Source organism: Leclercia adecarboxylata (assembly GCF_006874705.1).
In the GTDB taxonomy this organism is placed as follows: domain Bacteria; phylum Pseudomonadota; class Gammaproteobacteria; order Enterobacterales; family Enterobacteriaceae; genus Enterobacter; species Enterobacter adecarboxylatus_C.
This window is the reverse complement of record NZ_CP035382.1, coordinates 918,348-976,018: the sequence shown is the minus strand read 5'-3', so window position 1 is coordinate 976,018 and position 57,671 is coordinate 918,348. Positions and strand designations below refer to the sequence as shown.

The following is a 57,671-nucleotide window of genomic DNA, read 5'->3' as shown; positions in this document are numbered from 1 at the left end:
CCGTTTGAGATTTTGCAGGCGCGCCAGCTGCTCGAAAGCAACATCGCCGCCTTTGCCGCCAAAATGGCGACCCGGGCGGACATCGACAACCTGCGTCGCATCATTGAGCAGGAGCAGCGGGCGATCGCCGCCAACGACAACAGCCAGGACAACAGCAAGATGTTCCATCTGGTGCTGGCGGGCGCCACGCAGAACCAGATGCTGCTGGCGACCGTCGAAAGCGTCTGGCACCACATGGACAGCAGTCCACTGTGGCAGCAGTTTAACGTTCATATCGCCAGCAGGGCGTATCGCCTGAAGTGGCTGGGCGACAGGCAGACTATTCTGGCCGCCCTGCGTCGCCGCGACGTGATGGGGGCCTGGCAGGCGATGTTCCAGCATCTGGAAAATGTCAAAAAGAGCCTGCTGGAACTCTCCGATGAAGATGCCCCGGACTTTGACGGCTATCTGTTTGAGTCGGTGCCCATTTTCCAGGGGAAGCTGGTGTGATTATTCAACCGCTGTACGCCGCCCCACAGCATGCGGAGCAGGTGATCGACTGGCTATGGCAGGCCTTTGGCGACGGGCTGCCGCGCGACTTTTTTGCCAGCGTAGTGACTTACAGTCAAACGCCGGGCGCGCTGCCGCTGACCTTTATTGCCACTCAGGGTGAACAGCTACTCGGCACGGTGGGGCTATGGCGCTGCGACCTGATCACCCGCCAGGATCTCTATCCGTGGCTGGCGGCGCTGTACGTGGATGAAGCCGCGCGCGGGCAGGGGCTGGCGGGGAAATTACAGCAGCACGTGCAGAAATATGCAGCCGGGATCGGCTATCGCGAACTGCATCTCTGGTCCGCCTGCCGCGATTTCTATGAACGCTACGGCTGGCACTACATGGGTGACGGTCTGGAGTACCCGGACAAAACCGTGCATCTCTACCGCTATTCGCTGGCGGACTCTGCCGGTGGTGTGACCGAGTGACGACGCACCAGCGTCGGGCTGAAGACATGCGTGATCTCCGGCGGCTGACGTTTATCCGCCAGTGACAGCGCCAGCTCCGCCGCCTGGGTCGCCATGGTGACGATTGGGTAGCGCACCGTGGTCAGCCGCGGCCGTACATAGCGCGAGATCAGGATGTCATCGAAGCCGATCAGCGAAATATCTCCCGGCACGTCAATGCCGTTATCGTTCAGCACCCCCATTGCTCCGGCGGCCATCGAGTCGTTGTAACAGGCGATCGCCGTAAAGTTACGCCCCCGTCCAAGCAGCTCCGTCATCGCCTGCTCACCGCCGCGCTCATCGGGTTCACCGTAAGTGACCAGACGATCGTTGCAGGGCAGGTCGTTCTCGCGCAGTGCATCGTAGTAGCCCTGCAGCCGATCTTCGGCGTCAGATATGGCGTGATTGGAGCAGAGGTAGCCGATGCGGGTATGTCCCTGCTGGATCAGGTGGCGGGTGGCAAGCCAGGCGCCGTAGCGATCGTCCAGCGACACACAGCGCTGCTCATAGCCGGGAATAATACGGTTCACAATTACCATGCCGGGGATCTGCTTCATCAGATGAACTAGCTCTTCATCCGACAGCTTTTTGGCATGCACCACCAGTGCCGCGCAGCGATGGCGGATCAGCTGCTCAATTGCCTGACGCTCTTTCTGCTCATTGTGGTAACCGTTGCCGATCAGCAGAAAATTGCCGGTGTGGTAGGCGACCTGCTCGACGGCTTTCACCATCGCGCCGAAAAAGGGATCCGACACATCGCCCACCACCAGCCCGACGGTATCGGTGGACTGCTGAGCCAGCGCCCGGGCGTTGGCGTTCGGGTGATAGTTCAGTGACTCCATGGCGGTCAGCACCGCCTGGCGGGAGGTTTCGCTGGCTTTGGGGGAATTATTGATGACGCGTGAAACCGTGGCGACAGAAACACCCGCCAGTCGGGCCACATCCTTAATTGTCGCCATTCTCTACCTTCTCATTGGGGTAAGCGTTTACACACTAAATAGTGTTGCGGAAAAGTCAGGCGTATTCAAGCGCAGGGCGGTGAGGCAATTCACAAAGGTGACACGTGGCTGCGGAAATTGTGTAATCGTTACACAGCGAAGCGTGACAGAAGCGGGTGAATTTGAATCTTTGGTTACACTTTGCCTCAGGCTGTTGCGATTGTCTGCTGGCAGGGATTTAGTCGCCGTTGCTACATTTGAGATCCCAGAGGTATTGATAGGTGAAGTTGACCCGCGGTTAACTGACACGCTTTACACCAGCCTGCGTTCTTACGCAGGTTTTTTTTGCTTGTTGTTCAACATGTAACAGCCGCCGAAGAAATTCACACCTGGTTGCACTTCGGCTCATTCCCTTGCTTTTTTGCGCTGGTGAAGTCGATGGCCTGGATCCACAATCAAGATCCCAGAGGTATTGATTGGTGAGAATTCTTAGTACGTACTGCGTACTCATCTCTTGCACCAGCCTGCGCAGATGCGCAGGTTTTTTTTTGTCTTTATCCGGCTGTCGCTCCTGCTACACTTCTCGTGTAATCTGCCACAATTTACCGTAACCCGGCTAATTGAAAGGCAAAGGGAGTTGAAATGCTATTTGGGTTCTTCCGCACGCTGTTCCGTATTCTTTTTCGCGTCCGTCTGACGGGCGACACCCGGGCATTGCACGCCGATCGCGTTCTTATTACCCCCAACCACGTCTCCTTTATTGACGGTATTCTGCTGGCGCTGTTTTTACCCGTGCGTCCGGTGTTTGCGGTCTACACCTCCGTCAGCAAGCAGTGGTACATGCGCTGGCTGACGAAGCTGATTGATTTTGTCCCGCTTGACCCGACCAAACCGATGATGATCAAACACCTGGTGCGTCTGATTGAGCAGGGGCGTCCGGTGGTGATCTTCCCGGAAGGGCGTATCTCCATTACCGGCTCGCTGATGAAAATCTATGACGGCGCGGGCTTTGTGGCAGCGAAATCCGGTGCCACTGTGGTGCCGGTGCGCATTGAAGGGGCAGAACTGACCTTTTTCAGCCGCCTGAAAGGGCTGGTGAAACAGCGCCTGTTCCCGCGCATCACCCTGCATCTGCTGCCGCCGACCTCCTTGCCAATGCCCGACGCGCCCCGTGCCCGGGATCGACGTAAAATCGCCGGTGAGATGCTGCATCAGGTCATGATGGAAGCCCGGATGGCGGTGCGCCCGCGGGAGACCCTGTATGAGTCGCTGCTGACGGCGATGTACCGCTATGGCGCGAAGAAAAACTGTATCGACGATATCAATTTCGCCCCTGATAACTATCACAAGCTGCTGACCAAGACCTTGTTTGTGGGCCGTATTCTCGAAAAATACAGCAAACAGGGGGAAAAGATCGGCCTGATGCTGCCCAACGCCGGGATCAGCGCCGCGGTGATCTTTGGTGCCGTCTCTCGCGGGCGTGTCCCGGCAATGCTGAACTACACCGCCGGCGTGAAGGGGCTCGGTAGCGCCATCACCGCCGCGCAGATCAACACCGTGTTCACCTCACGTACCTTCCTCGATAAAGGTAAACTCTGGCATCTGCCGGAGCAGCTCACCCAGGTGCGCTGGGTCTTCCTCGAAGATCTGAAAGCGGAAGTTACCGCTGGCGACAAGCTGTGGATTTTTGCTCACCTGCTGATGCCGCACCTGGCGCAGGTTAAACAGCAGCCGGAAGATGCCGCGGTGATCCTCTTTACCTCCGGTTCGGAAGGGAGCCCGAAAGGGGTGGTTCACAGCCATAAAAGCCTGCTGGCCAACGTCGAGCAGATCAAAACCATCGCCGACTTCACCACCCGGGATCGCTTTATGTCGGCGCTGCCGCTGTTCCACTCCTTTGGCCTGACGGTGGGGCTGTTCACGCCCTTGCTGACCGGGGCCGAAGTATTCCTCTACCCGAGTCCGCTGCACTACCGCATCGTGCCGGAGCTGACCTACGACCGTAACTGTACGGTGATTTTCGGCACCTCGACCTTCCTCGGCAACTACGCCCGTTTTGCCAATCCCTATGATTTCCACCGCGTGCGTTATGTGGTAGCCGGGGCGGAAAAACTGCAGGAGAGCACCCGCCAGCTGTGGCAGGACAAATTTGGCCTGCGCATTCTGGAAGGCTATGGCGTGACCGAGTGCGCGCCGGTAGTCTCCATTAACGTGCCGATGGCGGCGAAACCCGGCACCGTCGGGCGCATTTTACCGGGGATGGACGCGCGTCTGCTCGCCGTTCCGGGTATCGAAGAGGGCGGACGCCTGCAGCTGAAAGGACCGAACGTGATGAACGGCTACCTGCGGGTAGAAAATCCGGGCGTGCTGGAAGTGCCGACGGCGGAAAACGTTAACGGTGAAGTGGAGGCCGGCTGGTACGACACAGGGGACATTGTGCGCTTTGACGAGCAGGGCTATGTGCAGATCCAGGGTCGCGCAAAACGCTTTGCCAAAATTGCCGGAGAAATGGTGTCGCTGGAGATGGTGGAACAGCTGGCGCTGGCCGTATCGGCAGACAAAATGCACGCCACGGCGGTGAAAGCCGATGCCAGCAAAGGTGAGGCGCTGGTGCTCTTCACCACTGACAGCGAGCTGAAGCGCGAGCAGCTTCTTCAGCATGCGCGTGAACATGGTATCCCGGAACTGGCCGTTCCACGCGATATTCGTTATCTGAAACAACTCCCGGTGCTGGGTAGCGGCAAACCGGATTTTGTCACCCTCAAAGGCATGGTTGACCAGGCGGAGTCGCATAATGAGTGAGTCAGTACCCACTAACACCTCCATCTGGTCGAAGGGGATGATGGCGGTTACTGCCGCCCAGTTCTTCTCTGCCTTTGGTGATAACGCGCTGCTGTTTGCCACCCTGGCGCTGCTCAAATCCCAGTTTTACCCGGACTGGAGCCAGCCGATCCTACAGATGGTGTTTGTGGGCGCTTACATCCTTTTCGCCCCCTTTGTCGGTCAGGTGGCGGACAGCTTCGCCAAAGGGCGGGTGATGATGTTCGCCAACAGCCTGAAGCTGCTGGGTGCCGCCAGCATCTGCTTTGGCGTGAATCCGTTTATTGGCTATACGCTGGTGGGGATCGGGGCGGCAGCTTACTCCCCCGCCAAGTACGGTATCCTCGGTGAACTGACGACGGGCGATAAGCTGGTCAAAGCCAACGGGCTGATGGAGGCCTCGACCATAGCGGCGATCCTGCTGGGCTCGATGGCGGGTGGAGTGCTGGCAGACTGGCACGTGCTGGCGGCGCTGGGGATCTGCGCGGTGATGTATGCCGGGGCGGTGATCGCCAACCTGTTTATCCCGAAACTGCCGGCGGCGCGTCCGGGGCAGTCCTGGCGTTTTACGCCGATGACCGCCAGCTTCTTTAATGCCTGTCGCGTGCTGTGGCGGAACGGCGAAACCCGCTTCTCGCTGCTGGGCACCAGCATGTTCTGGGGCGCGGGGGTCACGCTGCGCTTCCTGCTGGTGCTGTGGGTGCCGACGGCGCTGGGCATTACCGATAACGCCACGCCGACCTATCTCAACGCTATGGTGGCAGTAGGCATTGTGCTGGGTGCGGGGGCGGCGGCGAAGCTGGTGACGCTGCAAACCGTCGCGCGCTGCATGCCCGCCGGGATCCTGATCGGCGTTGTGGTGCTGATCTTCGCGCTGCAGCATGCGCTGTTGCCAGCCTATGCGCTGCTGTTCCTGATGGGGATCTGCGGTGGTTTCTTCGTGGTGCCGCTGAATGCGCTGCTGCAGGAGCGCGGGAAGCAGACCGTCGGGGCAGGCAACGCCATCGCGGTGCAAAACCTCGGCGAAAACGCCGCCATGCTGCTGATGCTGGGTCTTTACTCGCTGGCGGTGAAGGTGGGTGTGCCGGTGGTGGGCATTGGGGTCGGCTTTGGTGGCCTGTTTGCGCTGGCGATTGCGGCGCTGTGGATCTGGCAGCGTCGGCGGTGATAGGGTGGCGGCTACGCCTTACCTGACCTACAAACCCTGCCTTTGACCTGGCGGATGTGTCGGGTGGCGGCTTCGCCTTACCCGACCTACAAACCTTGCCTTTGACTTTGTAGGCCCGGCAAGCGCAGCGCCGCCGGGCAATCAGGCGGCGCCGGAGCGATTTGATGCCCTCTTCCACGAGGCAGAGGAATCCTCAGTAATTTTATTGCCTTTAAAGCAATGAAATAATCACCTGATAATAAAGGGCTTACAGCGACTCCCTGGTCCGGCTGAAAATCGCCGAAGCATTTCCGGAAGGCCGGGGGGAGGCGGCGAGCCCCCCTGGCACGTTCACCGGTTCAGGCCTGGCAGAGAAGCAAGGAACCTGAGGTGAACGGAACCACCTCCTGAGTCGCATGCTCCCCCTCACCCTAACCCTCTCCCTCAAGGGAGAGGGGATAGTCCGTGTGAATATTTTTGGTGGGGATCCCTTAGCCCACGAGAAGAGGGCGCACATATTAAAAAGGCAACTTACGTTGCCTTTTTGCTTTTGTCAGGGTGCCGGATAGGTATACACCTGATGCACCGCTTCAATCTCCGCTAACACCTCTTCGCTCAGCTCCAGATGGATGCTTTCAACGTTAGTTTTCAGCTGCTCCATGGTGGTCGCGCCCAGCAGGGTGCTGGCTACAAACGGCTGACGGCGCACAAAAGCCAGCGCCATCTGCGCCGGATCGAGCCCGTGACGTCTGGCGATATCCACATAGGCCGCTACCGCTTTCTGCGTCTGCTCGCCGCTGTAACGGGTAAAGCGGCTGAACAGCGTATTACGCGCCCCCGCCGGTTTTGCACCGTTGAGATACTTACCGGTCAGCGTGCCAAAGGCCAGGCAGGAGTAGGCCAGCAGCTCAACGCCTTCATACTGGCTCACCTCCGCCAGACCCACTTCATAGCTGCGGTTCAGCAGGCTGTAGGGGTTCTGGATGGTGACGATGCGCGGCAGGTCGTGCTTATCCGCCAGGTGCAGATAGCGCATCACGCCGAAAGCCGTTTCGTTAGAGACGCCGATATAGCGGATTTTACCCGCACGCTGGCATTCGGTTAAGGCTTCCAGCGTTTCCAGCAGCGTAACGACCGGTGCGCTGTCGCTCCAGCTATACCCGAGCTTGCCGAAGCAGTTGGTCGGACGCTGAGGCCAGTGAACCTGATACAGGTCGAGGTAATCCGTCTGCAGACGCGTCAGACTGGCGTCCAGCGCGGCGCGGATGTTCTTACGATCGAGGATCTGATTCGGGCGAATGCCGCTGTCGTTATTGCGTGACGGGCCGCTGACCTTAGAGGCAACAATCAGCTTTTCGCGGTTGCCGCGTTTTGCCAGCCAGTTGCCGACGTAGGTTTCGGTTAAGCCCTGTGTTTCCGGGCGTGGCGGAACCGGGTACATTTCAGCAACGTCAATCAGGTTAATGCCCTGGCTGACGGCGTAATCGAGTTGTGCATGGGCATCGGCTTCGCTATTTTGTTCACCAAATGTCATCGTGCCCAACCCCAGTTGGCTTATCTCAAGAGCGCTATGGGGGATACGGTGATATTGCATAGCCGGCTTCCTTAGTTGACATGTTAAGCGTGTCAGGAAATTCCCGACGAAGGACAATAAACATGGCAGAGGGGAAGCGAAAGGGGAAGAGAAAAATCAAAAGGCCAGCAAGCTGCTGACCTTCAATACTATCTTTCGATAATCTGCGAAACGTCGTCGCGGTTAATCTGCATATTATTACCCTGCTGATCGCGGTAGCTGACCAGACCGGTATCATCGTCGACTTCGGGTTTGCCGTCGGTCAGGATCATGCGACCATCTTTCGTCGCCATGACGTAATCGCTGCTACAACCTGAAACGGCAAACGCTAAACCAACAGCCGAGATTATCACTGCCCATTTTTTCATTCTTATTACCTCCACCTGGCTCGTATCACATCTTATTGTAGTAATAACCCGGGCATTGGTTTTCACAAAGCGGTGAAATCTGAAAAAACAGGCAAATATGTGATAAACGGCATAATTCTGGCTAAAAAATCAGGTATTCAGCAGAAAGTGACGGGCTAGCAGCGCACCCGTGAAGTTCTTTTTCAAATAAAAGCCGCGGGGCAGGGTCAGGATCGGTTCCCCGTGCGCGCCGATGGCCTCGGTGAGGGCTTTACTGTTTGCCGCTTTGGGCCGCAGCTGGAGCACTTCACCGTGGCGGGCGGTGATACGCTCAACCTGACCCAGCACGATCATGTCCATCAACTCCTCCCAGTCCAGACGCAGCTGACGATCTTCCTCCTCATCCGGGCTCCAGATCAACGGCGCACCGACGCGCCGTGCCGCCAGCGGGATCGCCCGATCGCCCTCCACCGGGATCCACAGCACACGCTTTAGCTTATGCCGCACGTGGCTGCTCTCCCAGGTGATCCCGGTATTGCCGGTTAACGGCGCCACGCAGACAAAGGTGGTTTCCAGCGGACGGCCCAGGCTGTCGATCGGAATGGTCTTCAGCTCCACCCCCAGCGCGGCAAAGTCCTGTTCAGGTTTGCTGCCCGCGCTGGCCCCCAGCCACAGCTCCAGCAGAATGCCCGTCCATCCCTTATCACGCTTAAGATCGGGTGGAATGGGCAGACCGGCCAGGGCGGCGAGTTCTCCCAGCGAGTATCCCGCCAGGCGTTGCGCTTGTTGCAGTAATGCCGCTTCCGTTGCGGGGGGAGACGTCAGTGGAACAAGGGGAAGCATGATCGTTGCCTTCTGGTTAAAAAGTGAACAGCAGTTTTCCACCGCACGGTCTGAGTTTATCTTTTTCTTTTTGCTGGTGCCAGGTGGATGATTTATCAGCCTTTTTATCACCTGTAATTCCGTTTCGCTAAGGGAGCTCTCCCGGTTGTTCAAATCTGGTCACTGACAATAAACAGGATCTTACACCCAGTTATCCACAGAAAAATGGGATAACTGGGAATAACCCCCACTACTGTTTCCATTTACAGCCTTGACGTGGGACGAAAATCGAAAAATCAGACAAAATGTGCCTAACTTATTGGCACAATCTGTGGATAAAACCGACGTTGTTCGATCTTTCATCAGTGCCAGGATCTTTAAGGTGATGTACATCACACTATGCCGTGTAATTCAGGTAATTTATAATTTAACTCCATGAATTATAGTGATTTGTAAAAATCACTCATCTCTGTAATATTCAGAGTGATCTGGGTTGTCCATCGGTAATTCCACACTTCTTCACAACTCTATCCACAGAAAAAGTGAATAAAATTGCCCTTCAGACCGGTCATCTGTTTATAACTCAGCTGATAATTGTGAGTTATTCAAATGTTATTAGGCTCCAGGCCAGAAAGAGAGTGGTTTACCGCCTCACTGGAGTGTGAAACAATCATTTATATATAAGGTTTAGTTTGGGGTAGTCCGGTGATTGATGACGATGGCTACCGCCCGAATGTAGGTATCGTAATTTGTAATCGCCAGGGTCAGGTTATGTGGGCCCGGCGATATGGTCAGCACTCCTGGCAATTTCCCCAAGGTGGGATCAATCCAGGAGAGTCCGCAGAGCAAGCGATGTATCGGGAGCTGTTCGAAGAAGTTGGCTTAAGCCGCAAGGATGTTCGCATTCTGGCTTCGACCCGCAACTGGTTGCGTTACAAGTTACCGAAGCGTTTGGTGCGTTGGGACACAAAGCCGGTATGTATCGGCCAGAAACAGAAATGGTTTCTTCTGCAATTGGTGAGCAGCGATGCGGATATCAATATGCAAACCAGCAGCACGCCCGAATTTGATGGCTGGCGCTGGGTCAGCTACTGGTATCCCGTTCGTCAGGTCGTGTCGTTTAAGCGCGACGTTTACCGTAGGGTGATGAAAGAGTTCGCAAGTGCTGTGATGTTGCTGCAGGAGACCCCTCCTAAGCCGCAGAGCGCACCTGCCTGGCGACGTAAAAGAGGTTAAGCTACGCACATTATGCTCACCCGCCTGCGCGAAATAGTCGAGAAGGTGGCCAGTGCCCCACGGCTCAACGAGGCGCTGGATATTCTGGTCACGGATATCTGCCTTGCGATGGAAACCGAGGTGTGTTCGGTCTATCTGGCCGACCACGACCGCAGGTGTTACTACCTTATGGCCACGCGCGGATTAAAAAAACCGCGTGGTCGTACCGTTGCGCTGGCATTTGATGAAGGTGTTGTGGGTCTGGTCGGGCGACTGGCGGAACCCATCAACCTTGCCGATGCGCAGAAACACCCCAGCTTTAAATACATTCCCTCCGTAAAAGAGGAGCGCTTCCGCGCATTCCTCGGCGTACCCATTATTCAGCGCCGTCAGCTCCTTGGCGTGCTGGTAGTACAGCAGCGTGAGCTGCGCCAGTACGATGAAAGCGAAGAGTCGTTCCTCGTTACGCTTGCCACGCAAATGGCCGCCATCCTCTCCCAGTCCCAGCTGGCAGCGCTCTTTGGTCAGTACCGACAGACGCGCATTCGCGCTTTACCGGCCTCGCCGGGCGTCGCGATTGCAGAAGGGTGGATGGACGCCACGCTGCCGTTAATGGAGCAGGTTTACGAAGCCTCGACGCTGGATACCGCCCTTGAGCGCGAACGTCTAACCGGCGCGCTGGAAGAGGCCGCCAACGAGTTTCGCCGCTACAGCAAGCGTTTTGCTGCCGGGGCGCAGAAAGAGACGGCGGCGATCTTCGATCTTTATTCGCACCTGCTGTCCGATGCCCGGCTGCGTCGGGAGCTGTTTGACGAGGTCGACAGCGGCTCGGTCGCGGAGTGGGCGGTCAAAAAGATCATCGAAAAATTCGCCGAGCAGTTTGCCGCCTTAACCGACGGCTATCTGAAAGAGCGTGCCGGGGATCTGCGCACCTTAGGCCAGCGTCTGCTGTTCCATCTCGATGACACCATCCAGGGGGCCAACACCTGGCCGCCGCGCTTTGTGCTGGTGGCGGATGAGCTATCTGCAACCACCCTCGCGGAACTGCCGCAGGATCGGCTGGCCGGGATCGTGGTACGCGATGGTGCCGCCAACTCCCATGCCGCCATTATGGTGCGCGCGCTGGGGATCCCGACGGTGATGGGCGCGGACATTCAGCCCTCGGCACTGCACCGACGCACGCTGGTGGTCGACGGCTATCGCGGCGAACTGCTGGTCGATCCTGAACCGGTGCTGTTGCAGGAATATCAAAAGCTTATCAGCGAAGAGAATGAGCTGAGCCGTCTTGCCGAAGATGATGTTAATCAGCCTGCGGCGCTGAAAAGCGGTGAGCGAATCAAAGTGATGCTCAATGCCGGGTTAAGCCCGGAACACGAAGAGAAGCTCGGCAGCCGCATCGATGGCATTGGTCTCTATCGCACAGAAATCCCGTTTATGCTGCAAAGCGGCTTCCCTTCTGAGGAGGAGCAGGTCGCGCAGTATCAGGGCATGTTGCAGATGTTCAACGACAAACCGGTGACGTTGCGCACTCTGGACGTTGGCGCGGATAAGCAACTGCCGTACATGCCGATCAGCGAAGAGAACCCCTGCCTGGGCTGGCGCGGGATCCGCATTACCCTCGATCAGCCGGAGATCTTCCTGATCCAGGTGCGCGCCATGCTGCGCGCCAATGCCGCCACCGGTAACCTCAGCATTTTGCTGCCGATGGTCACCAGCATTGACGAGATCGATGAAGCCCGCCGTCTGATCGAACGCGCCGGGCGCGAAGTCGAAGAGATGATCGGCTACGAAATTCCGAAACCGCGTATTGGGGTGATGCTCGAAGTCCCCTCAATGGTCTTTATGCTGCCGCAGCTGGCGAGCCGGGTTGATTTCATCTCGGTGGGTACCAACGACCTGACCCAGTACATGCTGGCGGTGGATCGCAACAACACGCGGGTGGCGAGTATTTACGATAGCCTGCACCCGGCAATGCTGCGCGTGCTGGCGATGATTGCCCGCGAGGCACAAGAGCAGGGGCTTGACCTGCGTTTGTGCGGCGAGATGGCCGGTGACTCAATGTGTGTGGCGATCCTGATTGGCCTTGGCTTCCGTCACTTATCCATGAACGGACGCTCCGTCGCCCGCGTGAAGTATCTCCTGCGCCATATCGACTTCGAAGAGGCGCAGCTGCTGGCGAAACGCAGTCTTGAAGCACAGCTGGCAACGGAAGTACGCCATCAGGTGGCGGCCTTTATGGAGCGTCGCGGCATGGGCGGCCTGATCCGCGGCGGGCGTTAAGCACCGGGTATCCCTTCCTCCTCGGGGAGGGATACAAACTGCGCGAAGTCTCTATACACATCTTTTACATCTCGGGCGCAACCTCCACGCTCGCTTGTGCTATGATTCGCAACTTTGGAGCGCAGGGTACACCTCTGCGCGCATCTCTGCCGCTGTCCACTTTCAGCGGAATAACAACATCTTGTGGTGACAGATGAACAGTGGCTATCTGCATTTTCCGGAGTTTGATCCGGTCATTTTCTCAGTAGGACCCGTTGCGCTTCACTGGTACGGTCTGATGTATCTGGTCGGTTTCGTCTTTGCCATGTGGCTGGCTGGCCGTCGTGCCAAACGTCCTGGCAGCGGCTGGACCAAAGACGAAGTGGAAAACCTGCTGTATGCCGGTTTCCTCGGCGTTTTCCTCGGTGGACGTATCGGCTATGTGCTGTTCTATAACTTCCCGCTCTTCCTGGCCGATCCGCTCTACCTGTTCCGCGTCTGGGATGGCGGCATGTCCTTCCACGGTGGCCTGATCGGCGTCATCCTGGTAATGGTCATCTTCGCCAAACGTACCAAACGCAGCTTCTTCCAGGTGGCTGATTTTATTGCCCCTCTGATCCCGTTTGGGCTGGGCGCTGGTCGTCTCGGTAACTTTATCAACGGTGAGCTGTGGGGCCGCGTCGATCCGAGCGTCTCCTTTACCATGCTGTTCCCGCAGTCGCGTGCTGAAGATATCGCGCTGCTGCCTTCGCATCCGGAGTGGCAGTCGATTTTCGACACCTACGGCGTTCTGCCGCGCCATATGTCCCAGCTGTATGAAATGGCGCTGGAAGGCGTGGTGCTGTTTATCATTCTGAACCTGTTCATCCGTAAACCGCGTCCGACGGGCTCCGTATCGGGCCTGTTCCTGATCGGTTATGGCGCGTTCCGCATCATCGTTGAGTTCTTCCGTCAGCCAGATGCGCAGTTTACCGGAACGTGGGTCCAGTACATCAGCATGGGGCAGATCCTCTCCATTCCGATGATTGTCGCAGGTATCGCGATGATGGTCTGGGCGTACCGCCGTCCACAGCAACAGGTCTCCTGAGGAATCATGAAACAGTATCTTGAACTGATGCAAAAAGTGCTCGATGAGGGCACGCCAAAGAACGATCGCACCGGCACCGGTACGATCTCCATTTTTGGCCACCAGATGCGCTTCAACCTGCAGGAAGGCTTTCCGCTGGTGACGACCAAGCGCTGCCATTTACGCTCAATCATTCATGAACTGCTCTGGTTCCTGCAGGGCGACACCAATATCGCCTATCTGCGCGAGAACAACGTCTCTATCTGGGACGAATGGGCGGATGAAAACGGCGATCTGGGCCCGGTCTACGGCAAGCAGTGGCGCGCCTGGCCAACGCCGGATGGTCGCCATATTGACCAGATCACCACCGTGGTGAACCAGCTGAAAAACGATCCAGACTCGCGCCGTATCATCGTGTCGGCCTGGAACGTGGGCGAACTGGACAAGATGGCGCTGGCCCCGTGCCACGCGTTTTTCCAGTTCTACGTGGCGGATGGCAAGCTCTCCTGCCAGCTCTACCAGCGCTCCTGCGACGTGTTCCTCGGTCTGCCGTTCAACATCGCCAGCTATGCGCTGCTGGTGCATATGATGGCCCAACAGTGTGACCTGGAAGTGGGGGATTTTGTCTGGACCGGTGGGGATACCCACCTGTACAGCAACCATATGGAGCAGACCCACCTGCAGCTGACCCGTGAGCCGCGTGCGCTGCCGAAGCTGGTCATCAAACGTAAACCGGACTCCATTTTCGACTATCGCTTCGAAGATTTCGAAATTGAGGGTTACGACCCGCATCCGGGGATTAAAGCCCCTGTAGCCATCTGAGGCTGCAATCCTGACACAACCGGCGCCTTTCGCGCCGGTTTTTTTATGCCTTCGTGATGGTTTTGCGAGCCTGCGTCCGCGTGAATTGCAACGCGCTGAAACTCCCTCGAAAGTGCTGAAGCCGCCTCGTAATCTGCACATCTGCCCCTCGAACTGTTTTTTTCTTCACGGCACACTGCCGCCATGAAAAAGGAAAAGGGCTTTACCCTCATGGAAATACTGATCGCCCTCTCGCTGATCGTGACGCTCAGTGCGGCAGGGCTGTACGGCTGGCGGCGCTGGCAGCAGCAACAGCAGCTGTGGCAGACGGCGCGCCAGGTACGGGATTACCTGGTGGTGCTGCGAAATGATGCCTGGCGGAATAACCGGGACCATATCGTGACCCTGCAACGGGCGGGCAAACAGTGGTGTCTGTTAAAGACCGGCATCCCGGCGTGCCAGGCGGATAATGCTTTTGTACTCACGCCGCAGTGGTCTGACATTCAGATCACCGAGCTAACGCCTGCGCTGGGGTTTTACGGTTTACGGGATACCGCCTGGGCCGGAAGAGTACGTCTGCAAAGCCAGGCCGGAGAGTGGCTGATCCTCATTTCCGCATGGGGGCGTATCCGCATGTGCAACGGAAAGGGGGAGTTCGCATGCCGGTAAAGCAGCAGGGGTTTTCCCTGACCGAAGTGCTGATCGCGATGGCGATAAGCAGCGTGCTGCTGATGAGCACGGCGCGATTCTTGCCCGCGCTACAGCGGTCGATAATGGTGCTGACGAAGCAGCAGGAGCTGCAAGAGGAGCTCTGGCTGCGCATAAACGGCATCGGTAAGCACCTGCAACGAGCGGGGTATTGCGCGGGCAAGTGCGAAGGCGAGGCGCTGAAGATTGGTCTGCGCGGCGAATGCGTTATTGTCCAGTGGGATGAAAACAGCAACGGCCGCTGGGAAACCTTACCCTCAGCCGCCGAGCAGACCGGCTTTCGTCTGAACGGCGACGCACTGGAAACTTTGCGAGGTGCGACGCAGTGCGAGGGTAAGGGGTGGGAGAGAATGACTGACCCTGACAGGATCAGGGTTCAGCGTTTTCAGGTGCAACGCATTTTACGTGCGGGCTTCGCCCCGGAGCTGAGCCTGACGCTGGCGGCCTCCGTCAACGGACAGCGCGATGGCGTGGTCGAGGCGCGCCACGTCGTGACCGGGTTTAATCTGTGAACCGTCAGCAAGGGATGTCGTCGCTGGCGCTGGTGCTCCTGCTGCTGATTCTTGGCAGCCTGATGCTGGCCGGGCTCAACCAGCAGTTGGCTGCCCTGATGCGCATCGTTAGTACGGAACGTCAGGCGATACAGCATCAGGCGATAGCCCAGTCCGCGCTGGAATGGGGAAGAATGCTCTCCTGGCAAACCCAGGCTGAATATGCATGCCGTCAGCATCCGCAGCAGCCCTGGCGCGTCTGCTTACGCATTCTGGAGGAACGCGCGCTGCTTATCGCCAGCAGCGGTAGCGCGATGCTGTGGCGGCTGGGCGAGGTGACGGCCAACGGCGTGCATTTCTCGCCGCAGGGCTGGAGCGATTTCTGTCCCCTGAAGGAGAGGGCGTTATGTCAGCAACCGTAGCGAAACAGAAGGGGTTCAGCATCGTTGAGGTCTTACTGGCCATGATGCTGATGGTAATGGTCGTCACCGGGCTGGCGGGTTACCATCGTGTGTTAGCCAGCCGGTTTGTCACCCTTGAGCAGTATCGTCAGCTCTGGCGTCATGTCTGGTCTCAGTCACAGCTGGCCGCCGGGGAGATCCCTCCAGGCTGGCAGGTAAACAGGGTGCAGACAACACCGGCCGGATGTGTCAGCATCTCGGTCTCACTTATTTCTCCATTGGGTCGGCAGGGTCAAATGACGCGCCTGCACTGCCCGGTTAGCCAGTAGTTGGGAGCAGCAATGTTAAGGGTCTACCACTCAAACCGTCTTGATGTGCTGGAAGCACTGATGGAATTTATCGTCGAGCAGCAGCGGCTCGACGATCCCTTTGAACCGGAGATGATCCTGGTTCAAAGCACCGGTATGGCCCAGTGGCTGCAGATGTCCCTGTCGCAAAAGTTTGGCATTGCCGCCAACATTGATTTCCCGCTGCCCGCCAGTTTTATCTGGGATATGTTTGTTCGCGTACTGCCGGAGATCCCCAAACAGAGCGCGTTCAACAAACAGAGCATGAGCTGGAAGCTGATGACGCTGCTGCCGGAGATGCTGACGCATGATGAGTTCGCCATGCTGCGCCACTACCTGAACGACGATACCGATAAACGAAAGCTGTTTCAGCTGGCGTCGCGTACTGCCGATCTCTATGACCAGTATCTGGTCTATCGCCCCGAGTGGTTAACGCGCTGGGAAGCAGGAGAACTGATTGACGGCCTTGACCAGGCGCAGGTCTGGCAGGCGCCGCTGTGGAAAGCGCTGGTGGAACACACTGAAAAACTGGGTCAGCCGCAGTGGCACCGTGCCAATCTCTATGAACGTTTTATCGCGACGCTGGAGTCGGCCTCTGCGCCGCCTGCCGGATTGCCATCCCGGGTCTTTATCTGCGGGATCTCCGCCTTGCCGCCGGTTTATCTGAGAGCGCTGAATGCGCTGGGCCGGCATATCGATATTCATATTCTTTTCACCAATCCCTGCCGGCATTACTGGGGAGATATTCAGGATGCCCGCTGGCTGGCCCGCATCGTCACGCGCCAGCGTCGTCGCCTGTTTGACGAACGCGCGGTGCCGCTGTTTAAAGACAGCGAGACGGCGGCTGACCTCTTTGACGAACAGGGCATTCAGAACCTGCCGAATCCGCTGCTGGCCTCCTGGGGAAAACTGGGGCGCGACTATATCTACATGCTCTCCGAGCTTACCGCTTCCGGAGAAGGGGATGTCGATGCCTTTGCGGATATCACCCCGGACAGCCTGCTGCATAACGTGCAGCGGGATATTCTGGATCTGGACAACCGCGCGGTGGCAGGCATCACCGCCGCCGAGTTTGCCAACAGCGCCAACAAGCGTCTGCTCGATCCTGACGATCGCAGCGTGACCATTCACCTGTGCCATAGCCCGCAGCGTGAGGTGGAGGTGCTGCATGACAAACTGCTGGCGATGCTGGAGGACGATCCGCAGCTGACGCCGCGCGACATCGTAGTGATGGTGGCCGATATCGACAGCTACAGCCCCTATATCCAGGCGGTGTTTGGCAGCGCGACGGGCGATCGCTACCTGCCGTTTGCCATATCGGACCGCCGGGCGCGCCAGTCGCATCCTGCCCTGCAGGCGTTTGTCAGCCTGCTTTCGCTGCCGGACAGCCGCTTCGTGCCGGAAGATGTGCTGGCCCTGCTGGACGTGCCGGTACTGGCGGCCCGTTTTGATATTGATGAGGACGCGCTGCGCTACCTGCGTCAGTGGGTCAACGAATCGGGCGTTCGCTGGGGGATGGATGATGACAACGTGCAGGAGTTTGAGCTGCCGGTCACAGGCCAGCATACCTGGCAGTTTGGCCTGACGCGCATGCTGCTCGGCTACGCCATGGAGAGCAGCCAGGGAGAGTGGAATGCCGTCCTGCCGTATGACGAATCCAGTGGCTTAATTGCCGAGCTGGTGGGTCATCTGGCTTCGCTGCTGATGCAGCTTAACCGCTGGCGGCGGGAGCTGATGAAGTCGCGTTCGCTCGAGGAGTGGATGCCGGTATGCCGGGAGATGCTCAATGATTTCTTCCTGCCGGATCAGGAAACCGAAGCGGCGATGGCGCTAATCGAGCAGCAGTGGCAGGCTATCATTGATGAGGGGATCTCCTCGCACTATGGCGAAGCGATACCTCTTTCGCTGTTACGCGATGAATTAACGCTGCGTCTCGATCAGGAGCGTATCAGCCAGCGCTTCCTCGCCGGGCCGGTGAATATTTGCACTCTGATGCCGATGCGCTCCATTCCATTTAAAGTAGTCTGCCTGCTGGGCATGAACGACGGCGTCTACCCGCGCGCGCTGGCGCCGCTGGGGTTTGATTTAATGAGCCAACAGTCCCAACGCGGCGACCGTAGCCGTCGCGATGACGACCGCTACCTGTTCCTCGAGGCGCTGATCTCCGCCCAACAGCAGCTCTATATCAGCTACATCGGCCGCTCAATTCAGGACAACAGCGAACGTTTCCCTTCGGTGCTGGTTCAGGAGCTGGTGGACTACATCGGACAAAGCCACTATCTGCCGGGGGATGAGCACCTCAATTGTGATGAAAGCGAACAGCGCGTGAAGGCGCATATCACCTGCTGCCACAGCCGTATGCCGTTTGATGCCGTTAACTACAAGGACAACGAGCAGCAGAGCTACGCCCGGGAGTGGCTGCCGGCCGCGAAGCGGGAAGGGGTGGCCCATGGCGACTTTATCCAGACGCTGGATCCGCTCCCGTTGGATACGGTCGCGTTTGAACAACTTCAGCGCTTTTGGGCCCACCCGGTGCGGGCCTTTTTCCAGATGCGGTTGCAGGTCCATTTCCGCTCCGAAGAGAGCGAGATCCCGGATGCGGAGCCGTTTACCCTGGATGGGTTAAGCCGCTACCAGTTAAACCAGCAGTTGCTGAACGCGCTGGTGGAGCAGGAGGATGCCCAGAAGCTGTTCCGTCGCTATCGTGCGGCGGGTCAGCTGCCATATGGCGCCTTCGGGGAAATTACCTGGGATGCCCAGTGTGAAGAGATGCAGGCCCTCGCTGGCCGGGTGATTGAGTGTCGCCAGCCCGGCACGAACATGGAGATCGATCTTAACTGCAACGGTATCAATCTGACGGGATGGCTGCAGCACGTACAGCCTGACGGACTGCTGCGCTGGCGTCCGTCAATGCTCAGCGTTTCGCAAGGTTTGCAACTTTGGCTGGAACACCTTGTCTATTGTGCGAGCGGTGGCGAAGGTGAGAGCCGGTTATTTGTACGTAAAGACGGCGAATGGCGCTTCCCGGCGCTGCCTGCCGCCCAGGCCATGGAGTATCTGTCGCAGCTGGTTGAAGGCTACCGGCAGGGGATGAATAAGCCGCTGCTGCTGCTGCCAGAAAGTGGGGGGGCATGGATTAAAACCTGTTACGACGCCACAAATGATGCGATGTTAACGGATGATGCGACCCTGCAAAAAGCGCGCAGCAAATTTTTGCAGGCTTATGAAGGCAACATGATCGTGCGTGGGGAAGGGGACGACGTCTGGTATCAACGCCTGTGGCGAACCCTTGAGCCCGAGTACTTTGAGGCCATCACCGACGAGGCCCGACGCTACCTGTTGCCGCTGTATAAATTTAATTAGTCCTGGCCCTGTTTAAAAATTGCGCAGGTTTGGGCATTCATTTATGATGCCCATCTTGTCATGGACTGATGTACACCACAAAGAGATGCTGGCCTGCCCGGCACAAAGCGTGTTAATGATGATGTCCGTGATGAAGAGGTAGTGAATGCCAGGCAGCACCTTGTTGAAATCGTTAGTTTTGTTCGTCGCTCTTTGGGCCCCCCTCAGTCAGGCAAATACCGGTTGGCAACCCGTTCAGGAAACGATCCGCAAAAGCGATAAAGATACCCGCGAATATCAGGCGATCCGCCTTGCTAACGGGATGGTCGTGCTGCTGGTTTCCGATCCGCAGGCCGTAAAGTCACTGTCGGCGCTGGTAGTGCCGGTGGGCTCGCTGGAAGATCCTGAATCCCACCCGGGGCTTGCGCACTATCTTGAACATATGACCCTGATGGGCTCAACCAAGTACCCGCAGCCTGACAGCCTGGCCGAATTTTTAAAAATGCACGGTGGTAGCCATAACGCCAGCACCGCGCCGTACCGTACTGCCTTTTATCTTGAAGTTGAAAACGATGCGCTGGAAGGGGCGGTCGATCGCCTTGCGGATGCCATTGCCGCTCCGCTGCTGGATAAAAAATATGCCGATCGCGAACGCAACGCCGTTAATGCCGAGCTGACGATGGCCCGTACCCGGGACGGGATGCGTATGGCACAGGTCAGCGCCGAAACCATTAACCCCGCGCACCCTGGCTCCCGCTTTTCCGGCGGTAATCTTGAAACCCTGAGCGACAAGCCGGGCAGCCCGGTGCTTGATGCGCTGCACGCCTTCCGCGATAAATACTACTCCGCCAATCTGATGAAAGCGGTGGTGTACAGCAACAAACCCCTGCCAGAGCTGGCGAAACTCGCCGCCGATACCTACGGCCGCGTTCCGAATAAAGATATTACCCGCCCGGAAGTCACCGTGCCGGTCGTCACCGATGCGCAGAAAGGCTTAATCATTCACTATGTTCCCGCGATGCCGCGTAAGGTGCTGCGCGTTGAATTCCGCATTGATAACAACACCGCGCAGTTTCGCAGCAAAACCGACGAGCTGGTTAACTACCTGATTGGTAACCGTAGCCCGGACACGCTGTCCGACTGGCTGCAAAAGCAGGGGCTGGTGGAAGGTATCCGCGCGGACTCCGATCCGATCGTCAACGGCAACAGCGGCGTGCTGGCCATCTCCGCCACCTTAACTGATAAAGGTCTGGCCCATCGTGATGAGGTGGTTGCCGCCATTTTCAGCTACTTGTCGCTGCTGCGTGACAAAGGCGTTGATAAACGCTATTTCGACGAGCTGGCCCACGTGCTGGATCTCGACTTCCGTTATCCCTCCATTACCCGCGATATGGACTACGTTGAGTGGCTGGCCGACACCATGATCCGTGTGCCGGTCGAGCATACGCTGGATGCGGTCAATATCGCGGATCGGTACGATGCTGACGCCGTCAAAGCCCGTCTGGCAATGATGACCCCGCAGAACGCCCGTATCTGGTATATCAGCCCGGACGAACCGCACAACAAAACCGCCTACTTTGTAAACGCTGAATATCAGGTGGACAAAATCAGCGAGCAAACTTTTGCCGACTGGCAGAAGCGATCCGCCGCGATTGCGCTCAAGCTGCCGGAGGTGAACCCCTATATCCCGGACGATTTCGCGCTGATCAAACCCACTAAAGAGTATGCAAAACCGCAGCTGATTGTGGACGAGTCTGACCTGCGCGTGGTCTATACCCCGAGCCGCTATTTCGCCAGCGAGCCGAAAGCCAACGTCAGCATGGTACTGCGTAACCCTGCAGCAATGGACAGCGCCAAAAACCAGGTGATGTTTGCCCTGAATGATTATCTGGCCGGCATTGCGCTGGATCAGCTCAGCAACCAGGCCGCCGTGGGCGGGATCGGTTTCTCAACTAACGCCAACAACGGCCTGATGCTTAACGCCAACGGCTACACCCAGCGTCTGCCGCAGCTGTTTAAGGCGTTGCTGGAGGGTTACTTTAGCTACACCGCTACCGAGGATCAGCTGGCGCAGGCCAAATCCTGGTATGCCCAGATGATGGATTCTGCCGAAAAGGGTAAGGCCTTCGATCAGGCCATTATGCCGGTGCAGATGCTGTCGCAGGTGCCTTATTTCCAGCGCGAAGAGCGTCGGGCGCTGCTGCCGTCCATCACCCTTGACGAGGTGATGGCCTATCGTGCGGCGCTGAAAACCAACGCCAGACCGGAGTTTCTGGTGGTCGGCAATATGAGCGAAGATCAGGCGAAAACCCTGGCGCAGGACGTCCGTACTCAGCTGGGGGCGAAGGGAACCGAATGGTGTCGCAACCAGGATGTGCTGGTGGATAAACAGCAGAACGTGATTTTCGAGAAACCCGGCAGCAGCACCGACTCCGCGCTGGCGGCGGTGTTTGTCCCAACCGGCTATGACGAATACGCCAGCTCGGCCTACAGCGCCATGCTCGGACAGATCGTCCAGCCCTGGTTCTACACCCAGTTACGTACCGAAGAGCAGCTGGGCTATGCCGTGTTTGCTTTCTCGATGAACGTGGGCCGCCAGTGGGGGATGGGCTTCCTGCTGCAAAGCAGTGATAAACAGCCGGATTATCTCTGGCAGCGTTTCCAGGCCTTCTTCCCGCAGGCGGAAGCTAAGCTGCGCGCCATGAAGCCAGAAGAGTTTGCTCAGATCCAGCAGGCGGTGATCGCCCAGATTACGCAGCCGCCGCAAACCCTGGCCGAAGAGGCGTCAAAGATCAGCAAAGATTTTGATCGGGGTAATATGCGCTTCGATTCGCATGATAAAGTAGTGGCCGAGATAAAACAGCTCACGCCGCAGAAAGTCGCCGACTTCTTCCACCAGGCGGTGGTTGCCCCGCAGGGGATGGCGATCCTGTCCCAGGTATCGGGTAGTCAGAGTAAAAAAGCTGACGTTGCCCCGCCTGCAGGCTGGACGGTCTGGAAGAGCGTGAGCGCATTGCAGCAATCTTTGCCCAGGAGTAAGAACGAATGACCGATACCGCCGAGTCCCTTGATCCCCTGAGTTTACCGTTACAGGGGGAACGACTGATAGAGGCCTCAGCGGGAACCGGAAAAACCTTTACCATCGCCGCACTCTATCTGCGCCTGCTGCTCGGGCTGGGCGGCAGCGCAGCCTTCAGTCGCCCGCTCAGCGTGGAAGAGCTGCTGGTGGTGACCTTCACCGAAGCCGCGACGGAAGAGCTGCGCGGCCGTATCCGCGCCAACATTCACGAGCTGCGGATCGCCTGCCTGAGACAGAGCACGGACAATCCGCTGTATGCCAGTCTGCTGGACGAGATTGACGACACACAGCAGGCGGCCCAGTGGCTGCTGCTGGCGGAACGGCAGATGGACGAGGCCGCCGTGTTCACTATCCACGGCTTCTGTCAGCGCATGCTCAGCCTGAATGCCTTTGAATCCGGCATGCTCTTCGAGCAGCAACTCATCGAAGATGAATCCCTGTTGCGCTACCAGGCGTGCGCCGACTTCTGGCGTCGTCACTGCTATCCTCTGCCTCGCGATATTGCCGAAGCGGTACACGCTCTCTGGAAAGGGCCGGAAGAGTTACTCCGGTCCATCGATCGTTACCTGCAGGGTGAAGCCCCGGTAATTAAATCCCCCCCGCCTGCGGACGAAACCCTGGCCTCTCGCCATGAGAAGATCGTCGGCCTCATCGCCACCATGAAGCAGCAGTGGTCCGGCAGCGTGGGGGAAATCGACGCGATTATTGAACGTTCCGGTATCGATCGGCGCAAGTTCAACCGCGGCAACCAGGCAAAATATATTGAACGCGTCACGGCCTGGGCCCAGGAAGAGAAGCACAGCTACCAGCTCCCTGACGCGCTGGAAAAGTTCTCACAAACGTTCCTGGCGGAGCGCACAAAAGCGGGCGGCGAGGTGCCGGAACACCCGCTGTTTGTCGCCATCGATACTCTGCTGGCTGAGCCATTGACCCTGAACGATCTGATGATCACCCGCGCGCTGGCAGAGATCCGCGCAGCAGTCGCGCGCGAAAAGCGCCGTCGCGGCGAGCTGGGTTTTGACGATATGCTCAGCCGCCTCGATGAGGCGCTGAACAGCGACAATGGCGACGCGCTGGCCGCGGCCATCCGCGGCCGTTTTCCGGTGGCGATGATCGATGAATTCCAGGATACCGACCCCCAGCAGTACCGGATTTTCCGGCGGATCTGGCGTCAGCAGCCTGACACCGCGCTGCTGCTGATTGGCGACCCGAAGCAGGCGATCTATGCGTTCCGTGGGGCGGATATCTTTACCTATATGAAGGCCCGTGGCGAAGTTGCCGCGCACTATACGCTGGATACCAACTGGCGCTCGGCACCCGGTATGGTAGAAAGCGTCAATACCCTCTTTTCACAGATGAACGACGCCTTCATGTTCCGTGAAATCCCCTTCCTGCCGGTCAAATCCGCCCCGAGAAACGCCGGGCTGCGCTTTGAGCTCCGGGGGGAGTTCCAGCCAGCGATGAACGTCTGGCTGATGGAGGGCGAGGGGTGCGGCGTCGGGGATTACCAGGCCTTTATGGCCCAGCACTGCGCGGCGCAAATCCGCGACTGGCTGAGCGCCGGGGTGCGCGGTGAAGCCATTCTGCACCGGGGCGACGAGGCCCGGCCGGTGAGAGCATCGGACATTACGGTGCTGGTGCGCAGTCGTCAGGAGGCGGCGCTCGTCCGCGACGCGCTGACGCTGCTGACCATCCCCTCGGTCTATCTCTCCAACCGCGACAGCGTGTTTGAAACCCTCGAAGCCCAGGAGATGCTCTGGCTGCTGCAGGCGGTGCTGGCGCCCGAGCGTGAAAGCATCCTGCGCAGCGCGCTGGCAAGCTCAATGCTCGGTCTTAACGCCCGGGACATCGACATGCTGAATAACAGTGAAACCCTCTGGGATGAGGCGGTGGAAGAGTTTACCCGCTATCGCGAACGCTGGCAGAAGCGGGGCGTGATGGCGATGCTGCGCGACATCATGGCGCAGCGCAATATTGCCGAAAATATGCTGGCCACCGCGGGGGGCGAACGCCGTCTGACCGATATTTTGCACATCAGCGAGTTGCTCCAGGAGGCGGGAACGCAGCTTGAGAGCGAGCACGCTCTGGTGCGCTGGCTGGCGCAGCATATTGCCGAACCCAACAGCAATGCCTCAAGCCAGCAGATGCGCCTCGAAAGCGACAAACATCTGGTCAAAATCGTCACCATTCACAAATCGAAAGGGCTGGAATACCCCCTGGTCTGGCTGCCTTTTATTGCCAACTACCGGGTGCAGGATCAGGCGTTTTACCACGATCGCAACACCTTTGAAGCCGTACTTGACCTCAGCAAGGCGGAGGACAGCGTCGAGCTGGCCGAAGCCGAGCGGCTGGCGGAAGATTTGCGCCTGCTGTATGTGGCCCTGACCCGCTCGGTCTGGCACTGCAGCCTGGGCGTCGCGCCGCTGTTCCGTCGTCGTGGCGACAAGGCCGGTGACAGCGATTTCCACCTCAGCGCGCTCGGACGCTTGATCCAGCGCGGCGAGCCAAAAGACGCGGCCGGGCTGCGCCAGTGCCTGGAAACCCTGTGCAATGACCACATTGCGCTGCAGGTGGCCGGGGTGGCCGATACCGCCCGCTGGCATATGCCGGAGTCGGCGATGCCGGATCTGCAGGCGCGGCAGGTGGCTCGCGTGCTGTTTGACGACTGGCGGGTCACCAGCTACTCCGGGCTGCAGCAGCGCGGGCACAGTATCGCCCAGGATCTGATGCCGCGCCTCGACGTTGATGCCGCAGGCACAGGCGAGGTGGTACAGGAGCCGGAGCTGACGCCGCACCAGTTCCCGCGCGGTGCCTCGCCAGGCACCTTTTTACACAGCCTGTTTGAAGCGCTCGATTTTACCCAACCCGTCTCCCCGGAGTGGACGCTGGAGATGCTGCAGAAAGGCGGGTATGACGCCCGCTGGGAGCCGGTCCTGACCCACTGGATCAACCAGGTACTGCAGACGCCGCTCCATGAAGAGGGGATCTCCCTGAGCCAGCTTTCAGCCGCCGATAAACAGGTTGAGATGGAGTTTTATCTGCCGATCGCCGGGCCGCTTACCGCCGATGCGCTGGATGCGCTGATCCGCGAGCACGATCCGCTGTCGCGTGACTGCCCGCCGCTCGACTTTCGCCAGGTGCGCGGCATGCTGAAAGGCTTTATTGACCTGGTATTCCGCCATAATGGCCGCTACTACCTGCTCGACTATAAGTCCAACTGGCTGGGGGAAAACGGCGAGGCCTATACCCCGCAGGCAATGGCCCGTGCGATGCAGTCCCACCGCTACGATCTGCAGTACCAGCTCTACACCCTGGCGCTGCACCGTTATCTGCGCCACCGTATTGCCGATTATGACTATCAGCAGCATTTCGGTGGGGTGATCTACCTGTTTTTACGCGGCGTGGACGGCAGTTCGCCGGGGGCCGGTTGCTTTGCCACCCGCCCGAGTGAAATTTTAATCAATCAAATGGATAGCTTGTTTTCTGCAAGCCAAGAGGAGCTTGTGTCATGACGATGCAGGAATTATTGCTGGAGGCCGTGGAACAGCGCGTATTGCGTCGTCTGGATGTACAGTTTGCGATGATGGTGGCCGGGAACGATGAACCCTCGGTGATGCTGGCGACGGCGATCTTAAGCCGGGATACCGGAGAGGGGCATGTCTGTTTGCCGCTGTCCCGTCTGCAGGCAGAGGCTAAAACCGCCGCGCTGCAGGCCTGTTTTGCCCTGCATGATGAAACCCTGGACTGGTCCGCCACGCTGATGCGTTCGCGCGCAGTGAGCGCAGGGGACGAGCCAACGCCGCTGGTGCTGGTGGGCGAGCGCCTCTACCTCAACCGGATGTGGCGCTACGAGCGGGCCGTGGCCGGTTTCTTTAGCGAAGCCAATCAGCCTTTGCCCCATGACAGTGCCGACGTTCAGCGTACCCTGAACGCATTGTTCACCTCTGACGAAGCCGTTAACTGGCAAAAGGTGGCGGCGGCGGTGGCGTTAACGCGGCGTATCTCGGTGATTTCCGGCGGCCCGGGCACCGGTAAAACCACCACCGTCGCCCGCCTGCTGGCGGCGCTGATCCAGATGGCGGGAGAGGAGAAGTGCCGTATCCGGCTGGCGGCCCCGACCGGTAAAGCCGCCGCCCGTCTCACCGAGTCGCTGGGCGGCGCGCTGCAACAGCTTCCGCTGACCGACATTCAGCGTAAGCGCTTCCCGACCGAAGCCAGTACCCTGCACCGTTTGCTCGGCGCCCAGCCGGGCAGCCAGCGTCTGCGTTACCATGCCGGTAACCCGCTGCATCTGGATGTGCTGGTGGTGGATGAAGCCTCGATGATTGACCTGACCATGATGTCTCGTCTGATTGATGCCCTGCCGCCTCATGCCAGGGTGATCTTCCTTGGCGATCGCGATCAGCTGGCCTCCGTCGAAGCGGGCGCCGTGCTGGGCGATATTTGTACCTGGGCCAGCGCCGGTTTTACCGTGCAGCGTGCCCAGGAGCTGGCCGGCATGACCGGATGCCAGATGGAAGGCAACGTCAGCCCGGTGGCGGGCGCCCTGCGCGACAGCCTCTGCCTGCTGCAAAAAAGCTACCGTTTCGGCAGCGACTCCGGCATCGGGCAGCTGGCGGCAGCGGTCAACCGTGGCGATCGTCACGCGCTCCGCTCGGTGTTTGACGGCACGTTCAGCGATATCGAGAAAAAGCAGCTCCAGAGTGGGGAAGAGTATCTGGTGATGCTGGAGGATGCCCTGCAGGGATATCACCATTTTCTCGACCGGGTGCAACACCAGGCCTCCGAAGAAGAGATTCTGGCGGCCTTTGGCGGCTACCAGCTGCTGTGTGCCTTACGGGACGGCCCCTTTGGCGTGGCCGGGCTCAACGAAAGGCTGGAGCAGGTGCTGATGCAAAAGCGCCGCATCAGCCGTCAGCCGCATTCGCGCTGGTATGAAGGACGCCCGGTAATGATTTCGCGCAACGACAGTGCGCTGGGCCTGTTTAACGGGGATATCGGGATTGCGCTGGATCGGGGGCAGGGGCTGCGCGTCTGGTTCCAGATGCCGGATGGCAGCCTGAAGTCCGTACAGCCGAGCCGACTGCCGGAGCATGAAACCGCGTGGGCGATGACGGTGCATAAATCTCAGGGCTCTGAGTTCGATCATGCGGCGCTGATCCTGCCTACCCAGATGTCCCCGGTAGTCACCCGGGAGCTGGTCTATACGGCCATTACCCGGGCCCGTCGGCGGTTGTCGCTATATGCGGATGACGGCGTGCTGGTGCAGGCCGTTACTACCCGTACGGAACGGCGCAGTGGCCTGAGTGCGATTTTTGAAGCCTTGTAATTTATTCCCTCTCCCCATGGGGAAAGGGTCAGGGGGCTTAACCTAAATCCGCCATCAGCACCTTCGAGCGACGCTGATAGTTGTACATCTCTTTCTTGGTTTCCGGCAGGGAATCAATGTCCACCGGCGTAAAGCCGCGTTCCTGGAACCAGTGAATGCTGCGGGTAGTCAGCACAAAGAGTTTACTCAGCCCCTGCTGCCGGGCCTGAACGGCAATCCGCTCCAGCAACACCTCGCCGCGCGACGAACTGCGGTAGTCAGGATGCACCGCCACGCAGGCCATTTCACCAATCTTCTCTTCCGGGAAGGGATAGAGCGCCGCACAGGCGATGGTGAGGTTGTCGCGCTGAATAATGGTGAACTTGTCGATCTCCATCTCCAGCTGCTCACGGGAGCGACGCACCAGGATCCCCTGCTGCTCCAGGGGGCGAATCAGCTCCAGAATGCCGCCGATGTCGTTGATGGTGGCGCGACGGATCTGCTCGGCGCTCTCCATCACAATCTGCGTCCCGATACCGTCGCGGGAGAACAGCTCCTGCAACAGGGCACCGTCTTCCTGGTAGCTGATCAGGTGGCTGCGGCGCACGCCGCTGCGGCAGGCTTTGATGGCGCCGCGCAGGAAACGCACGGTGCCAGAGTAGTAATCCCCCTGTTCCTCAAGCGCTTCGACCCGCGCCTGGGCTTCGTTAGGAAACAGCTCAGAGACGATATTCCCCAGCTCGTTAGTGACGCCCTGTGAAGAGCAGAAACCGATCATTTTTTCGGCTTTCAACTTGATCGCCAGCTGGGTGGCAATCTCTTCTGAGGTGAGGTTAAAGCTTTCGCCGGTCACGGAGACGGCGACCGGGCCGGTCAGCACAATCGCACCGCCGTCGAGCTGGCGGTGGATCGCCTCTTCATCGATACGGCGAATACGTCCGCTGTGGCAATAATCCACCCCGTCATCCACGCCAAGCGGCTGAGCGATAATAAAATTGCCACTCACCACGTTGATGTGCGCTCCCTGCAGCGGAGTGTTGTTGAGGCTCATCGACAGCCGCGCGGTAATGTCCAGCTGCAGCAGACCGGCGGCCTGCTTCACCAGCTCCAGCGTTTTGGCGTCGGTAACGCGGGTATGTTTATGGTAGATCGGCTCGTGATGATGCGCGGCCAGATTGGCTTCAATCTGCGGGCGGGCACCATAAACGACAACAAGGCGAATACCCAGGCTGTGCAGCAGGCCGATGTCATTGACTATGCTGGAGAAGTTCTCATGCTCAATGGCTTCGCCGCCGAGCATAATGACGAACGTCTTTCCCCGGTGGGTGTTGATATAGGGAACAGAATGACGGAATCCCTGGACCAGTTCGATTCTACGTTCCTTCACCACGGCATAACCCCTCAATGAATGTTTATTCGCAATTTTTGTATTTTTATTCGAATATGCCCCTGCGCGCAAGCCAAAATTTTCGGCGAAGCAAAGAAAACATTCAGGGAAGTAATCGTTAACGCATGATTGTTTACCCTTTTAAGGATGACAGGTTATGCATCATTCGCTAAAGTTTTCGGTCAATTTGGACGTTATGAGAAGTTATTCGATATCTTTGCTCGGGAGAAGCATGTCGGGATCCAGTAAAGCATTAAGTCGTCGCCGCCTGTTACAAGGGGCCGGGGCAATGTGGTTGCTTAGCGTAAGTCAGGTAGGGCTTGCCGCCGTCAGTCAGGTGGTGGCGGTACGTGTCTGGCCAGCGTCGACCTATACACGCGTGACGGTCGAGTCCAACCGGGTGCTGAACTATAAGCAATTCGCCCTGAGTAATCCGGAGCGGGTGGTGGTGGATATCGAAGGGGTGAACCTCAATTCAGTCCTCAAAGGGATGAGCGCCCAGATCCGTGGCGACGATCCTTTTATCAAGTCCGCACGGGTAGGGCAGTTTGATCCGAAAACCGTGCGCATGGTGTTTGAGCTTAAGCAGAACGTAAAGCCGCAGCTGTTTGCCCTGGCACCGGTGGCCGGATTTAAAGAGCGTCTGGTGATGGATCTCTATCCGGCCAACGCGACGGACATCCAGGATCCTCTGCTGGCGTTGCTGGAGGATTACAACAAAGGCGATCTTGAGAAGCAGGTTCCGCCTGCGCAAAGTGGTCCGCAGCCGGGCAAAGCCGGGCGCGACCGCCCGATTGTGATCATGCTCGATCCGGGCCATGGCGGGGAAGACTCCGGCGCGGTGGGCAAATACCGCACGCGGGAAAAGGACGTAGTGTTGCAGATCGCCCGCCGCCTGAAGGCGTTGATCGACAGAGAAGGCAACATGCGCGCTTACATGACGCGTAATGAGGACGTCTTTATTCCGCTGAAAGTTCGCGTGGCGAAAGCGCAAAAGCAGCGCGCGGATCTGTTTATCTCGATCCATGCGGATGCCTTTACCAGCCGTCAACCGAGCGGTTCATCGGTGTTTGCGCTGTCGACCAAAGGGGCAACCAGTACGGCTGCAAAGCTTCTGGCAGATTCGCAAAACGCCTCTGACCTGATCGGCGGCGTCAGTAAGAGCGGCGATCGCTACGTCGACCATACGATGTTTGATATGGTGCAGTCGCTGACCATCACCGACAGCCTGAAGTTTGGTAAAGCGGTGCTGGGTAGACTGGGTAGGGTTAATAAGCTGCATAAAAACAGCGTCGAACAGGCCGGGTTCGCGGTACTGAAGGCGCCGGATATCCCGTCGATTCTGGTGGAAACCGCGTTTATCAGTAACGTGGAAGAGGAGCGTAAGCTCAAAACGGCCGCCTTCCAGCAGGAGGTAGCGGAGTCGATACTGGCGGGGATTAAGGCCTATTTCTCGGATGGGGCGACGCTCGCCAGACGAGGATAATCAGGGATGCCGGGTTTATGCCCGGCAAAAGGGCAAACTGCAGATACAAAAAAACACCCGAATGGGTGTTTATTGTTTTCAGAAGTGTTGGTTGCGGGGGCCGGATTTGAACCGACGACCTTCGGGTTATGAGCCCGACGAGCTACCAGGCTGCTCCACCCCGCGTCCGTCATTCTACTTTGTAGAATCTTACTTCTTTAAATTTGATTGGTTGCGGGGGCCGGATTTGAACCGACGACCTTCGGGTTATGAGCCCGACGAGCTACCAGGCTGCTCCACCCCGCGTCCGTCTTTTTGCTTCGTATTTCAAACCACATCTGCGTTGGCTTTCCTCGTTCACCTCAGTCACTTACTGGAGTAAGCTCCTAAGGATTCACTGCGTCGCCGCCTTGCTGTGCTTCGAACTACTTCGCAAAAACTTCTACAGTTGTAGAAGATACTTCATCAAATTTTAATTGGTTGCGGGGGCCGGATTTGAACCGACGACCTTCGGGTTATGAGCCCGACGAGCTACCAGGCTGCTCCACCCCGCGTCCGTGGAAGCGCACTATACTCTGCTGACTTTTTGTTGCAACCCTTTTTCGTAAAAATCACCAAATTAGGTGTTGATTGTACGCTCCGCCGACAGTTCGACTGTTTTTTGCGCAAAATTTGCGTGAGGGGAGGTAATCGCATTTCAATACCCCTGCCGGTTTGTTATCTTCATTGCGCAGAATCGGGCAACTTGAAGACGGGATATAATGAAAGGACGTTGGGCGAAGTATCTGATGACGGGCGCGATGGTAGCAATCCTTGCTGCCTGCTCCTCCAAACCGACCGATCGCGGTCAGCAATATAAAGACGGGAAACTGACCCAGCCTTTCTCTTTAGTGAATCAGCCGGACGCCGTGGGCGCGCCCATCAACGGCGGCGACTTCGCAGAACAGGTGAGCCAGATCCGTACCGCATCACCGCGATTGTACGGTTCGCAGAACGCCGTATATAACGCGGTGCAGGACTGGTTACGCGCCGGGGGCGATACCCGCACCATGCGCCAGTACGGCCTCGACGCCTGGCAGATGGAGGGCACCGATAACTACGGTAACGTCCAGTTTACCGGCTACTACACCCCGGTGGTGCAGGCGCGCCATACCGCGCAGGGTGAGTTTAAATACCCTATTTACCGCATGCCGCCAAAACGTGGCCGCCTGCCGTCCCGCGCTGAGATCTATTCCGGTGCATTGAGCGACAGCTACATTCTGGCCTACAGTAATTCGCTGATGGATAACTTCATCATGGATGTGCAGGGTAGCGGTTATATCGACTTTGGCGACGGCAGCCCGCTTAACTTCTTCAGCTATTCCGGTAAAAATGGCCATGCTTACCGCAGTATCGGTAAGGTGCTGATCGATCGCGGGGAAGTGAAACGCGAAGATATGTCGATGCAGGCGATCCGCGAGTGGGGCGAGAAGCACAGCGAATATGAAGTGCGCGAACTGCTCGAGCAGAACCCCTCATTTGTCTTCTTTAAGCCGCAAAACTTTGCCCCGGTGAAAGGCGCGAGCGCGGTACCGCTGATTGGCCGCGCCTCGGTGGCCTCTGACAAGACGGTGATCCCGCCGGGCACCACGCTGCTGGCAGAAGTGCCGACGCTGGATCACAACGGGAAATTCTCCGGTCAGTATGAATTGCGTCTGATGGTGGCGCTGGACGTGGGCGGAGCTATCAAAGGCCAGCACTTCGACATCTATCAGGGGATTGGCCCCGATGCCGGCCACCGTGCAGGCTGGTATAACCATTACGGACGCGTGTGGGTGCTGAAAAGCGCAGCAGGCGCAGGCAACGTGTTTAGCGGCTGAGTGTGGTAATATTGACGCTATGTTTTCCGGGGTGAGGGGCAACTCTCACCCTTTTTACATCTGAGGTCCTATGTCTGTGGTAATGAGCGAAGCCTGGCGCCAGCGTTTTGGTGGCACCGCGCGTTTATATGGTGAAAAAGCCCTGCAACTGTTTGCCGATGCGCACGTCTGCGTGGTCGGGATTGGTGGCGTCGGCTCATGGGCGGCGGAAGCGCTGGCACGAACCGGGATCGGCGCCATTACGCTTATTGACATGGATGATGTCTGCGTCACCAACACCAACCGGCAGATCCACGCCCTGCGCGACAGCGTCGGGCTGGCGAAATCCGAGGTGATGGCGGATCGCATTCGCCAGATCAATCCGGAATGCCGCGTCACCGTGATCGATGATTTCGTAACGGCCGATAACGTTGCCCAGTACATGGGAGCCGGCTACAGCTACGTGATTGACGCCATCGACAGCGTGCGCCCGAAAGCGGCGCTAATCGCCTGGTGTCGTCGCAATAAAGTGCCGCTGGTGACCACCGGCGGGGCGGGCGGGCAGATCGACCCGACGCAGATCCAGGTGACCGACCTGGCGAAAACCATTCAGGATCCGCTGGCGGCCAAGCTGCGCGAGCGCCTGAAAAGCGATTTTGGGGTGGTGAAAAACAGCAAAGGCAAGCTGGGGATTGACTGCGTATTCTCCACGGAAGCGCTGGTTTATCCGCAGGCGGACGGCTCAGTCTGCGCCATGAAGAGCACCGCGGAAGGGCCAAAACGGATGGACTGTGCCTCCGGGTTTGGCGCGGCCACCATGGTGACCGCCACCTTTGGCTTTATCGCCGTGTCTCACGCCCTGAAAAAGATGATGGCAAAGGCGGAACGTCAGGCCTGACGCGCCGCCTCCAGCACCGCCTCACTCAGCGCAGTCAGCCCCTGGCTGCGCGAGGCGCTCAGCTGGCCGCGTAACCCAAGTGCATCAAACAGCGCCAGCGGGCTTTCGCTAAGGATCTGCGCGGCGCTTTTTCCCTCTATCGCCGTCAGCAGCACGGCCAGCAATCCGCGTACAATGCGGCCTTCGCTGTCGCCATAAAAGTGCAGCTTATCCCCGACGGGCGTCATCCCAAGCCAGACGCGGTTCTCACAGCCGGGGATCTCCTTCGCCTGCGCCTTCAGTTCATCGGACAGCGCGGGCAGCTGCTTACCGAGCAGGATTAGCTGGCGATACTTGTCTTCCCACTGGGTCAGCGGGGCGAAGGTCTGTTTTAACGTCTCTTCAGTGATGACGGTGCCGAACGGGTGTCCGGCGAGAGTTGGGCTTGTCATTCATCCACCAGTAAAGCAAGGGCGCGATCGACGGCGGCAACCAGCGCGTCGACGTCGCTTTGGGTGTTATAGGGGGCAAACGAGACGCGCAGCGTGCCGTTAACGCCTAGCGCCGCCAGCAGCGGCTGGGCGCAGTGCTGCCCGGCGCGCAGAGCAATACCGTATCCCGCCAGCAGCGTTACCATGTCGCTGTGATGCACTCCGGCAAAATCGAACGCCAGCAGGCTCGAATCCTGGACGCGGAAAGAGCGAAAACCGGGACGCTTTTTTAGCGCTTCTTCGGCCAGCGTTGCCAGCCCGCGGCTCCAGCTCTCCGCCTGCTGCAGATCGACCTCCGCCAGCCACTCCAGCGCCGCACTCAGGCCAATCACCCCGGCGACGTTGGGCGTCCCGGCTTCCAGGCGATACGGCACCGCCTGAGTTTTGAAGCCGTCGAAGCTCACCTCGGTGATCATCTTGCCGCCGCCGAGCCACGGGGTCATCTGTTCCAGCAGCTCCGCTTTACCATACAGCGCGCCAATCCCGGTCGGCCCGTACAGCTTATGTCCGGAGAAGGCATAGAAGTCGATATCCAGCTGCTGCACGTCCGCCGGAAAATGCACCACTCCCTGTGCGCCATCGACTACCACCACCATGCCGCTGGCATGGGCGAGCTGAATGGCGCGGGCCAGGTCCGGGCAGCCGCCGGTAACGTTGGACATCTGCCCCAGCGCGAGGATACGGCTGCGCGGAGTGATAAATTCAGGCAAGCGGGCGACATCAGCTAATAAATCGGCCCCCAGGGGGAGCTTCACTACCCGCGCGCCGGTCTGCTCGGCCACCATCAGCCACGGCACCAGATTGGCGTGATGTTCCGCCTCGCTGACGATGATTTCGTCGCCTGGCTGGAGGCGTGGACGGGCATAACATTGCGCCACCATATTGATGGCCTCGGTGGTGCCCCGCGTCCAGACAATATTTTTACCGCTTTCGGCATTAAGCAACTGCGCGACCTGATCGCGGGCTGCTTCATAGCGCGCGGTTAAGCGTTGCGCCTCGGCAAACTGGCTGCGATGCACATTGCCTGCGCTCAGGCTGTAAAACTGATTCGTGGCCTCGATCACCGCCTGAGGCTTGAGGGCTGTCGCGGCGCTATCAAGATAGACGCCGGCATCGGCCAGCGCCGGGAACTGCGCGCGAAAATGGGCAGGGCTGAATGCGTTCATGGAATTCCTCTTCATCGTGAATAGATCGTCGCGCAAATTCAGCGGCAGGGCAAGGAGGTTGATCTCTATCGGAATTGTCTGTTTATCCTGGCGTAACAGACGAAGCAGGTTATGCTGAAATAGTGTCAGGAGAATGTTTTAGCCTGTTATGAAACACGCTTTTAATAGCATTAATTGCTAAAGGAGAAGAAGATGAAAAAGACTATCGCAATTGCCTCTGCCTGTATGCTGACTTTTGCCCTGAGCGCCTGTTCCGGTAATAACTATGTGATGCACACCAACGATGGCCGCTCTATCGTCTCTGAAGGTAAGCCGCAAACCGATAATGATACCGGCATGATCTCGTATAAGGATGCGAACGGGAATAAACAGCAGATCAACCGCAGCGACGTGAAAGAGATGGTTGAGCTGGACCACTAACGGAATTGCAGACAAAAAAAAGCACCGCAATTGGGCGGTGCTACATTAATCACTATGGACAGACAGGGTAAATGTACAGGAAGTGAAAAATTGGTAGCGTCGCTACCGAGGTCTGAATCGCAGACCAATTGCAAACACAACAACACAACATCACAACCGTAAGCCAAAAGCCCTTCAGAACACGCATTCCAAAAAAAGCTTTTCGTTCCGGCTCAGGAAGTGCCGCCACTATAGGTATTTGCTGGTAGTTACTCAACGGACAATTTATAATGGCTCAGATAAAAAAAACTAATAGGTTAAACGTTGTTTCCTGTTTGTTAAAAGCCGTTAACATCTAAGCCAGATAACCATGTCCAAGCGATTACCACCTCTTAATGCATTACGTGTATTTGATGCTGCCGCCCGCCATTTAAGCTTCACGCGCGCGGCCGATGAGCTTTTTGTGACTCAGGCCGCAGTAAGTCATCAAATCAAGTCCCTTGAGGATTTTCTGGGCCTCAAGCTGTTCCGCCGCCGCAATCGTTCCCTGCTTCTGACGGAAGAGGGGCAGAGCTATTTTCAGGATATTAAAGAGATATTTTCCCAGCTGACGGAAGCGACGCGTAAGTTACAGGCGCGCAGTGCCAAAGGGGCGCTGACGGTCAGTTTATTGCCCAGTTTTGCCATTCAGTGGCTGGTGCCGAGGCTCTCAAGCTTTAACTCAGCTTATCCGGGAATTGACGTCCGAATCCAGGCCGTCGACCGTCAGGAGGACAAGTTGGCCGACGACGTTGACGTAGCGATTTTCTATGGCCGCGGCAACTGGCCAGGGCTGCGTGTCGAAAAATTGTACGCGGAGTATTTGCTGCCGGTCTGCTCGCCACTACTCTTAACGGGCGAAAAAGCGTTAAAGGCACCGGAAAACCTGGCGCAGCATACGCTTTTACATGATGCTTCTCGCCGCGACTGGCAAACTTATACCCGCCAGCTTGGTCTTAACCATATAAACGTGCAGCAGGGCCCCATCTTCAGCCACAGTGCGATGGTGTTACAGGCTGCCATCCACGGACAGGGCGTGGCGTTGGCTAACAACGTTATGGCGCAGTCCGAAATTGAGGCCGGCCGCCTGGTCTGCCCCTTTAATGATGTTCTGGTCAGTAAGAACGCTTTTTATCTGGTTTGTCATGACAGTCAGGCAGAACTGGGTAAAATAGCCGCGTTTCGCCAGTGGATCCTGGCAAAGGCGGCCAACGAGCAAGAAAAATTCCGCTTTCGGTACGAGTAACACTTTCTTTTGCGCGCAGGACGCGCATAACTTCAGGACAGAAACATGACCAGCCGTTTTATGCTGATTTTTGCCGCGGTGAGTGGCTTTATTTTTGTTGCCCTGGGCGCCTTTGGCGCACATGTCTTACGCAAATCATTGGGTGTGGTGGAGATGGGCTGGATCCACACCGGTCTGGAATATCAGGCGTTCCATACCCTGGCGATCTTCGGATTAGCCGTGGCGATGCAGCGCCGGATCAGTATCTGGTTTTACTGGAGCAGCGTATTTATGGCGCTGGGCACCGTGCTCTTCAGCGGTAGCCTGTACTGCCTTGCGCTGTCGCATTTACGCCTGTGGGCGTTTGTTACCCCGGTCGGCGGCGTCAGCTTCCTGGTCGGGTGGGTATTAATGTTAATCGGTTCGTTCCGTCTGAAACGCAAGGGCGTTGTTCATGAATAAAGTTGTCTTATATTGTCGCCCGGGCTTTGAAAAAGAGTGTGCTGCGGAGATCACTGATAAAGCCGCGAAGCGCGAAGTGTTTGGTTTTGCCCGCGTGAAAGAGAACGCGGGCTATGTTGTTTTCGAATGCTATCAGGCAGATGACGCGGAAAAACTGGTGCGCGATCTGCCGTTTAGCTCGCTGATTTTTGCCCGTCAGATGTTTGTCGCGGGTGAACTTCTGAAAGATCTTCCGCCTGAAGATCGCATTACGCCGATTGTTGGCATGCTGCAGGGCGTGGTGGAGAAGGGTGGCGAGCTGCGCGTTGAAGTTGCCGACACCAACGAAAGCAAAGAGCTGATGAAGTTCTGTCGCAAATTCACCGTGCCGCTGCGCGCGGCACTGCGTGAGGCGGGTGTGTTGACCAACTACGAGACACCAAAACGTCCCGTGGTGCATATCTTCTTTATCGCCCCAGGCTGCTGCTATACCGGTTATTCGTACACCACCAATAACTCGCCGTTCTTTATGGGCATCCCACGTCTGAAGTTCCCGTCTGATGCCCCAAGCCGTTCAACGCTGAAACTTGAAGAGGCGTTTCACGTCTTTATTCCCGCTGATGAGTGGGACGAACGCCTGGCAAACGGTATGTATGCGGTCGATCTCGGCGCCTGTCCGGGCGGCTGGACCTATCAGCTGGTGAAACGCAACATGTGGGTTTCCTCCGTCGATAACGGCCCGATGGCACAAAGCCTGATGGATACCGGACAGGTGACCTGGCTACGTGAAGATGGTTTCCGCTACCGCCCAACCCGCAACAACATCTCCTGGATGGTGTGCGACATGGTAGAGAAGCCAGCGAAAGTGGCGGCCCTGATGGCCTCCTGGCTGGTCAACGGCTGGTGTCGTGAGACCATTTTTAACCTCAAGCTGCCAATGAAAAAGCGCTATGAGGAGGTCTCGCAGAACCTGGCCTACATTCAGGAGCAGATGGATGAGCACGGTATTAACGTGGTGATTCAGGCGCGCCAGCTGTACCACGATCGCGAAGAAGTCACCGTGCATATCCGCCGCTGGTGGGCTGCTGTCGGTGGGCGTCGCGACGAGAGATAACCTTTGTAACGCCCGGTGGCGCTACGCTTACCGGGCCTACAACAACCTTCGTCCGTAGGCCCGGTAAGCATCGCGCCACCGGGCATGAACTCACACTCGATCTAATCGTAGCTGCTGCAGATTCCCGTCTAACTGTAAATCGATCTGCAACCGCGCCACGTCCCGGCAGATAAACGCCATCTCTTTATGCGCTTCCAGTTTTTTGCGCCACTTCTCCGGCACCGCATCCAGACGGGCGTAAATCCCTTCCAGATCCTGAAAATCGGTCAGCAGTTGGGCCGCGCTTTTCGGGCCAATCCCGGCAACGCCTGGTACTTTAGAGCTGCTGATCCCCGCCAGCCCCCAGTAATCCGGCAGTTGCTGCGGCGAGACGCCAAACTCACTGGCGATAAAGGGGGCGTCGAGCCAGCGTTTCTGGAAATAGTCGCGGATGCGAATGTTGGGAGAAAGCAGCTGGCAGTAGCCCTTGTCGGTCGAGACAATGGTGGCCTGATGCCCGGCGCTGGCAACTTTTACCGCCAGCGTGGCGGCCAGATCGTCGGCTTCGTTGCCCTGGGCCCCCCAGCAGGGAACCCCGCGCTGTTCAAAAGCGGCGCGAATGGCGGGCATTTCGGCGTGCAGATCGTCCGGCATGGGCGCGCGCCCGGCTTTGTAATCCGGCAGGCGCTGATGTCGCCAGCTGCTGTTACGGGCTTCATCGTCAAACACGGCGACCACGTGACTGGGCTGGCTGTGGCGAATAAGCTGCTCCAGCGCATGCAGGCAGGTATCCTTGCAGGGCGTGCCCTGAACCGCGTGGATGCGCCGGATAAGGTTCAGCGCGTCGACAATAAGCAAATGAACGGCCACAGATTTTCTCCCTTCTGTTCAGTCAAATAAGGGTAACACTGTCGGCGGGGGGAAACTACGTGTGGCGGGGCGTTCGGGAAGGAGCCTCGCAAAACAAGGCTCCTTTTTTGCACTTAGTCGCAGGCGACAATCTTCATCGCCAGACCGCCGCGGGAGGTTTCGCGGTATTTGGCGTTCATGTCTTTCCCGGTCTCATACATGGTTTCGATCACTTTATCGAGGCAGACGCGCGGCTCGCTGGTACGGCGCAGCGCCATACGCGCGGCGTTGACCGCCTTGACGGAGGCAATGGCGTTACGCTCGATGCAGGGCACCTGTACCTGACCGGCTACCGGATCGCAGGTCAGACCGAGGTTATGCTCCATCCCGATCTCCGCCGCAATGCAGACCTGCGTCGGGCTACCGCCCAGCAGCTCCGCCAGACCCGCCGCCGCCATGGAGCAGGCCACGCCTACTTCGCCCTGGCAGCCCACTTCCGCGCCGGAGATAGAGGCGTTCATCTTGTACAGCGAGCCAATAGCGCTGGTGACCAGCAGATAGCGGGCCAGCGAGTTAGCATTCACTTCGCGAATAAATTTGTCGTAATAGGCCAGCACTGCCGGAACGATGCCGCAGGCACCGTTGGTTGGTGCGGTAACCACGCGGCCACCCGCGGCGTTCTCTTCGTTCACCGCCAGCGCGAACATATTGATCCAGTCCACCACCGCCATCGGGTCGCTGGTGGTTTTGTCGCTGCTGACCAGCATGCGGCGCAGGGCGGCAGCACGTCGCGGGACGCGCAGTTTGCCCGGCAGAACGCCCTCGGTAGTGATACCGCGTTCAATACCGCCGCGCATCACCTCCCAGACGTTAGCAAAGTGCTGTTCCAGCTCCGCTTTGCTATGCAATGCCAGCTCGTTTTGCATCATCAGGCCGGAGAGTGACAGACCGCTCTCCTGGCAATGGCGCTGGAGATCGGCCGCCGATTTATACGGATAAGGGACCGCAACAGGTGCGCTGTCGCTCTGCCCAAAGTGGTCTTCGTCGACGATAAAACCGCCGCCGATGGAGTAATAAGTTTGGCTGTAAATCACCTTGTCGCCTGCCAGCGCGGTGATCCGCATGCCGTTTTCGTGCAGCGACAGGTTGTCGGCATGGAAATTCATGCAGCGATCAACCGGGAATTCAACTTCATGTTCACCCTTCGCCAGCAGCAAGCGGCTGTGGGTGTTAACGTCCTGGATAAAGCCCGGGATGGCATCAATGTCGACGCTATCCGGCAGGTTGCCCGCCAGGCCCATAATAATGGCGATATCGGTATGGTGGCCTTTGCCGGTCAGCGACAGGGAGCCGTAAACATCCACCACCACGCGGGTTGTGTCGTGCAGCATTCCGCGTGCAATAAGATCGTCCGTGAACTGTTTACCGGCTTTCATCGGCCCGACGGTGTGCGAGCTGGATGGACCAATACCAATTTTGAAAATATCGAAAACGCTAATCATGATGCGTCCGTTGCTTTACGTCTTGGGAGAAGAGTGCGCCGTCCGAAGACGGCGCGGGAGGAATTAAGCGAACAGCGAGAAGAAGATAGCGGAGATAGCAATCAGACCCATAATCACAACGAAGACGTTGCTGATCTGGCCGCTGTATTTACGCATCGCTGGCACTTTCTGAATCGCGTACATCGGCATCAGGAACAGGATCATCGCGATAACCGGGCCGCCCAGGGTTTCGATCATCCCGAGGATGCTCGGGTTCAGGGTGGCAACCGCCCAGGTGGTCAGCAGCATGAACAGAGCAGTGATCTTGTTCAGCTTGTTGATTTCAATGCTCTTGCCTTTACCGCGCAGAGATTTAATCACCATGCCGTTAAAGCCTTCACGTGCGCCCAGGTAGTGGCCGAGGAAGGATTTGGTAATCGCGATAATGGCGATGATTGGCGCCATCCAGGCAATGACCGGTGCGTTAAAGTGGTTCGCCAGGTAAGACAGGATAGAGATGTTCTGCTCTTTCGCTGCCGCCAGATCCGCCGGAGCAAGGCTCAGTACGCAGCTGAAGACGAAGAACATCACGGTCAGCACCATCATCACGTGAGCGCGAGCCAGGATGCTGGAACACTTCTTCTCGGCACCCTGACCGTACTCTTCACGCTTCGCAACCGCGAAGGAGGAGATGATCGGGGAGTGGTTGAAGGAGAAGACCATTACCGGGATTGCCAGCCACAGGGTCATCCACAGGCCGTTGCCGGTCGCAGACGCGCTGCTCAGGGAGAGGGTTTCCAGCGCCGCGCCGTTCCACTGTGGGATCAGGTAGCAGGCCAGCACCATCAGAGCGATAACGAACGGGAACACCAGCACGCTCATCGCCTTCACAATCATCTGCTCACCGAAGCGCACGATGGTCATCATGCCGACAATCAGGATCAGCGACAGAATGGCGCGCGGCGGCGGGGTCATGCCCAGCTGGTGGGTCATGAAGCTGTCAACGGTGTTGGTGATCGCCACGCTATAAACCAGCAGGATTGGATAGATAGCAAAGAAGTAGAGCAGGGTAATCAGTTTACCGGCGCCAACACCGAAATGTTCTTCAACGACTTCGGTGATGTCTTCGCCCGGGTTTTTACCAGAAAGCACAAAACGGGTCAGGCCGCGGTGTGCAAAGTAGGTCATCGGGAAGGCAATGATCGCCATGATGATCAGCGGAATTAAGCCGCCCACACCTGCGTTAATAGGAAGGAAAAGAACACCAGCGCCGATTGCTGTGCCGTACAGGCCGAGCATCCACATGGTATCTGTTTTACGCCATCCGCTTCGGGTTTCAATCGAAGCAACGGTGCTGGTTTGAGTGGTTTCCATTGTGTCTCCAGGAAGTAGCTAATGTCAGGTTTCTGGTCAAATTCGATGCAAAAAGGGCTAATCGTAATATGAAATTCGCTCAGCGACGGTTTTTATATAATTTTTCTCCGTAACTATTGGCGGGCGGAAAGATACATTTTAGTAATGGATCTATCAGTGATCCCGATCTCAAATGCGATAATCCACTTATGATGTGGGTATCTTTAGACCATTTGTCTGCTAAGAAAACGTCAGGACGAATTTCTGGGCGCGAAGGCTACCATTAACGATATGTGGCGAGATAGATCCGCCTGAAAGATAGGAGGCATACGCTGTAAAAGCGTCGGTTTATAGGATTTTTTCATGCTTTATGGCATTTGTGGCTAATAAATCACGCTCCGGGAAACAACGTAATCGTTTGCGTGGCGTTATAAAATAGCAAAAAGATAAGTAATAGTGATGTTGCAAACCAGGCCATGTGGCTGAAGGTAATAAAAAAGCCGGGAGGAGAAGGGCCATTCCCGGCGGGGGAGAGAGCCCGGCATGCGAGCCGGGCGGGTCGTTACGCAGAAATCTCGTAACAGGGGATATAGGCAGAGCCGGGAAGCTTCATACGGTGCTGAGCGACGAAGCCCTGCAGCAGATCGTCCATGCGGCGCATCATTTCGCGATCGCCATGGATTTTATAGGGGCCAAACTCTTCAATGGCCTGGATGCCCACCTCTTTCACATTACCGGCGACGATGCCCGAGAAGGCGCGACGCAGATCGGCGGCCAGCACTTCAACTGGCTGATCGGGATAGAGTTTCAGGTTGGCCATGTTTTCGTGCGACGGCTCAAACGGGATCTGTAGATCCGGTGAAATGCGGATCGACCAGTTAAAGCTGTAGGCATCCCCGGTATCACGGCGGTTCTCTTTTACCAGCGGCATGGCCTTTTTCATCAGGCGCGCCACTTCCGCGGCATCATCGATGATGATGCGATAGTGACGGCGTGCCGTCTCGCCCAGGGTATGCACGATGAATTCATCCAGCACGCGGAAGTAGTCTGCGCTCTCTTTCGGCCCGGTCAGGATCAGCGGCAGGACCTGATCCTGGTTGGCCGGATGCATCAGAATACCCAGCAGATAGAGCAGCTCTTCTGCCGTACCCACCCCGCCCGGGAAGATGATGATCCCGTGTGCGATACGCACAAACGCCTCCAGACGTTTCTCAATGTCCGGCATGATGATCAGTTCGTTAACCAGCGGATTCGGCGGCTCAGCGGCAATGATTGACGGCTCAGTCATGCCGATGAAACGGCCCTCTTTATAGCGCTGCTGGGCATGACCCACCGCCGCACCCTTCATCGGCGCTTCCATCGCACCCGGACCACAGCCGGTGCAGATGTTCAGCTCGCGCAGCCCCAGCTGGGTGCCCACGCGACGGGCGTAGAGGTATTCGGTTTCGTTAATGGAGTGACCGCCCCAGCACACCACCATGCTTGGGGCTTCGCCCACGTGCAGGGCGCGGGCGTTGCGCAGAATAGAGAACACCAGGTTGGTGATATGGGCCGAGCTTTCCAGGTTCAGATGCTGAAAACGACCAGCGTTACTGATCTGACCATTCACAAACAGGATATCGCGCAGTACGGCAAACAGGTTGGCCTGCAACGCGCGAATAATGCGCCCGTCAACAAAGGCATCTTCCGGTGGGTTAATCAGCTCCAGCTTCACGCCACGTTCGCGGCGCAGAACGTTAATATCAAAGCTTTCAAAGCGGGACAGCAGCTCTTTGCTGTTGTCGGTGAGGCTACCGGAGTTCAGAACGGCAAGTGAACAGTTGCGAAACAATTGATAAAGATCGCTGCTGGCCGTGCTCTTGAGCATGTCCACTTCCAGCTGCGACAACATATCCATTGAGCCAAGCGGGCTTATATGTGTAATCAAGTGAGCTCCTTACGGGACGTTTATCGTCTTTCCCTGCTGATTACAATAGCCCTGGCTTATGACCTTTCACAACCCAAAGCGCGGAACGGACCGCGCATATTGTGAATTTATTTATCTTACTGACGGACTAAACGACCGATCGCCGGAACAAAATCGCCGTTGCTGCGCCACGGATTGATATCCAGTCCGCCACGGCGGGTATAGCGGGCATAAACGCTCAGCGTCTCTGGCTGGCAGAAATGCAGAATGTCGTTAAAGATGCGCTCCACGCACTGCTCGTGGAACTCATTGTGGTTACGGAAGGAGACCAGGTAGCGTAGCAGCTTCTCGCGATCGATTTTCGCGCCGCTATACTGGATCTGTACCGAACCCCAGTCAGGCTGATGGGTGATAAGGCAGTTGGATTTCAGCAGGTGGCTGACCAGCGTCTCTTCTACCAGGTTGCCGCTGGCGGCGTTTTCCAGCCAGGCGGTATCAAACTGGTAGTTGTCGATTTCGATCTCCTGATCGTCAATGCAGGTGCCGTGGAAGTGGGCGATCGGCTGGCCTTCCAGCTCGTCAATGCGGTAGAGGGCAACGGTTACTTTCCCCTGCGCGCAGGCGCTCAGGTCGCGTTCCAGCGTGAGCTGCACCGCTTCCCAGCTCTCAAAGCGAGTCTGGTTGAAGCTGTTGAGGTAGAGCTTGAAGCTTTTAGACTCCACCAGATTGACGCTGGTGTAATCCAGTTCAACGTGGCCCACCGCCACCTGCGGTAAGCCGTGGGCGTTAAGCCAGGAGAGCTCATACAGCGTCCAGATATCGCCGCCGTGAAAGGGCAGGCTATCGGCTTTCAGCCCCAGCGGATCGCGGTTAAGACTGCGCGGTACCCCCTGTAACAGGCTGGCGTCGTAGGTGTCGCGATAGGCGGTGGTTTTGCCCAAGGTTAAGCCCGATAAGGCATCATGATTTTCGTAAGACATGTTTCGTTGTCACTTTAAAGGTAAACTATGCAGCTGAGTGTATCCTGGCTTATATGAAGAGAGAAACCGGTGGATAAAGAGACTGCTGCTGCCTTAACCGCGTTTACGGCGCGTTACTGTGACGCCTGGCATGAACAGAAAGGGACATGGCCGCAAAGCGAGGCGCTGTATGGCGTCCCTTCGCCCTGTATTATCACCTCTTCCGGGGATACCGTGATCTGGCAGCCCCAGCCGTTTACCACAGAGCAGAATGTAAAGGCGATTGAACGCGCAATGGACATTGTGGTACAACCTGCGGTCCACGCGTTCTATACCACACAGTTTGCCGGGGATATGTGCGCTCGCTTTGATAACGAGATGCTGACTCTGCTGCAAACCTGGAGTGAAGAGGATTTGCTGCGCGTGCAGGAGAACCTGATTGGGCATCTTGTGACCCAGAAGCGCCTGAAGCTATCGCCAACGCTCTTTATCGCCACCCTCGACAGCGAAATGGATATCCTCTCTGTCTGCAACCTCACGGGGAACGTGGTAAAAGAGACGCTGGGCACGCAGAAACGCCAGTTCCTCTCTGCTTCCCTTACGGATTTCCTCAAGCAACTGCATCCCGTCGTGTAATCCTGAATACTACTGCGCGTGTGAGAGATCTCTTACAAAGCTTGTAAGAGATCACCGTAATAACCGATACGCGCAACATATTATGCTGTCAGATAACTCATTAATTATCAGCTTGTTGAGTAAGAATCTGGCAGTAATAAGATGTAACATCTGTTTAATTTAGCTTACGGAGTGCCTTGTAAGACGAAGCGGAATAGGGGATTCTATGTCCGTCGACAGGAAGCCGACACGAGAAACGAACATCAGGATGATGGCGTTTCTTAACGTAGGACACGTCAGGAAGGCGTTACAGGGAAGGCTTCAGGACGAAGCAAAAGGATAACGCAGGATGCGTGAAGGACACCTCCAGGACGGAGAATGAGAGCCGGTAAGGATGTCCGGTGGGTCAGGAAGGCCAGGACGTTTCAGGATGAAACCGTCACATCAGGATGATGTGCGCAGGATGCAGTGGTCGAGGGAAGACCAGACCTTCGGGTCAGAGGAAAAGTTGTCACGGATGAGCAGGGAGCACTAAAAGTAGCTGGATTGCTGCGAAACGAACCGGGAGCACTGTTTTTACAGTGCTCCCTTTTTTTATTTCTGCGTGGTCTTTGCTATGCTGCCCGCCGTTCAGATTTTCAGTTGAGGTTTTCATGACGCATCACGACCATGTGCGCGCGCAGCTGCACGCCATCGAAGCTTTAATGCGCGATCATCAACTGTGGCAGGAGGCGGCGCCGCAGCCTGACGCGTTTGAGAGCACGCAACCTTTCTGTATGGACACCCTGGAGCCGTTTGAGTGGCTGCAATGGGTGCTTATTCCCCGCATGCATGCCCTGATTGAGGGTGGACATCCGCTGCCGCAAAACTTTGCCGTCGCGCCTTATTATGAAATGGCGCTGGACGCTGCCCATCCGTCACGCGACGCGGTGCTGGCGGCATTACTGGCGCTGGACACGCTCTTTGGCGACGAAGCATGATTGAGATCCTTTATCAGGATGAGTGGCTGGTTGCGGTCAATAAACCTTCCGGCTGGCTGGTGCACCGGAGCTGGCTCGATCGCGATGAAAAAGTGGTGGTGATGCAGACGGTGCGCGATCAGATTGGTCAGCATGTCTTTACCGCCCACCGTCTCGACAGACCGACCTCAGGCGTGCTGCTAATGGGGCTCTCCAGCGAGGCCGGACGACGCCTGTCGCAGCAGTTCGAGCAGCATCAGATCCAGAAACGCTACCATGCGATTGTCCGGGGCTGGCTGACCGAGGCCGCGACGCTCGATTATCCGCTGGTCGAAGAGCTGGATAAAATCGCCGATAAATATGCCCGCGAAGATAAAGGCCCACAGCCCGCGGTGACGGACTATCGTGGTCTGGCGACCACCGAACTGCCTGTCGCCATCAGCAAGTTCCCGACCACGCGCTACAGCCTGGTCGAACTGGAGCCAAAAACCGGGCGGAAGCACCAGCTTCGACGTCACCTTTCCCATCTGCGCCATCCGATTATCGGCGACAGCAAGCACGGCGATCTGCGGCAGAACCGCAGCGCGGCGGAGCATTTTGGCTGCAACCGTCTGATGTTGCACGCCAGCCAGCTGAACCTGGTGCATCCGTTTACCGGCGAGCCGCTGACGATCCGGGCCGGGCTTGATCCGGTTTGGATGCAGGCGCTGTCACACTTTGGCTGGTGCGGGCAACTCCCCGAAAATGAAAGGGTTGAGTTTGATCCCGCCAACGTTCAGGATAAACGTTAATTGCATTCATTGAGGGAGTAAACCATGGCTGTAGTCGGAATTTTTGTCGGCACGATGTATGGCAATTCGCTGCTGGTGGCCGAAGAGGCCGAAGCTATTCTTGCGGGAATGGGCCATAAAACCGCGGTCTATGAAGATCCCGAACTTGCCGACTGGGAAAAATACCAGGGCCAGTATACGCTGGTGGTCACCTCGACAACCGGGCAGGGCGATCTGCCGGACAGTATCGTACCGTTGTTCCAGGGCATCAAAGACAAGCTGGGTTATCAACCGGAGATGCGCTACGGCATCATCGCGCTGGGTGACAGCACGTATGCGAATTTCTGTGGTGGCGGCAAGCAGTTCGACGCCCTGTTACAGGAGCAAAGTGCTCAGCGCGTGGGGGAAATGCTGATGATCGATGCCTCTGAACATCCTGAGCCCGAAAGCGAAGCCAACCCCTGGGTTGAACAGTGGGGTACATTGTTAAAATAAGTTCCTGCCCTCCCTGCTGCGGAGGGCCAGAACCCGTTGCCAGTTAACAAAGCGACCTTACAGCCAGTGTAAGGTCACTGAATCGAGTAAGCATTGGGCAATCGCCCGTAATTCCGTACATTAATAGCGGGTATTGGCAGGCATTTTCACTGCGTCAAGCGACCTGTTTCACACTCCCACGATTCCCTCTCTCTGGCCTCCCGCTTATGGGCAGGCAGTTTTCATTTCCGTGAAGTCTCTTCCATTGAGTTGTGCTTTTGCCACAAACAACCGCACACGAGCGTGCCAATGTTGGGTTGTTGCACGGTGAGAGGGGTCTTGATCCTTTCTTATACTTTTTCCGCCAGTTAATAAAAATGCAGTCAGTAAGGCAAAAGACCTCAACGTTCAAAACTGCAAAAACACATACACGTCATTCTGATTACCCTACGGTTGTGCTGTTCAGAATGAACGTAGCGAAACGCTATGATTCAGGAGTGCAAGAATGAGTACATTAAGCCAGGCGGCGAGCAGCGCTGAAAAGCGCACCAATGCTCGCTATTGGATAGTGGTGATGCTGTTTATCGTCACATCCTTTAACTATGGCGACCGCGCCACGCTGTCGATTGCCGGTTCCGAAATGGCAAAAGATATCGGTCTGGATCCGGTCGGTATGGGGTATGTTTTCTCGGCATTTTCATGGGCCTATGTTATCGGCCAAATCCCTGGCGGTTGGTTGCTCGATCGCTTCGGTTCAAAACGCGTCTACTTCTGGTCCATCTTTATCTGGTCCATGTTTACCCTGTTACAGGGCTTCGTCGATATCTTTAACGGCTTTGGCATCATTGTCGCGCTCTTTACCCTGCGCTTCCTGGTCGGGCTGGCAGAGGCGCCTTCCTTCCCGGGTAATAGCCGCATAGTGGCAGCCTGGTTCCCGGCGCAGGAGAGGGGAACGGCGGTGTCCATTTTTAACTCCGCGCAATACTTCGCGACCGTCATCTTCGCCCCAATCATGGGCTGGCTGACCCACGAAGTGGGCTGGTCACACGTGTTCTTCTTTATGGGCGGGCTGGGTATCGTAATTAGCTTTGTCTGGCTGAAAGTGATCCATGAGCCGAACCAGCATCCGGGCGTAAACCAGAAAGAGCTGGATTACATCGCCGCAGGCGGCGCGCTGATCAACATGGATCAGGCCAAAAGCAAAGAGAAAGTACCGTTCAGCCACAAGTGGGGCCAGATTAAACAGCTGGTTGGCTCCCGTATGATGGTGGGGATCTACCTCGGTCAGTACTGCATCAACGCCTTAACCTACTTCTTTATCACCTGGTTCCCGGTCTATCTGGTTCAGGCGCGCGGCATGTCGATTCTGAAAGCCGGGTTTGTGGCCTCTGTTCCGGCGATCTGCGGCTTTGTCGGCGGCGTGTTAGGTGGGGTGATTTCCGACTGGCTGATGCGTCGTACCGGCTCTCTGAATATTGCCCGTAAAACGCCGATCGTGCTGGGTATGCTGCTCTCTATGTCGATGGTGGTGTGTAACTACGTGGATGCCGAATGGATGATTATCGGCTTTATGGCGATGGCCTTCTTCGGTAAAGGGATTGGGGCGCTGGGCTGGGCGGTGATGGCGGATACAGCGCCGAAAGAGATCAGCGGCCTGAGCGGCGGTCTGTTCAACATGTTCGGCAACATCTCCGGGATCGTCACTCCGATTGCCATTGGTTATATCGTCGGCACCACCGGGTCGTTCAACGGAGCGCTGATCTACGTAGGTGTCCACGCCCTGGTGGCGGTACTGAGCTACCTGGTGCTGGTGGGTGATATCAAACGTATCGAACTGAAACCTGTCGCGGAGCGTTCATAATGAGTATGCAATCAAGCCCTGTTGTAACCGAAATGAAGGTTATCCCGGTTGCCGGTCAGGACAGCATGCTGCTGAACATCGGCGGCGCGCATAACGCCTGGTTTACCCGCAATATCGTGGTGCTGACCGATAACGCCGGGAATACCGGCGTCGGGGAAGCCCCCGGCGGCGAGGTGATCTACCAGACCCTGGTGGATGCCATCCCGCAGGTGGTGGGTCAGGAGGTGGCGCGGCTGAATAAAGTGGTCCAGCGCGTGCACAAGGGCAACCAGTCTGCCGATTTCGATACCTTTGGCAAAGGTGCCTGGACATTTGAACTGCGGGTGAATGCCGTGGCGGCGCTGGAAGCGGCGCTGCTGGATCTGCTCGGCAAAGCGTTGAACGTGCCGGTGTGCGAACTGCTCGGCCCGGGCAAACAGCGCGATGCGGTCACCGTGCTGGGCTATCTCTTCTACCTGGGCGATCGCACCAAAACCGATCTGCCCTATCTGGAACGTTCGCCGGGTAGCCACGACTGGTATCACCTGCGCCATCAGGAGGCGCTCTCCAGCGAGGCGGTGGTGCGTCTGGCGGAAGCGGCCCAGGATCGCTACGGCTTTAAAGATTTCAAACTGAAAGGCGGCGTGCTGCCGGGCGAGCAGGAGATCGAGAGCGCCCGCGCTCTGAAAAAACGCTTCCCGGATGCGCGTATTACCGTCGACCCCAACGGCGCCTGGCTGCTGGATGAGGCCATCGCGTTGTGCAAAGGCCTGGGCGATGTCCTGACCTACGCCGAAGATCCGTGCGGCGCCGAGCAGGGCTTCTCCGGCCGTGAGGTGATGGCGGAGTTTCGCCGCGCCACCGGCCTGCCGGTCGCCACCAATATGATCGCCACCAACTGGCGCGAAATGGGCCATGCGGTGATGCTGAACTCGGTGGATATCCCGCTGGCGGATCCGCACTTCTGGACCCTCTCCGGCGCGGTTCGTGTGGCTCAGCTGTGCGACGACTGGGGCTTAACCTGGGGTTGCCACTCTAATAACCACTTCGATATCTCGCTGGCGATGTTTACCCATGTCGGCGCCGCCGCACCTGGCACGCCAACGGCTATCGACACCCACTGGATCTGGCAGGAAGGCGAAGCGCGCCTGACCAAAAATCCACTGGAAATTAAACACGGCAAGATTGCCGTACCGGATGCACCGGGGCTTGGCGTGGAGCTTGACTGGGATCAGATCCACAAAGCCCACGAAGCCTATAAGAAACTGCCCGGCGGCGCGCGTAATGACGCAGGCCCGATGCAGTACCTTATCCCCGGCTGGACATTTGACCGTAAACGCCCGGCGTTTGGTCGCCACTGATTAAAGGATTGAATTATGAGCACATTTACTACGCCTGTTGTCACTTCCATGCAGATCATTCCGGTTGCCGGCCATGACAGTATGCTGATGAACCTGAGTGGGGCCCATGCCCCGTTCTTCACCCGTAATATTGTGATTATCAAAGACAACTCAGGCCATACCGGCGTGGGTGAAATCCCGGGCGGCGAAAAGATCCGCAAAACGCTGGAGGATGCGATCCCGCTGGTGGTAGGCAAAACCCTGGGTGCCTACAAAAACATTCTCAATGCCGTACGTAATGAGTTTGCCGACCGTGATGCGAGCGGTCGCGGCCTGCAGACCTTTGACCTGCGTACCACTATTCATGTGGTCACCGGCATTGAAGCCGCAATGCTCGACCTGCTGGGTCAGCACCTTGGCGTCAACGTGGCGTCGCTGCTGGGTGACGGGCAGCAGCGTACTGAAGTCGAGATGCTGGGCTACCTGTTCTTCGTCGGCAACCGCAAGCTGACCCCGCTGCCGTACCAGAGCCAGCCGGATGAGCAGTGCGACTGGTATCGTCTGCGCCATGAAGAAGCGATGACCCCGGACGCGGTTGTCCGTCTGGCAGAAGCGGCCTATGAGAAGTACGGCTTTAACGATTTCAAACTGAAAGGCGGCGTGCTGGCCGGTGAAGAGGAAGCTGAATCTATCATCGCCCTGGCGAAACGCTTCCCGCAGGCGCGCGTCACCCTCGATCCAAACGGGGCCTGGTCGCTGGAAGAGGCGATCCGCATCGGTAAGCGCCTGAAGGGCGTGCTGGCCTATGCGGAAGATCCGTGCGGCGCCGAGCAGGGCTTCTCCGGTCGTGAAGTGATGGCCGAGTTCCGCCGCGCCACCGGTCTGCCAACCGCCACCAACATGATTGCCACCGACTGGCGTCAGATGGGTCATACCCTCTCCCTGCAGTCGGTCGACATTCCGCTGGCGGATCCGCACTTCTGGACCATGCAGGGTTCGGTACGTGTGGCCCAGATGTGCCACGAGTTTGGCCTGACCTGGGGCTCGCACTCAAACAACCACTTCGATATCTCACTGGCGATGTTCACCCATGTGGCTGCGGCCGCGCCGGGCAATATCACCGCTATCGACACCCACTGGATCTGGCAGGAGGGCAACCAGCGCCTGACCAAACAGCCGTTCGAAATCAAGGGCGGGATGGTGCAGGTGCCGACCACGCCAGGTCTGGGCGTTGAACTGGACATGGATCAGGTGATGAAGGCGCACGAGCTGTATCTGCAACACGGTCTTGGCGCGCGCGACGACGCGATGGCGATGCAGTACCTGATCCCGGAGTGGACCTTCAACAACAAACGCCCTTGCATGGTGCGTTAAGTCCGGTGCCGGTTCCTGCGGGAGTCGGCATTTTCTCTTGCGTGACGGGTGTATGCTTATGGTAGTCAACATGCGTAAGGACGGCTTATGAAAATAGTTATCGCACCGGACTCTTATAAAGAGAGCCTGAGTGCCCTGGCTGTGGCGACGGCAATAGAGCAGGGATTTTGCGAGATTTTCCCCACGGCAGAGTACGTCAAACTGCCGGTCGCCGATGGCGGTGAAGGCACCGTGGAAGCAATGGTTGCTGCCACCCAGGGAGACATTATTCAGGTGCGGGTAACGGGGCCGCTCGGCGGGCATGTTGACGGTTTTTATGGCCGCTCCGGTGATGGTAAAAGCGCGTTTATCGAGATGGCGGCAGCCAGTGGTCTGGAGCTGGTGCCTCCGGCCCAGCGTAATCCGCTGAAAACCACCTCCTGGGGAACCGGGGAGCTGATCCGCCATGCGCTGGATGCGGGTGTAAAACATATCATCATTGGCATTGGTGGCAGCGCCACCAACGACGGTGGGGCAGGGATGGTGCAGGCGCTGGGCGCGAAGCTGCTGGACGAGCAGGGGAACGCCATTGGTGCTGGCGGCGGCGAGCTGGAAAAGCTGGCGCGCATCGACATCAGCGGTCTGGATAAGCGGCTGGCAGCGTGCCGCATTGAAGTGGCCTGCGACGTTACTAACCCGCTGACCGGAAACAATGGCGCAAGTGCCGTGTTTGGCCCGCAGAAAGGGGCAACGCCGGAGATGATTACGCGCCTTGACGGCGCGCTGACGCAGTATGCCCGCATCATTGCCCGCGACCTCGACGTTGACGTGCTCGGCCTGGCCGGCGGCGGTGCCGCAGGCGGTATGGGCGCGGCGTTATACGCTTTTTGCGGCGCACAGCTGCGCCAGGGCATTGAGATCGTAACCGATGCGCTCAACCTCGACAGCCAGGTGGCCGACGCCGATCTGGTGATCACCGGGGAAGGGCGAATCGACAGTCAGACCATTCATGGCAAAGTCCCGGTGGGAGTGGCAAAGATTGCGAAACGCCACAATAAACCGGTGATTGGTCTGGCAGGTAGCCTCACGGCGGATGTCGGCGTGGTGCACGATCATGGTATAGACGCGGTGTTCAGCGTGATCTACACCATCTGCACGCTTGAAGAGGCGCTGGAAGACGCCGCAGAAAACGTGCGGATGACAGCGAGGAATATAGCGGCGGTGTTGAAGGTGGGGATGAATGTGTAGCCTCTGATGTTTATTCCCTCTCCCCTTTAGGGAGAGGGTTAGAGTGAGGGGGGACTTACGACCCCAGCACCTTCATCGCTTCCCGTGTGACGTTATCCATCTCATCCAGCAGCTCCAGAAACTCCGGCTCAAGCTCGCTTTCCGGCGTCCCGGAACGCAGCTGCTGCTCCAGTAAATGACACAGATTTTTCAGGCGCGGCACGCCACTGTATCCGCAGCTGCCGTGCAGCTTATGGATCGCCTCGACAAGATCTTCCGGGTTTTCACCCACCAGCTGCTCTTCCACCTTATTGCGGATCTCCGGCAGGAAGGCCACCAGCATCTGCAGCATCTCCCGCGCGAGGTCATTTTTGCCCGCCGCCTGACGCAGCGCGAGCTGCCAGTCGAGGGTGGCACTGACGTTAACCTGGCTCCCGGCGGCTTCCGGAGGGGCGATCCAGTTGCCTGTCGCCGGACCGGGCTTGTAACGCAGCAGCAGGCTGTGCAGCTTCTCTTCTTCTATCGGTTTTGCCAGATAGTCGTTCATCCCGGCGCTTAATAACTTCTCTTTCTGGCCCGCCATCGCATGCGCAGTCACGGCGATCACCGGGGTTAGCTGCTGATGGGGCAGCTGGCGAATCAGCTCGCAGGCGCGGATCCCGTCCATGCCAGGCATCTGAATATCCATCATGATCAGATCAAACTGCATCTGCCTCGCCCGCTCAACGGCCTGTAGGCCACTCTCGCAAAGTTCGACATGCTGGACCTGATCCTCCAGCAGGGCGCCAATCAGCTTCAGGTTGGCTGGGTTGTCATCCACCGCCATCACGGTCATCGGTAGCTTGTTCTCATCGCTAACGATTGGTGCGGCGTAATGGTTCAGACGACAGTATTCGGTCAGGGTTGGCAGCAGGCGCGTGGCGGTGAGCGGTTTCAGCAGACAGGCGGCTGCCCCGTCATGTTTAAGCTCTTCGGCGTTGATCTGCGCATGGCACGGCAGGGCCAGCAGCAGGTAATCGGTCATCGAGGCCGCTTTTGCCAGCCGCTCCTGCTGCATGGTCAGCTCGCCGGTAAAGGTCACCGGGATGCCCATCAGCAGAATGTCGTAATGGTCAAACGGCAGCGCGGAGAACGCCGGACTGTAGATCACCTCCAGCGGGGTGGTGCTTAACACGTCCAGCGTACTTTGCGCGGCGGCGGTATTGGCCTCCACGTACGCCAGCCGTTTACCCTGCAGACAATCCATCGCCGATCGATCGGTCAGGACATTCGGATTCAGGTCGAGGTTGATATGGAACCAGAAGGTCGATCCCCGGTTAGGCTGGCTATGGAAGGAGATATCGCCCCCCATCTCGTTAACCAGTTTCTGGGTGATCACCAGCCCCAGACCGGTGCCGCCATGGCGTCGGGAAATGCTGGCGTCGGCCTGACGGAAGGCCTGGAACAGCCGGGACTGATCGCGTTCCGGGATCCCAATACCGGTATCACGGATCTGCACTTCAAGCTGTACCTTGGTATTGCTGATGGCGCGTTTTTCGACCAGCACGTCAATGTTGCCGCTCTCGGTGAACTTGATGGCGTTGCCCACCAGGTTGGTGATCACCTGCTGCAGGCGCAGCGGGTCGCCAATCACGTTATCCGGCACATCATTCTTAATGTTCAGCGTCAGCTCCAGCCCCTTGTCGTGGGAGGAGTGCGCCAGCAGGGTGACCACCTCATCCAGCGTGTTACGCAGCGGGAACGGGATGCTCTCCAGAATCAGTTTACCCGCCTCGAGCTTGGAGAAGTCCAGCACGTCATTGATGATCGCCAGCAGGTTGTTGGCCGAACGTTCAATGGTATGCAGGTGGTCGCGCTGGGTCGGGTTGAGTTCGGTCTTCAGGGTCAGGCGGGTAAAGCCAATCACGCCGTTGAGCGGGGTGCGCAGCTCATGGGACATGTTGGCCAGAAACTCCGATTTAATGCGGGCCGCTTCCTGGGCGCGCTTTTTGGCCAGATCCAGCTCGACGTTCTGGATCTCCATCTGCTCAAGGGTTTCACGCAGGTCGGAAGTGGCCTGATCGACGTTATGCTGCATCTCCTCATGGTAGGCCGCCAGCGACATGGCCATCGAGTTGATGCCATTTTTCAGCATATCCAGCTCGCCCAGCATAAAGCCTTCGACGCGGCTGTCGAGCTGGCCCCGACGGATACGGTCAACAGTATTTACCATGTTGCGGATCGGACTGGTCACGTCGCGCATCAGACGCCAGCCGAAGATAAGCGCAATGCCGATACAAAACAGCATCATCACCGTGGAGATAAAAATTTCCCTGTACTGCTGCAGCCGCACGGACTTGAGATCCAGCTCCAGCGCCACATATCCCAGCATGTTGTTATTGGGCTTGGCATCCGACCCGGCAGATTCATCCGGTGAATAGCTTTCCGAGATGATCGGCGTGCGCAGGATCATCTTCTCGTCCTGGCGGATCACGCTCAGCCGCGCCGGGAAGGGCATACCGGCCGGGAGCTTCAGCGTACCGGGGTCCTGCTGGATATTGGAGGTCACAAACAGGCGATTATGTTGGTCATAGACCGAGATCGCTCGCACAATATCCGAATGACGGCGGTGCAGGATGCTAATGAGCTGGCCAATAGACTCGCGATTTTGCAGGGTCATACCGTACTCGCTGGACACCGCCAGCGGTTCAATAATGCTGGCTCCGGCATCCTCAAGCTGGCGCTGCAGGTCGTTATAACGGTGCACCACAAAGAAGGTACTCAGCAGTAAACCAATGAGTACGGTAGGGGCGAGGATCAAAATCATCATGCGCGCACGCAGGCTGTAGTTGGTCATGGAGTTCCGTTATGGGACAATTAGAGTCAATATATTCATTTGAGAAAATACCCGGCAATGGCGCAATTCTACTCTGCAAAGCGGCGCGTGACGACGCGTCAGATCATAACTGTTGATGTGACAGACCTCGACCCCTTCGGTCAGGGGGTGGCGCGCCATGATGGTAAGGCCTTGTTTATTCCCGGCCTGCTGCCCGACGAACGTGCGGAGATCGCCCTGACGGAAGAGAAACGTCAGTACGCGCGCGGGCAGGTAAAACGCCGCCTCAACGACAGCCCGCAACGCGAGACGCCGCGCTGTCCGCATTTTGGGGTCTGCGGCGGCTGCCAGCAGCAGCATGCCAGCATCGCGTTGCAGGAGCGCAGCAAAAGCAACGCCCTGGCGCGCTTGCTGAAGCACGACGTCAACGAGGTGATTGCCGATAAGCCGTGGGGCTACCGCCGCCGGGCGCGCCTGAGCCTGAACTATCAGCCGAAAACCGCGCGTCTGGAGATGGGCTTTCGCAAAGCCAACTCCAGCGATATCGTCGATGTGAAACAGTGCCCCATTCTGGTGCCCCGTCTTGAGGCATTGCTGCCAGAAGTGCGCAAATGCCTCTCTGACCTGCAGGGTATTCGCCACCTGGGCCACGTCGAACTGGTGCTGGCAAACAGCGGCCCGCTGATGGTACTACGTCATACTGCACCGCTTTCGGCCAAAGATCGCGAAAAACTGGAACGCTTTTCGCATTCCCATGAGCTTGACCTTTATCTCGCCCCACAAAGCGAGATACTTGAGCAACTGAGCGGTGAAACGCCCTGGTATGATTCAGACGGGCTACGCTTAACGTTCAGCCCGCGCGATTTCATTCAGGTCAATGACGGTGTTAACCAGCAGATGGTGGCGACAGCGCTGGCCTGGCTGGATATTCAGCCGGAAGATCGGGTGCTCGATCTGTTTTGCGGGATGGGCAATTTTACTTTGCCGCTGGCAAAACGGGCGCATAGCGTGGTCGGCGTGGAAGGTGTAGCGGCGCTTGTAGAGAAAGGACGCGACAACGCGATTCACAATGCGCTGCAAAACGTGACATTTTTTCACGAGAATCTGGAAGAGGATGTCACCCGGCAGCCCTGGGCGGCGCACGGCTTCGACAAGATTCTGTTGGATCCGGCACGTGCAGGCGCGCCAGGCGTGATGCAGCATATTATTAAACTCGCCCCTGAACGTGTGGTCTATGTTTCCTGTAACCCGGCGACGCTTGCCCGGGACAGCGAAGCATTACTGGCAGCGGGTTACCAGATTCAGCGTCTGGCTATGCTTGATATGTTCCCGCACACTGGACATCTGGAATCAATGGCGTTGTTTGTACACAACTGATGAATTTCGGCTTGTCGAATTCGACAGGCAAGGGTCCCTAAAGGAGAGGACAATGGTTGCGGTAAGAAGTGCACATCTCAATAAAGCTGGTGAGTTTGACCCACAAAAATGGATCGCAAGTCTGGGGATTGCCAGCCAGCAGTCGTGTGAACGCTTAACCGAAACCTGGGCCTATTGTCTGCGCACCACGAAGGGGCATCCCGATGCGGAGCTGCTGCTGTGGCGCGGGGTGGAGATGGTGGAAATCCTCTCCATGCTGAGCATGGATATCGACACCCTGCTCGCCGC

General features: G+C 57.6%; 46 protein-coding genes and 3 tRNA genes (2 of these 49 cut by a window edge). 33 read left to right on the top strand and 16 right to left on the bottom strand.

The genetic code is table 11. The features are described 5' to 3' along the window. Nucleotides 1-489, top strand: the 3' portion of a protein-coding gene (locus ES815_RS05530) for a GntR family transcriptional regulator (RefSeq protein ID WP_142486975.1). It extends 285 nt beyond the left edge of the window; the window shows 489 of its 774 coding nt (coding positions 286-774); the start codon falls outside the window, past its left edge; it ends in the stop codon at nt 487-489. After that, nucleotides 486-962 carry a GNAT family N-acetyltransferase gene (locus tag ES815_RS05525; protein WP_142486974.1) on the top strand — a complete coding sequence of 159 codons (477 nt, stop codon included), beginning with the start codon at nt 486-488 and terminating at the stop codon, nt 960-962. Before ES815_RS05530 ends, ES815_RS05525 begins: the two co-directional genes overlap by 4 nt. On the opposite strand, the gene galR is transcribed toward ES815_RS05525, so the two are convergent. Continuing rightward, nucleotides 923-1,939 carry an HTH-type transcriptional regulator GalR gene (gene galR / locus ES815_RS05520; RefSeq protein WP_142486973.1) on the bottom strand — a complete coding sequence of 339 codons (1,017 nt, stop codon included), beginning with the start codon at nt 1,937-1,939 and terminating at the stop codon, nt 923-925. The genes ES815_RS05525 and galR overlap by 40 nt on opposite strands. Before the next feature lie 621 nt (nt 1,940-2,560). Between galR and aas the strand changes: the two genes are divergently transcribed. Together aas and lplT are read left to right on the top strand one after the other, a co-directional pair. Further along, the gene (gene aas, locus ES815_RS05515) at nt 2,561-4,720 is read left to right on the top strand and encodes a bifunctional acyl-ACP--phospholipid O-acyltransferase/long-chain-fatty-acid--ACP ligase (RefSeq protein WP_142486972.1); all 2,160 of its coding nucleotides are present in this window, start codon (nt 2,561-2,563) and stop codon (nt 4,718-4,720) included. Next, on the top strand, nt 4,713-5,906 hold the full coding sequence (gene lplT, locus ES815_RS05510; RefSeq protein ID WP_142486971.1) for a lysophospholipid transporter LplT: 1,194 nt from the start codon (nt 4,713-4,715) through the stop codon (nt 5,904-5,906). The genes aas and lplT overlap by 8 nt, the downstream gene beginning before the upstream one ends. A gap of 532 nt (nt 5,907-6,438) precedes the next feature. On the opposite strand, the gene ES815_RS05505 is transcribed toward lplT, so the two are convergent. From ES815_RS05505 to mutH, 3 genes are all read right to left on the bottom strand, one after another. Then, nucleotides 6,439-7,479, bottom strand: a complete 1,041-nt coding sequence (locus ES815_RS05505) for an NADP(H)-dependent aldo-keto reductase (protein WP_142486970.1) — start codon at nt 7,477-7,479, stop codon at nt 6,439-6,441. A 128-nt stretch (nt 7,480-7,607) separates the two neighbouring features. Beyond that, the gene (gene ygdR, locus ES815_RS05500; RefSeq protein ID WP_032613767.1) at nt 7,608-7,826 is read right to left on the bottom strand and encodes a lipoprotein YgdR; all 219 of its coding nucleotides are present in this window, start codon (nt 7,824-7,826) and stop codon (nt 7,608-7,610) included. A 129-nt stretch (nt 7,827-7,955) separates the two neighbouring features. Continuing rightward, the gene (gene mutH / locus ES815_RS05495) at nt 7,956-8,648 is read right to left on the bottom strand and encodes a DNA mismatch repair endonuclease MutH (RefSeq protein ID WP_142486969.1); all 693 of its coding nucleotides are present in this window, start codon (nt 8,646-8,648) and stop codon (nt 7,956-7,958) included. 684 nt (nt 8,649-9,332) lie between these two features. Here mutH and rppH point away from each other — a divergent pair. From rppH to recD, 12 genes are all read left to right on the top strand, one after another. Next, nucleotides 9,333-9,863 (top strand): RNA pyrophosphohydrolase, encoded by a 531-nt coding sequence (gene rppH / locus ES815_RS05490; RefSeq protein WP_142486968.1) that lies wholly within the window; start codon nt 9,333-9,335, stop codon nt 9,861-9,863. Nucleotides 9,864-9,875: 12 nt separating this feature from the next. After that, nucleotides 9,876-12,122: a phosphoenolpyruvate--protein phosphotransferase gene (gene ptsP / locus ES815_RS05485; RefSeq protein WP_142486967.1), complete on the top strand. Its 2,247-nt coding sequence runs from the start codon at nt 9,876-9,878 to the stop codon at nt 12,120-12,122. A gap of 193 nt (nt 12,123-12,315) precedes the next feature. After that, on the top strand, nt 12,316-13,188 hold the full coding sequence (gene lgt / locus ES815_RS05480) for a prolipoprotein diacylglyceryl transferase (RefSeq protein WP_142486966.1): 873 nt from the start codon (nt 12,316-12,318) through the stop codon (nt 13,186-13,188). Between the two features lie 6 nt (nt 13,189-13,194). Then, the gene (thyA, locus tag ES815_RS05475) at nt 13,195-13,989 is read left to right on the top strand and encodes a thymidylate synthase (protein ID WP_142486965.1); all 795 of its coding nucleotides are present in this window, start codon (nt 13,195-13,197) and stop codon (nt 13,987-13,989) included. Nucleotides 13,990-14,172: 183 nt separating this feature from the next. Next, nucleotides 14,173-14,637 (top strand): prepilin peptidase-dependent protein, encoded by a 465-nt coding sequence (locus ES815_RS05470; RefSeq protein WP_142486964.1) that lies wholly within the window; start codon nt 14,173-14,175, stop codon nt 14,635-14,637. Next, nucleotides 14,628-15,188, top strand: coding sequence for a prepilin peptidase-dependent protein (locus ES815_RS05465; protein WP_142486963.1), 561 nt, complete (start codon nt 14,628-14,630; stop codon nt 15,186-15,188). The genes ES815_RS05470 and ES815_RS05465 overlap by 10 nt, the downstream gene beginning before the upstream one ends. Then, entirely contained in the window at nt 15,185-15,589 is a 405-nt protein-coding gene (locus ES815_RS05460; RefSeq protein ID WP_142486962.1) for a DUF2509 family protein, read from the top strand. Before ES815_RS05465 ends, ES815_RS05460 begins: the two co-directional genes overlap by 4 nt. After that, nucleotides 15,574-15,897 carry a prepilin-type N-terminal cleavage/methylation domain-containing protein gene (locus ES815_RS05455; protein WP_142486961.1) on the top strand — a complete coding sequence of 108 codons (324 nt, stop codon included), beginning with the start codon at nt 15,574-15,576 and terminating at the stop codon, nt 15,895-15,897. The genes ES815_RS05460 and ES815_RS05455 overlap by 16 nt, the downstream gene beginning before the upstream one ends. A 12-nt stretch (nt 15,898-15,909) precedes the next feature. After that, nucleotides 15,910-19,278, top strand: a complete 3,369-nt coding sequence (gene recC / locus ES815_RS05450) for an exodeoxyribonuclease V subunit gamma (protein ID WP_142486960.1) — start codon at nt 15,910-15,912, stop codon at nt 19,276-19,278. A 145-nt stretch (nt 19,279-19,423) separates the two neighbouring features. After that, entirely contained in the window at nt 19,424-22,306 is a 2,883-nt protein-coding gene (gene ptrA / locus ES815_RS05445; RefSeq protein ID WP_142486959.1) for a pitrilysin, read from the top strand. Beyond that, a complete protein-coding gene (gene recB, locus ES815_RS05440) occupies nt 22,303-25,848 on the top strand; it encodes an exodeoxyribonuclease V subunit beta (RefSeq protein WP_142486958.1) in 3,546 nt (1,181 codons plus the stop codon). The genes ptrA and recB overlap by 4 nt, the downstream gene beginning before the upstream one ends. Beyond that, nucleotides 25,845-27,665, top strand: a complete 1,821-nt coding sequence (gene recD / locus ES815_RS05435; RefSeq protein ID WP_142486957.1) for an exodeoxyribonuclease V subunit alpha — start codon at nt 25,845-25,847, stop codon at nt 27,663-27,665. The genes recB and recD overlap by 4 nt, the downstream gene beginning before the upstream one ends. Nucleotides 27,666-27,702: 37 nt before the next feature. Here the strand turns inward: recD and argA are convergent, their stop codons facing one another. Next, on the bottom strand, nt 27,703-29,034 hold the full coding sequence (gene argA / locus ES815_RS05430; RefSeq protein WP_142486956.1) for an amino-acid N-acetyltransferase: 1,332 nt from the start codon (nt 29,032-29,034) through the stop codon (nt 27,703-27,705). A gap of 229 nt (nt 29,035-29,263) precedes the next feature. On the opposite strand from argA, the gene amiC reads away from it, so the two are divergent. Continuing rightward, a complete protein-coding gene (gene amiC, locus ES815_RS05425; protein ID WP_142486955.1) occupies nt 29,264-30,517 on the top strand; it encodes an N-acetylmuramoyl-L-alanine amidase AmiC in 1,254 nt (417 codons plus the stop codon). 88 nt (nt 30,518-30,605) lie between these two features. Here amiC and ES815_RS05420 read toward each other — a convergent pair. From ES815_RS05420 to ES815_RS05410, 3 genes are all read right to left on the bottom strand, one after another. Further along, nucleotides 30,606-30,682: transfer RNA gene (locus ES815_RS05420), tRNA-Met, on the bottom strand. Between the two features lie 43 nt (nt 30,683-30,725). Further along, nucleotides 30,726-30,802 (bottom strand) — tRNA-Met (locus ES815_RS05415). Nucleotides 30,803-30,973: 171 nt separating this feature from the next. Beyond that, nucleotides 30,974-31,050: transfer RNA gene (locus ES815_RS05410), tRNA-Met, on the bottom strand. A 207-nt stretch (nt 31,051-31,257) separates the two neighbouring features. Between ES815_RS05410 and mltA the strand changes: the two genes are divergently transcribed. Both mltA and tcdA read left to right on the top strand, forming a co-directional pair. Beyond that, nucleotides 31,258-32,355 carry a murein transglycosylase A gene (gene mltA / locus ES815_RS05405; protein WP_142486954.1) on the top strand — a complete coding sequence of 366 codons (1,098 nt, stop codon included), beginning with the start codon at nt 31,258-31,260 and terminating at the stop codon, nt 32,353-32,355. A 70-nt stretch (nt 32,356-32,425) separates the two neighbouring features. Beyond that, complete coding sequence (gene tcdA, locus ES815_RS05400) at nt 32,426-33,232, top strand: tRNA cyclic N6-threonylcarbamoyladenosine(37) synthase TcdA (protein ID WP_106994438.1); 807 nt, start codon at nt 32,426-32,428, stop codon at nt 33,230-33,232. Here tcdA and csdE read toward each other — a convergent pair. Together csdE and csdA are read right to left on the bottom strand one after the other, a co-directional pair. After that, the gene (gene csdE, locus ES815_RS05395; protein ID WP_142486953.1) at nt 33,223-33,663 is read right to left on the bottom strand and encodes a cysteine desulfurase sulfur acceptor subunit CsdE; all 441 of its coding nucleotides are present in this window, start codon (nt 33,661-33,663) and stop codon (nt 33,223-33,225) included. The two genes, tcdA and csdE, sit on opposite strands and share 10 nt — an antisense overlap. Further along, a complete protein-coding gene (csdA, locus tag ES815_RS05390; RefSeq protein ID WP_142486952.1) occupies nt 33,660-34,868 on the bottom strand; it encodes a cysteine desulfurase CsdA in 1,209 nt (402 codons plus the stop codon). Before csdA ends, csdE begins: the two co-directional genes overlap by 4 nt. 192 nt (nt 34,869-35,060) lie before the next feature. Here csdA and ES815_RS05385 point away from each other — a divergent pair, with 192 nt between their 5' ends. The 4 genes from ES815_RS05385 (at nt 35,061) to rlmM (ending at nt 38,086) form a co-directional block, all read left to right on the top strand. Then, nucleotides 35,061-35,288 carry a YgdI/YgdR family lipoprotein gene (locus ES815_RS05385; protein ID WP_032613722.1) on the top strand — a complete coding sequence of 76 codons (228 nt, stop codon included), beginning with the start codon at nt 35,061-35,063 and terminating at the stop codon, nt 35,286-35,288. Between the two features lie 349 nt (nt 35,289-35,637). Further along, nucleotides 35,638-36,552, top strand: a complete 915-nt coding sequence (gcvA, locus tag ES815_RS05380; protein WP_039029917.1) for a glycine cleavage system transcriptional regulator GcvA — start codon at nt 35,638-35,640, stop codon at nt 36,550-36,552. A gap of 45 nt (nt 36,553-36,597) precedes the next feature. Continuing rightward, on the top strand, nt 36,598-36,993 hold the full coding sequence (locus ES815_RS05375) for a DUF423 domain-containing protein (RefSeq protein ID WP_039029918.1): 396 nt from the start codon (nt 36,598-36,600) through the stop codon (nt 36,991-36,993). After that, nucleotides 36,986-38,086, top strand: coding sequence for a 23S rRNA (cytidine(2498)-2'-O)-methyltransferase RlmM (rlmM, locus tag ES815_RS05370; RefSeq protein ID WP_142486951.1), 1,101 nt, complete (start codon nt 36,986-36,988; stop codon nt 38,084-38,086). The genes ES815_RS05375 and rlmM overlap by 8 nt, the downstream gene beginning before the upstream one ends. A gap of 90 nt (nt 38,087-38,176) precedes the next feature. Here the strand turns inward: rlmM and xni are convergent, their stop codons facing one another. The 5 genes from xni to queF all read right to left on the bottom strand — a co-directional run bounded on the left by xni (nt 38,177) and on the right by queF (nt 44,634). Next, the gene (gene xni, locus ES815_RS05365; protein ID WP_142486950.1) at nt 38,177-38,935 is read right to left on the bottom strand and encodes a flap endonuclease Xni; all 759 of its coding nucleotides are present in this window, start codon (nt 38,933-38,935) and stop codon (nt 38,177-38,179) included. 113 nt (nt 38,936-39,048) lie between these two features. Continuing rightward, nucleotides 39,049-40,416, bottom strand: a complete 1,368-nt coding sequence (locus tag ES815_RS05360) for an L-serine ammonia-lyase (RefSeq protein WP_142486949.1) — start codon at nt 40,414-40,416, stop codon at nt 39,049-39,051. Between the two features lie 63 nt (nt 40,417-40,479). Then, nucleotides 40,480-41,769, bottom strand: a complete 1,290-nt coding sequence (locus tag ES815_RS05355) for an HAAAP family serine/threonine permease (RefSeq protein ID WP_142486948.1) — start codon at nt 41,767-41,769, stop codon at nt 40,480-40,482. Between the two features lie 541 nt (nt 41,770-42,310). Then, on the bottom strand, nt 42,311-43,675 hold the full coding sequence (gene ppnN, locus ES815_RS05350; RefSeq protein WP_142486947.1) for a nucleotide 5'-monophosphate nucleosidase PpnN: 1,365 nt from the start codon (nt 43,673-43,675) through the stop codon (nt 42,311-42,313). A gap of 116 nt (nt 43,676-43,791) precedes the next feature. Then, nucleotides 43,792-44,634, bottom strand: coding sequence for an NADPH-dependent 7-cyano-7-deazaguanine reductase QueF (gene queF / locus ES815_RS05345; RefSeq protein WP_142486946.1), 843 nt, complete (start codon nt 44,632-44,634; stop codon nt 43,792-43,794). Between the two features lie 69 nt (nt 44,635-44,703). On the opposite strand from queF, the gene syd reads away from it, so the two are divergent. The 8 genes from syd to ES815_RS05305 all read left to right on the top strand — a co-directional run bounded on the left by syd (nt 44,704) and on the right by ES815_RS05305 (nt 53,212). Continuing rightward, a complete protein-coding gene (gene syd, locus ES815_RS05340) occupies nt 44,704-45,249 on the top strand; it encodes a SecY-interacting protein (protein WP_142486945.1) in 546 nt (181 codons plus the stop codon). A 632-nt stretch (nt 45,250-45,881) separates the two neighbouring features. Further along, nucleotides 45,882-46,208 (top strand): YqcC family protein, encoded by a 327-nt coding sequence (locus ES815_RS05335; RefSeq protein WP_142486944.1) that lies wholly within the window; start codon nt 45,882-45,884, stop codon nt 46,206-46,208. Continuing rightward, nucleotides 46,205-46,978, top strand: a complete 774-nt coding sequence (gene truC, locus ES815_RS05330; protein WP_142486943.1) for a tRNA pseudouridine(65) synthase TruC — start codon at nt 46,205-46,207, stop codon at nt 46,976-46,978. Before ES815_RS05335 ends, truC begins: the two co-directional genes overlap by 4 nt. Nucleotides 46,979-47,002: 24 nt before the next feature. Continuing rightward, nucleotides 47,003-47,452, top strand: a complete 450-nt coding sequence (locus tag ES815_RS05325; RefSeq protein ID WP_142486942.1) for a flavodoxin — start codon at nt 47,003-47,005, stop codon at nt 47,450-47,452. Nucleotides 47,453-47,936: 484 nt separating this feature from the next. After that, on the top strand, nt 47,937-49,292 hold the full coding sequence (gene gudP, locus ES815_RS05320; RefSeq protein WP_142486941.1) for a galactarate/glucarate/glycerate transporter GudP: 1,356 nt from the start codon (nt 47,937-47,939) through the stop codon (nt 49,290-49,292). After that, nucleotides 49,292-50,632: an enolase C-terminal domain-like protein gene (locus ES815_RS05315; RefSeq protein WP_142486940.1), complete on the top strand. Its 1,341-nt coding sequence runs from the start codon at nt 49,292-49,294 to the stop codon at nt 50,630-50,632. The genes gudP and ES815_RS05315 overlap by 1 nt, the downstream gene beginning before the upstream one ends. Before the next feature lie 12 nt (nt 50,633-50,644). Further along, nucleotides 50,645-51,985 (top strand): glucarate dehydratase, encoded by a 1,341-nt coding sequence (gene gudD, locus ES815_RS05310; RefSeq protein WP_185902412.1) that lies wholly within the window; start codon nt 50,645-50,647, stop codon nt 51,983-51,985. Between the two features lie 87 nt (nt 51,986-52,072). Next, entirely contained in the window at nt 52,073-53,212 is a 1,140-nt protein-coding gene (locus ES815_RS05305) for a glycerate kinase (protein WP_142486938.1), read from the top strand. A gap of 55 nt (nt 53,213-53,267) precedes the next feature. On the opposite strand, the gene barA is transcribed toward ES815_RS05305, so the two are convergent. Continuing rightward, nucleotides 53,268-56,027 carry a two-component sensor histidine kinase BarA gene (gene barA / locus ES815_RS05300; protein WP_142486937.1) on the bottom strand — a complete coding sequence of 920 codons (2,760 nt, stop codon included), beginning with the start codon at nt 56,025-56,027 and terminating at the stop codon, nt 53,268-53,270. 57 nt (nt 56,028-56,084) lie between these two features. On the opposite strand from barA, the gene rlmD reads away from it, so the two are divergent. Continuing rightward, a complete protein-coding gene (gene rlmD / locus ES815_RS05295) occupies nt 56,085-57,383 on the top strand; it encodes a 23S rRNA (uracil(1939)-C(5))-methyltransferase RlmD (protein WP_142486936.1) in 1,299 nt (432 codons plus the stop codon). A 52-nt stretch (nt 57,384-57,435) separates the two neighbouring features. Then, nucleotides 57,436-57,671, top strand: the 5' end (the start) of a protein-coding gene (relA, locus tag ES815_RS05290; RefSeq protein WP_142486935.1) for a GTP diphosphokinase. Its footprint extends 2,002 nt past the window's final position; the window shows 236 of its 2,238 coding nt (coding positions 1-236); its start codon is at nt 57,436-57,438; the stop codon falls past the right edge of the window.

Coding starts and splice junctions, on each gene's coding strand:
- galR (WP_142486973.1), bottom strand. CDS start 1,939: ATGGCGACAATTAAGGATGTGGCCCGACTGGCGGGTGTTTCTGTCGCC.
- aas (WP_142486972.1), top strand. CDS start 2,561: ATGCTATTTGGGTTCTTCCGCACGCTGTTCCGTATTCTTTTTCGCGTC.
- lplT (WP_142486971.1), top strand. CDS start 4,713: ATGAGTGAGTCAGTACCCACTAACACCTCCATCTGGTCGAAGGGGATG.
- ES815_RS05505 (WP_142486970.1), bottom strand. CDS start 7,479: ATGCAATATCACCGTATCCCCCATAGCGCTCTTGAGATAAGCCAACTG.
- ygdR (WP_032613767.1), bottom strand. CDS start 7,826: ATGAAAAAATGGGCAGTGATAATCTCGGCTGTTGGTTTAGCGTTTGCC.
- mutH (WP_142486969.1), bottom strand. CDS start 8,648: ATGCTTCCCCTTGTTCCACTGACGTCTCCCCCCGCAACGGAAGCGGCA.
- ptsP (WP_142486967.1), top strand. CDS start 9,876: ATGCTCACCCGCCTGCGCGAAATAGTCGAGAAGGTGGCCAGTGCCCCA.
- lgt (WP_142486966.1), top strand. CDS start 12,316: ATGAACAGTGGCTATCTGCATTTTCCGGAGTTTGATCCGGTCATTTTC.
- thyA (WP_142486965.1), top strand. CDS start 13,195: ATGAAACAGTATCTTGAACTGATGCAAAAAGTGCTCGATGAGGGCACG.
- ES815_RS05470 (WP_142486964.1), top strand. CDS start 14,173: ATGAAAAAGGAAAAGGGCTTTACCCTCATGGAAATACTGATCGCCCTC.
- ES815_RS05465 (WP_142486963.1), top strand. CDS start 14,628: ATGCCGGTAAAGCAGCAGGGGTTTTCCCTGACCGAAGTGCTGATCGCG.
- ES815_RS05455 (WP_142486961.1), top strand. CDS start 15,574: ATGTCAGCAACCGTAGCGAAACAGAAGGGGTTCAGCATCGTTGAGGTC.
- recC (WP_142486960.1), top strand. CDS start 15,910: ATGTTAAGGGTCTACCACTCAAACCGTCTTGATGTGCTGGAAGCACTG.
- ptrA (WP_142486959.1), top strand. CDS start 19,424: ATGCCAGGCAGCACCTTGTTGAAATCGTTAGTTTTGTTCGTCGCTCTT.
- recB (WP_142486958.1), top strand. CDS start 22,303: ATGACCGATACCGCCGAGTCCCTTGATCCCCTGAGTTTACCGTTACAG.
- recD (WP_142486957.1), top strand. CDS start 25,845: ATGACGATGCAGGAATTATTGCTGGAGGCCGTGGAACAGCGCGTATTG.
- amiC (WP_142486955.1), top strand. CDS start 29,264: ATGTCGGGATCCAGTAAAGCATTAAGTCGTCGCCGCCTGTTACAAGGG.
- mltA (WP_142486954.1), top strand. CDS start 31,258: ATGAAAGGACGTTGGGCGAAGTATCTGATGACGGGCGCGATGGTAGCA.
- tcdA (WP_106994438.1), top strand. CDS start 32,426: ATGTCTGTGGTAATGAGCGAAGCCTGGCGCCAGCGTTTTGGTGGCACC.
- csdE (WP_142486953.1), bottom strand. CDS start 33,663: ATGACAAGCCCAACTCTCGCCGGACACCCGTTCGGCACCGTCATCACT.
- csdA (WP_142486952.1), bottom strand. CDS start 34,868: ATGAACGCATTCAGCCCTGCCCATTTTCGCGCGCAGTTCCCGGCGCTG.
- ES815_RS05385 (WP_032613722.1), top strand. CDS start 35,061: ATGAAAAAGACTATCGCAATTGCCTCTGCCTGTATGCTGACTTTTGCC.
- gcvA (WP_039029917.1), top strand. CDS start 35,638: ATGTCCAAGCGATTACCACCTCTTAATGCATTACGTGTATTTGATGCT.
- ES815_RS05375 (WP_039029918.1), top strand. CDS start 36,598: ATGACCAGCCGTTTTATGCTGATTTTTGCCGCGGTGAGTGGCTTTATT.
- rlmM (WP_142486951.1), top strand. CDS start 36,986: ATGAATAAAGTTGTCTTATATTGTCGCCCGGGCTTTGAAAAAGAGTGT.
- ES815_RS05360 (WP_142486949.1), bottom strand. CDS start 40,416: ATGATTAGCGTTTTCGATATTTTCAAAATTGGTATTGGTCCATCCAGC.
- ES815_RS05355 (WP_142486948.1), bottom strand. CDS start 41,769: ATGGAAACCACTCAAACCAGCACCGTTGCTTCGATTGAAACCCGAAGC.
- queF (WP_142486946.1), bottom strand. CDS start 44,634: ATGTCTTACGAAAATCATGATGCCTTATCGGGCTTAACCTTGGGCAAA.
- ES815_RS05335 (WP_142486944.1), top strand. CDS start 45,882: ATGACGCATCACGACCATGTGCGCGCGCAGCTGCACGCCATCGAAGCT.
- truC (WP_142486943.1), top strand. CDS start 46,205: ATGATTGAGATCCTTTATCAGGATGAGTGGCTGGTTGCGGTCAATAAA.
- ES815_RS05325 (WP_142486942.1), top strand. CDS start 47,003: ATGGCTGTAGTCGGAATTTTTGTCGGCACGATGTATGGCAATTCGCTG.
- gudP (WP_142486941.1), top strand. CDS start 47,937: ATGAGTACATTAAGCCAGGCGGCGAGCAGCGCTGAAAAGCGCACCAAT.
- ES815_RS05315 (WP_142486940.1), top strand. CDS start 49,292: ATGAGTATGCAATCAAGCCCTGTTGTAACCGAAATGAAGGTTATCCCG.
- ES815_RS05305 (WP_142486938.1), top strand. CDS start 52,073: ATGAAAATAGTTATCGCACCGGACTCTTATAAAGAGAGCCTGAGTGCC.
- barA (WP_142486937.1), bottom strand. CDS start 56,027: ATGACCAACTACAGCCTGCGTGCGCGCATGATGATTTTGATCCTCGCC.
- rlmD (WP_142486936.1), top strand. CDS start 56,085: ATGGCGCAATTCTACTCTGCAAAGCGGCGCGTGACGACGCGTCAGATC.